The sequence below is a fragment of the Azospirillum sp. TSH64 genome, assembly GCF_003116035.1.
Taxonomy (GTDB): Bacteria; Pseudomonadota; Alphaproteobacteria; order Azospirillales; family Azospirillaceae; genus Azospirillum.
This window is the reverse complement of record NZ_LGQW01000002.1, coordinates 57,672-115,123: the sequence shown is the minus strand read 5'-3', so window position 1 is coordinate 115,123 and position 57,452 is coordinate 57,672. Positions and strand designations below refer to the sequence as shown.

The 57,452-nt window shown below is 68.7% G+C and carries 49 protein-coding genes and 1 pseudogene (2 of these 50 cut by a window edge); 20 read left to right on the top strand and 30 right to left on the bottom strand.

The window, feature by feature from the left end; genetic code table 11:
* The 6 genes from TSH64_RS00825 to TSH64_RS00800 form a co-directional block, all read right to left on the bottom strand.
* Positions 1–515: the start of a hypothetical protein gene (locus tag TSH64_RS00825; RefSeq protein ID WP_109095260.1), read on the bottom strand. The gene continues 802 nt to the left of window position 1, outside the view; 515 of the gene's 1,317 nt are visible here — the first part of the coding sequence; its start codon is at positions 513–515; the stop codon falls past the left edge of the window.
* A 15-nt stretch (positions 516–530) separates the two neighbouring features.
* On the bottom strand, positions 531–854 hold the full coding sequence (locus TSH64_RS00820; RefSeq protein WP_247872685.1) for a hypothetical protein: 324 nt from the start codon (positions 852–854) through the stop codon (positions 531–533).
* Positions 851–1,207, bottom strand: a complete 357-nt coding sequence (locus TSH64_RS00815) for a hypothetical protein (protein WP_109095259.1) — start codon at positions 1,205–1,207, stop codon at positions 851–853. Before TSH64_RS00815 ends, TSH64_RS00820 begins: the two co-directional genes overlap by 4 nt.
* Positions 1,208–1,291: 84 nt before the next feature.
* Positions 1,292–1,813: a hypothetical protein gene (locus tag TSH64_RS00810; protein WP_109095258.1), complete on the bottom strand. Its 522-nt coding sequence runs from the start codon at positions 1,811–1,813 to the stop codon at positions 1,292–1,294.
* Between the two features lie 16 nt (positions 1,814–1,829).
* The gene (locus TSH64_RS00805) at positions 1,830–2,204 is read right to left on the bottom strand and encodes a minor capsid protein (protein WP_109095257.1); all 375 of its coding nucleotides are present in this window, start codon (positions 2,202–2,204) and stop codon (positions 1,830–1,832) included.
* A gap of 255 nt (positions 2,205–2,459) precedes the next feature.
* Positions 2,460–4,157, bottom strand: a complete 1,698-nt coding sequence (locus TSH64_RS00800; protein WP_247872684.1) for a diguanylate cyclase — start codon at positions 4,155–4,157, stop codon at positions 2,460–2,462.
* A 366-nt stretch (positions 4,158–4,523) separates the two neighbouring features.
* Here TSH64_RS00800 and aqpZ point away from each other — a divergent pair, with 366 nt between their 5' ends.
* Positions 4,524–5,264 (top strand): aquaporin Z, encoded by a 741-nt coding sequence (gene aqpZ, locus TSH64_RS00795; RefSeq protein WP_109095256.1) that lies wholly within the window; start codon positions 4,524–4,526, stop codon positions 5,262–5,264.
* A gap of 306 nt (positions 5,265–5,570) precedes the next feature.
* Here aqpZ and TSH64_RS00790 read toward each other — a convergent pair whose 3' ends face one another.
* Positions 5,571–6,776: a helix-turn-helix transcriptional regulator gene (locus tag TSH64_RS00790; RefSeq protein WP_146207963.1), complete on the bottom strand. Its 1,206-nt coding sequence runs from the start codon at positions 6,774–6,776 to the stop codon at positions 5,571–5,573.
* 192 nt (positions 6,777–6,968) lie between these two features.
* On the opposite strand from TSH64_RS00790, the gene TSH64_RS00785 reads away from it, so the two are divergent.
* Together TSH64_RS00785 and TSH64_RS00780 are read left to right on the top strand one after the other, a co-directional pair.
* Entirely contained in the window at positions 6,969–7,457 is a 489-nt protein-coding gene (locus TSH64_RS00785; protein WP_109095254.1) for a response regulator, read from the top strand.
* Between the two features lie 153 nt (positions 7,458–7,610).
* The gene (locus TSH64_RS00780) at positions 7,611–8,153 is read left to right on the top strand and encodes an HAD family hydrolase (protein WP_109095253.1); all 543 of its coding nucleotides are present in this window, start codon (positions 7,611–7,613) and stop codon (positions 8,151–8,153) included.
* Between the two features lie 74 nt (positions 8,154–8,227).
* Here the strand turns inward: TSH64_RS00780 and TSH64_RS00775 are convergent.
* From TSH64_RS00775 to TSH64_RS00755, 5 genes and pseudogenes are all read right to left on the bottom strand, one after another.
* Positions 8,228–8,554 (bottom strand): annotated as a pseudogene (locus tag TSH64_RS00775) (YkvA family protein); the annotation flags it as partial.
* Between the two features lie 12 nt (positions 8,555–8,566).
* Complete coding sequence (locus TSH64_RS00770; RefSeq protein WP_109095251.1) at positions 8,567–9,421, bottom strand: nickel/cobalt efflux transporter; 855 nt, start codon at positions 9,419–9,421, stop codon at positions 8,567–8,569.
* A 10-nt stretch (positions 9,422–9,431) separates the two neighbouring features.
* Positions 9,432–9,701 (bottom strand): metal-sensing transcriptional repressor, encoded by a 270-nt coding sequence (locus tag TSH64_RS00765; RefSeq protein WP_109095250.1) that lies wholly within the window; start codon positions 9,699–9,701, stop codon positions 9,432–9,434.
* Positions 9,702–9,796: 95 nt separating this feature from the next.
* The gene (locus TSH64_RS00760) at positions 9,797–10,276 is read right to left on the bottom strand and encodes a DUF411 domain-containing protein (RefSeq protein WP_109095249.1); all 480 of its coding nucleotides are present in this window, start codon (positions 10,274–10,276) and stop codon (positions 9,797–9,799) included.
* Between the two features lie 40 nt (positions 10,277–10,316).
* Entirely contained in the window at positions 10,317–12,599 is a 2,283-nt protein-coding gene (locus TSH64_RS00755) for a heavy metal translocating P-type ATPase (RefSeq protein WP_109095248.1), read from the bottom strand.
* 91 nt (positions 12,600–12,690) lie between these two features.
* Here TSH64_RS00755 and TSH64_RS00750 point away from each other — a divergent pair, with 91 nt between their 5' ends.
* Both TSH64_RS00750 and TSH64_RS00745 read left to right on the top strand, forming a co-directional pair.
* Positions 12,691–13,137 (top strand): helix-turn-helix domain-containing protein, encoded by a 447-nt coding sequence (locus TSH64_RS00750; RefSeq protein ID WP_109095283.1) that lies wholly within the window; start codon positions 12,691–12,693, stop codon positions 13,135–13,137.
* A gap of 270 nt (positions 13,138–13,407) precedes the next feature.
* Complete coding sequence (locus TSH64_RS00745) at positions 13,408–15,657, top strand: hybrid sensor histidine kinase/response regulator (protein WP_109095247.1); 2,250 nt, start codon at positions 13,408–13,410, stop codon at positions 15,655–15,657.
* Positions 15,658–15,684: 27 nt separating this feature from the next.
* Here the strand turns inward: TSH64_RS00745 and TSH64_RS00740 are convergent, their stop codons facing one another.
* The 5 genes from TSH64_RS00740 to TSH64_RS00720 form a co-directional block, all read right to left on the bottom strand.
* Entirely contained in the window at positions 15,685–17,118 is a 1,434-nt protein-coding gene (locus tag TSH64_RS00740) for a tetratricopeptide repeat protein (RefSeq protein WP_109095246.1), read from the bottom strand.
* A gap of 68 nt (positions 17,119–17,186) precedes the next feature.
* Positions 17,187–18,419, bottom strand: a complete 1,233-nt coding sequence (locus TSH64_RS00735; RefSeq protein WP_109095245.1) for a D-alanyl-D-alanine carboxypeptidase family protein — start codon at positions 18,417–18,419, stop codon at positions 17,187–17,189.
* 14 nt (positions 18,420–18,433) lie between these two features.
* Positions 18,434–20,089 (bottom strand): PAS domain S-box protein, encoded by a 1,656-nt coding sequence (locus TSH64_RS00730; protein ID WP_109095244.1) that lies wholly within the window; start codon positions 20,087–20,089, stop codon positions 18,434–18,436.
* Between the two features lie 291 nt (positions 20,090–20,380).
* Positions 20,381–20,914: a translation initiation factor IF-3 gene (infC, locus tag TSH64_RS00725; protein ID WP_081506050.1), complete on the bottom strand. Its 534-nt coding sequence runs from the start codon at positions 20,912–20,914 to the stop codon at positions 20,381–20,383.
* A gap of 55 nt (positions 20,915–20,969) precedes the next feature.
* A complete protein-coding gene (locus TSH64_RS00720; RefSeq protein WP_109095243.1) occupies positions 20,970–21,182 on the bottom strand; it encodes a hypothetical protein in 213 nt (70 codons plus the stop codon).
* A 402-nt stretch (positions 21,183–21,584) separates the two neighbouring features.
* Between TSH64_RS00720 and TSH64_RS00715 the strand changes: the two genes are divergently transcribed.
* The 3 genes from TSH64_RS00715 to TSH64_RS00705 are packed head-to-tail and all read left to right on the top strand — an operon-like array spanning position 21,585 to position 23,210.
* Entirely contained in the window at positions 21,585–22,502 is a 918-nt protein-coding gene (locus tag TSH64_RS00715; protein WP_109095242.1) for a neutral zinc metallopeptidase, read from the top strand.
* Positions 22,503–22,540: 38 nt separating this feature from the next.
* The gene (locus TSH64_RS00710; RefSeq protein WP_282188091.1) at positions 22,541–22,885 is read left to right on the top strand and encodes a type II toxin-antitoxin system RelE/ParE family toxin; all 345 of its coding nucleotides are present in this window, start codon (positions 22,541–22,543) and stop codon (positions 22,883–22,885) included.
* Positions 22,886–22,892: 7 nt separating this feature from the next.
* The gene (locus TSH64_RS00705; RefSeq protein WP_109095240.1) at positions 22,893–23,210 is read left to right on the top strand and encodes a HigA family addiction module antitoxin; all 318 of its coding nucleotides are present in this window, start codon (positions 22,893–22,895) and stop codon (positions 23,208–23,210) included.
* Here TSH64_RS00705 and TSH64_RS00700 read toward each other — a convergent pair.
* A complete protein-coding gene (locus TSH64_RS00700) occupies positions 23,207–24,028 on the bottom strand; it encodes a hypothetical protein (RefSeq protein ID WP_247872683.1) in 822 nt (273 codons plus the stop codon). The genes TSH64_RS00705 and TSH64_RS00700 overlap by 4 nt on opposite strands.
* 245 nt (positions 24,029–24,273) lie before the next feature.
* Here TSH64_RS00700 and TSH64_RS00695 point away from each other — a divergent pair, with 245 nt between their 5' ends.
* Positions 24,274–25,638: a nucleotide sugar dehydrogenase gene (locus TSH64_RS00695; RefSeq protein WP_109095238.1), complete on the top strand. Its 1,365-nt coding sequence runs from the start codon at positions 24,274–24,276 to the stop codon at positions 25,636–25,638.
* A gap of 366 nt (positions 25,639–26,004) precedes the next feature.
* On the opposite strand, the gene TSH64_RS00690 is transcribed toward TSH64_RS00695, so the two are convergent.
* Positions 26,005–26,685 (bottom strand): DUF2076 domain-containing protein, encoded by a 681-nt coding sequence (locus TSH64_RS00690; RefSeq protein WP_109095282.1) that lies wholly within the window; start codon positions 26,683–26,685, stop codon positions 26,005–26,007.
* 448 nt (positions 26,686–27,133) lie between these two features.
* Between TSH64_RS00690 and TSH64_RS00685 the strand changes: the two genes are divergently transcribed.
* Both TSH64_RS00685 and TSH64_RS00680 read left to right on the top strand, forming a co-directional pair.
* Positions 27,134–28,345, top strand: coding sequence for a putative DNA modification/repair radical SAM protein (locus TSH64_RS00685; RefSeq protein ID WP_109095237.1), 1,212 nt, complete (start codon positions 27,134–27,136; stop codon positions 28,343–28,345).
* A gap of 11 nt (positions 28,346–28,356) precedes the next feature.
* On the top strand, positions 28,357–29,790 hold the full coding sequence (locus TSH64_RS00680; RefSeq protein ID WP_109095236.1) for a UdgX family uracil-DNA binding protein: 1,434 nt from the start codon (positions 28,357–28,359) through the stop codon (positions 29,788–29,790).
* Positions 29,791–30,039: 249 nt separating this feature from the next.
* On the opposite strand, the gene cysN is transcribed toward TSH64_RS00680, so the two are convergent.
* From cysN to TSH64_RS00665, 3 genes are read right to left on the bottom strand one after another with little or no spacing between them, the layout of a single operon-like run.
* Positions 30,040–31,974: a sulfate adenylyltransferase subunit CysN gene (cysN, locus tag TSH64_RS00675; RefSeq protein ID WP_109095235.1), complete on the bottom strand. Its 1,935-nt coding sequence runs from the start codon at positions 31,972–31,974 to the stop codon at positions 30,040–30,042.
* The gene (cysD, locus tag TSH64_RS00670; protein WP_282188090.1) at positions 31,974–32,981 is read right to left on the bottom strand and encodes a sulfate adenylyltransferase subunit CysD; all 1,008 of its coding nucleotides are present in this window, start codon (positions 32,979–32,981) and stop codon (positions 31,974–31,976) included. Before cysD ends, cysN begins: the two co-directional genes overlap by 1 nt.
* The gene (locus tag TSH64_RS00665; RefSeq protein WP_109095234.1) at positions 32,971–33,801 is read right to left on the bottom strand and encodes a sulfotransferase; all 831 of its coding nucleotides are present in this window, start codon (positions 33,799–33,801) and stop codon (positions 32,971–32,973) included. Before TSH64_RS00665 ends, cysD begins: the two co-directional genes overlap by 11 nt.
* Before the next feature lie 811 nt (positions 33,802–34,612).
* Here TSH64_RS00665 and TSH64_RS00660 point away from each other — a divergent pair.
* From TSH64_RS00660 to TSH64_RS00625, 8 genes are all read left to right on the top strand, one after another.
* Complete coding sequence (locus tag TSH64_RS00660; RefSeq protein WP_199237388.1) at positions 34,613–35,461, top strand: ABC transporter permease; 849 nt, start codon at positions 34,613–34,615, stop codon at positions 35,459–35,461.
* Positions 35,451–36,869 (top strand): ABC transporter ATP-binding protein, encoded by a 1,419-nt coding sequence (locus tag TSH64_RS00655; protein ID WP_109095233.1) that lies wholly within the window; start codon positions 35,451–35,453, stop codon positions 36,867–36,869. The genes TSH64_RS00660 and TSH64_RS00655 overlap by 11 nt, the downstream gene beginning before the upstream one ends.
* A gap of 213 nt (positions 36,870–37,082) precedes the next feature.
* Complete coding sequence (locus TSH64_RS36545; protein WP_282188089.1) at positions 37,083–40,517, top strand: glycosyltransferase; 3,435 nt, start codon at positions 37,083–37,085, stop codon at positions 40,515–40,517.
* A gap of 3 nt (positions 40,518–40,520) precedes the next feature.
* Positions 40,521–41,072 carry a dTDP-4-dehydrorhamnose 3,5-epimerase gene (gene rfbC, locus TSH64_RS00645; protein ID WP_109095231.1) on the top strand — a complete coding sequence of 184 codons (552 nt, stop codon included), beginning with the start codon at positions 40,521–40,523 and terminating at the stop codon, positions 41,070–41,072.
* 84 nt (positions 41,073–41,156) lie between these two features.
* Positions 41,157–42,224 carry a dTDP-glucose 4,6-dehydratase gene (gene rfbB / locus TSH64_RS00640; RefSeq protein ID WP_109095230.1) on the top strand — a complete coding sequence of 356 codons (1,068 nt, stop codon included), beginning with the start codon at positions 41,157–41,159 and terminating at the stop codon, positions 42,222–42,224.
* On the top strand, positions 42,221–43,111 hold the full coding sequence (rfbD, locus tag TSH64_RS00635; protein ID WP_109095229.1) for a dTDP-4-dehydrorhamnose reductase: 891 nt from the start codon (positions 42,221–42,223) through the stop codon (positions 43,109–43,111). Before rfbB ends, rfbD begins: the two co-directional genes overlap by 4 nt.
* Before the next feature lie 12 nt (positions 43,112–43,123).
* Positions 43,124–43,987, top strand: coding sequence for a glucose-1-phosphate thymidylyltransferase RfbA (rfbA, locus tag TSH64_RS00630; protein ID WP_109095228.1), 864 nt, complete (start codon positions 43,124–43,126; stop codon positions 43,985–43,987).
* A 46-nt stretch (positions 43,988–44,033) separates the two neighbouring features.
* Complete coding sequence (locus tag TSH64_RS00625) at positions 44,034–44,990, top strand: UDP-glucuronic acid decarboxylase family protein (RefSeq protein ID WP_199237387.1); 957 nt, start codon at positions 44,034–44,036, stop codon at positions 44,988–44,990.
* Between the two features lie 39 nt (positions 44,991–45,029).
* On the opposite strand, the gene galE is transcribed toward TSH64_RS00625, so the two are convergent.
* From galE to TSH64_RS00595, 6 genes are all read right to left on the bottom strand, one after another.
* Positions 45,030–46,025, bottom strand: a complete 996-nt coding sequence (gene galE, locus TSH64_RS00620) for a UDP-glucose 4-epimerase GalE (RefSeq protein WP_109095227.1) — start codon at positions 46,023–46,025, stop codon at positions 45,030–45,032.
* A 165-nt stretch (positions 46,026–46,190) separates the two neighbouring features.
* Positions 46,191–47,591 carry a DUF2142 domain-containing protein gene (locus tag TSH64_RS00615; RefSeq protein WP_109095226.1) on the bottom strand — a complete coding sequence of 467 codons (1,401 nt, stop codon included), beginning with the start codon at positions 47,589–47,591 and terminating at the stop codon, positions 46,191–46,193.
* 110 nt (positions 47,592–47,701) lie between these two features.
* On the bottom strand, positions 47,702–49,210 hold the full coding sequence (locus tag TSH64_RS00610; protein ID WP_109095225.1) for an HlyD family type I secretion periplasmic adaptor subunit: 1,509 nt from the start codon (positions 49,208–49,210) through the stop codon (positions 47,702–47,704).
* A 4-nt stretch (positions 49,211–49,214) separates the two neighbouring features.
* Positions 49,215–51,419: a peptidase domain-containing ABC transporter gene (locus TSH64_RS00605; RefSeq protein WP_109095224.1), complete on the bottom strand. Its 2,205-nt coding sequence runs from the start codon at positions 51,417–51,419 to the stop codon at positions 49,215–49,217.
* Between the two features lie 3 nt (positions 51,420–51,422).
* Complete coding sequence (locus TSH64_RS00600) at positions 51,423–51,842, bottom strand: hypothetical protein (RefSeq protein ID WP_109095223.1); 420 nt, start codon at positions 51,840–51,842, stop codon at positions 51,423–51,425.
* Between the two features lie 248 nt (positions 51,843–52,090).
* Positions 52,091–53,578, bottom strand: coding sequence for a mannose-1-phosphate guanylyltransferase/mannose-6-phosphate isomerase (locus TSH64_RS00595; protein WP_109095222.1), 1,488 nt, complete (start codon positions 53,576–53,578; stop codon positions 52,091–52,093).
* A 707-nt stretch (positions 53,579–54,285) separates the two neighbouring features.
* On the opposite strand from TSH64_RS00595, the gene TSH64_RS00590 reads away from it, so the two are divergent.
* Positions 54,286–55,230 (top strand): replication protein RepA, encoded by a 945-nt coding sequence (locus TSH64_RS00590; RefSeq protein ID WP_042695567.1) that lies wholly within the window; start codon positions 54,286–54,288, stop codon positions 55,228–55,230.
* 188 nt (positions 55,231–55,418) lie between these two features.
* On the opposite strand, the gene TSH64_RS00585 is transcribed toward TSH64_RS00590, so the two are convergent.
* On the bottom strand, positions 55,419–55,946 hold the full coding sequence (locus TSH64_RS00585) for a hypothetical protein (RefSeq protein ID WP_109095221.1): 528 nt from the start codon (positions 55,944–55,946) through the stop codon (positions 55,419–55,421).
* Positions 55,943–57,452 carry the 3' portion of an ABC transporter ATP-binding protein gene (locus tag TSH64_RS00580; RefSeq protein ID WP_146207962.1) on the bottom strand. 344 nt of this gene lie beyond the right edge of the window, so only the last 1,510 of its 1,854 coding nucleotides appear in the window; its start codon lies beyond the right edge, outside the window; the stop codon is at positions 55,943–55,945. The genes TSH64_RS00585 and TSH64_RS00580 overlap by 4 nt, the downstream gene beginning before the upstream one ends.

Genomic DNA, 57,452 nt, shown 5'->3' with positions numbered 1-57,452 from the left:
TTCACGAGGAAATCCCGCAGCTTGTTCCGCATGGTGGTGAACAGCTTCTGAAAGGCGGGACCGATTTGCTGCTTGCCGGTCACGACGCTCAGCACGCCTTCGCTCCAACCGCTGAGCAAGGTTTGCAAGCCGTCGCCGAAGCTGGCCTGCACACGTTCGCCGAGCGGACGCAAGGCAGCGCCCATCACCTGATTGTACTTCTTGGCGGCCTCGTCGGTCTTCTGCGCCGCTGCGTCCGGCGGAGCGCCCGTTTCAGCCTTTCCGCCGGTCTGATTCTGGGCAAGCATTCCCGCCGCACTGTAGGGTGCCGCGAAGCGGCTGGCCATTTCATGCGGTGTGATCAGATCCTCAGCGGCCTTATGAATCTCGCTGATTTGCTGATGCAAGCTATCCAGCTGGGAATTGGTCTGCACCGCAAGATTGGTGATGCTACCATCCAGGCGTTTGATGGAAATGGTGAAATCCTGGTTTTCGATAACCAGTTTTACAGTCGGGCCGGCGGCGTTTTCAGCCATGGTTTTCCCTTTCTGTTAGCCGAAGCGGGCGCGCAGTCTGGTTCTGGCCTTTTCGGTCAGGCCCGGCTCCCCGGCCGCCCAGCCGCCATCGGGCAGCTCGGCGAAGGCGAGCGGCGTGCCGACCCGCTGGCGCAGCCGGTCGTGCAGTTCGCGGGCGCCGATGCCGGCCGCCGTCAGATGCACCGGCAGCCAGTCGGCCATCTCCTCCGCGCGCAGCCGGTCGATCTCGTTGAACAGGGTCCAGAACATCCGCACCGGCAGCGCCAGCAGGCGCAACGGGTCGATGCCGTAGAAGCGGCTGACGCGGGCGAAGCAGTAGGCGAAGTCGAGCCGCGTCAACGGGCCCGACGGCTCCCCCGCTTGCCCGCCCGCGGCTCCCCCGGCTGGCGTCTCCCCGGCGGCGGCTCCGCCGGATCGATTCCGCGGATGAAGGCCAGCAGGACCAGGAGCTGCCCGAGATCGAGGCCGAGGATCTCCTCGCGCGGGGTGTCTTCGAGATGGCCGGCGATCACATCGACCAGGATCGGGATCTGCGCCCGCTCGCTGCCGGCCTCCTCAAGCTTCCGCTCGATGTCCCCGGCCTGCAGGAACTGTTCGACGGTCATGTTCTTCAGGATGCGCTCGCGCCCGCCGATGACGACGCTGCGGGAAACGCGGAACTCATCGAGGTTCAAAATGGTGGGCTGGGGCATGGAGGCTCCCGGTCGCTGGTGGCGGGCAAGGTCCGCGAGGGCGGCCACGGGGACGAAAGCCCCCGCGGCCGTGAACCATCGCGGTCAGGCGGCGACGGGGGCGCCGAAGGCGGCGATGCGGTTGCCGGCGGTGCCGTCCGGATAGCAGCTGAAGGTGACCTCGTAGACGCGCTCGCCGCCGTTCTCGTACTTGAAGGTGAAGTTGGGCAGCGGTGCTGCCTTGAAGGCGACGAAATCGTCCTTGGTGGTGGAGGCGGGCAGGGCGGTGGGGTGCAGCTTCAGCGGGGCGGCGATGGCCAGCAGGTCGATGTTGACGCCGGAGCGGATCTCGACCCCGACCTCGGCACCGGCCGCGCCGACGCCGACCGCCTGCGGCATCACCGCCAGCAGCTTGGTCAGGTTGGTTTCCAGCATCGGCACCTTGACCGACACCTCGGTGCCGGTGATGACGTCCTTGAGCGGGGTCTCGCCCATCTGGTCGGCCTTGACCTGATAGTTCGTGGTCTTGACGGTCACTTCGACGCCGCCCTTGGTCGAGCCGAGATCGATGCCGTCGAAGGTGACGTCGCAGATACCGAGGGCGATGTCTTCGGTGGTGATGGCCATGGGTATAGTCTCCTAATCAGGCGACACGCCAGTCGGCGCGGTAGTTGACGATGAAGGTGAAGGTGCTTGCCGTCTCGTCATGGGGCATCAGCGGCTCGTGCTGGGGCAGGCACGAGATGACGAAACAGCCCCCAGCCGGAGCCGCCCGCAGGGTCAGTGCGTCGGCGATCGCCAGGGCGCGGGCCTCTCCGGCGAGATAGTCGGGATCGTGGGTGCGGACCTGGAAGGAAAGCCGGCGAAGGCCTTGCGCATAGTCGCGGCGGGTTCCGCCCCGCGGCAGGAAGACCGATCCCGCAGCGGTGTCCTGCGGCGCCCGGCCCAGGAACAGGGACCCTCCTTCGGTTCCCAGCCCTTCGGCTTCGACGTGTTTGAGCAATGCGTGCAGCAGCATGGCCTCGGGACTCCGATAAGACGGTCAGGGGGGAGGCGAATGGCGGGAGGGCATTCGTCCCAGTGGACCTTCATCCGTTTAAAGGACATAATTCCTTTAAACGGATGATTATCTTACCCCGTGGGCAGGCGCCATATGTTTTTGGAAAAGCTTTCCAGAACAAGGGGGTGACGTGGATTTTCCCCTTGGACGGTCAGCGAAGCCCGGTCCGTCCGCTCCACGGCATGCCCCGGCAGGACAGACCGATCCCGCCGCTCAGGCTTGTTCGACGCGGTTTCTGCCGGCGGCTTTCGCCTTGTACAGCGCGGCATCGACGCGCTGGAGCAGGCTGTCGATGTCCTCGCCGGCCCTGGCCTGGCCGACGCCGATGCTGATGGTGACCGCCCCGCCGCACGCCATCCGCTGCGCGCTCACCCTCTGCCGCAGGGCTTCCAGAACGCCCAGGGCGGAGGGCAGATCGGTCTCGGTCAGCAGCAGGGCGAATTCCTCGCCCCCCCAGCGCGCCAACGCGTCCGAGCGGCGCAGCCGGTCCGACAGGGTGGCGGCGACCATGCGCAGGGCATCGTCGCCTGCCTGATGCCCATGCGTGTCGTTGAAGCGCTTGAAATGGTCGATGTCCATCAACGCCAGGATATAGGGGCGCCCGTACCGCTCGAGCCTGGCCGCGGCTTCGCCCACCGCCTGCTGGAACCGCCGGCGGTTCCACACACCGGTCAGCGGATCGTGCATGGCCGCCTGCTGCAGCTCCGCCTCAAGCCCCTTGCGGTCGGTGATGTCCAGCAGCACTCCGTTGAACAGCACGGTGCCGTCGCTCCGGCGGCGCGGCTGGGCGCGGCCCAGCACCCAGCGTCCGCCGGCGATCTCCATCTCGCCTTCCCAGACCCGGCCCGCCCGGCCAGCCTGCCGCAGGCCGTGCCGGACCCGCGCCCACCCCTTCATCGCCATCACAGGCGCCAGGGTCCGCGCGGCGGTCAGGTCGGCATCCGGCCGCACGCCGAACAGGGAGGCTGCGGCGGTGCTGAAGTAGGTCGCGCGCAAGCCTCCGCCGGGATGGAGTTCGGCCTGGAACACCGCACCCGGAAGGGCATTGGCGAGATCGCTCGCCTGGGCTTCCCGCTCGCGCTCCTCCGTCAGGTCGAAGAAGCTGATGACCACCCCGACGATCCCGTCATTCTTGCGGATCGGGCTGGCGGTCAGCCGTACGGGAAAGGACGTGCCGTCGCCGCGGTACAGCACCGTCTCGATGTCGCGCACCGGCTCTCCGGCCTCCGCAACCCGGAACACCGGATGGGGCCTGACGCCTCCAGTGGCGGTGCCGGGTGGGAAGGCAGGGAACAGGAAGCGTCCGATGTGGCTGCGAATCAGCTCGCTTTCGTGGCGGAAGCCGAAGGCGCTGGTGGCGGTGGGATTGACGAAGGTGACGGCACCCGAGCGGTCGATGCCGCACACCCCGACCTGCACGTTCTCCAGCAGCAGGCGGTTGAACTGCTCGGCCTCGATCACGGCGGTGATGTCGTGGATGATGCACAGCAGAAGCTTGCGCCCGCCGAGGTGGATGGGGCCGGCATAGACCTGCACATCGCGCACCGACCCGTCGGCCAGGCGATGGTGGAAACGCTGCGGATAATGGCCGCCCTCCCAGGACGCGATCTCGCGCATCGCCGGCAGGATCGCCCGCCCGAGCTGGTTGATGTCCCAGACATGAAGGCTGCGCAGCCGGTCGCGGCTGTGGCCGTAAAAGACGGCGGCCCGCGGGTTGGCATCGACGATGGCGCCGTCGCGTCCGGGATCGATCAGCAGGATGGGGGCGGCGTTGGTGGAGAACAGCGCGTCCAGCACGCCGGCTCCATCAATGCCGCACATGCTGCCGTCGGCCGGCCATAAGGGGAAAGCGCCCGGCCTGGGATCGGCGGACGCCCCGCCGTCCATGTCGCGCTCACCCTGCTCCGCCATTGCGAACTCCCCCCATCGATCGCCCAGGATCGGTCGAACGGCCAGAGAACATGCTGCATATCCTGGCAATCAACTCTATAGGGAATCAAGCTTAAACAAAGCGTTGTCGCAAAGTGGGGGAAAGGACCGGCTTGCATTCCGGCAAGGAGGCGTGCCCCGTCCATTCAAGGGCTTCACGGGACAAAGGTTCGGCAGGGCGCCGGGCCCTGTGGGCGACATCCCGATCCGGTTGTTCCACCCCCCTGTTCTTCTGCCACATCCCCCTGCCCGAACGCGCGAACTCCCTCCCGCGGAAGTGGATTTATCCTCGTCTGCGCACCGGCATCCGCCGGCCTTCGGCAACCCTGACAGCAGTGGGAGGTTGGCATGAGTATGATTAGGCGCAGCTCCGCTGAGTTTCTCGGAACATTCTGGCTGGTCTTCGGCGGATGCGGCAGTGCCGTCCTCGCCGCCGCCTTTCCGCAGGTCGGGATCGGATTGCTCGGCGTGTCGCTTGCCTTCGGCCTCACCGTCCTGACCATGGCCTATTCCATCGGCCACATCTCCGGCTGTCATCTGAACCCGGCGGTCACGGTCGGGCTGTGGGCCGGCGGGCGGTTCCCGGCCAAGGACATCCTGCCCTATGTGCTGGCCCAGCTGGTCGGCGCCTTCGCGGCAGCCCTGGTCCTCTATGTCATCGCCACCGGGAAGGCCGACTACAGCCTGGCCGTCAACGGCCTCGCCGCCAACGGGTACGAGGCGCATTCGCCCGGCCAGTACAGCGTCACCTCGGCCCTGGCGATCGAGCTGGTGCTGACCTTCTTCTTCGTGCTGGTGATCCTGGGATCCACCGACCGGCGGGCGCCGGCCGGCTTCGCGCCGCTGGCCATCGGCATGGCGCTCGTGCTGATCCACCTGATCAGCATCCCGGTCACCAACACCTCGGTGAACCCGGCGCGCAGCACCGGGCCGGCCCTGGTGGTCGGCGGATGGGCGTTGCAGCAGCTCTGGCTGTTCTGGCTCGCCCCGCTGGCCGGCGGCCTCGCGGGCGGGCTGGCCTACCGCGCCCTTGCCGAGGAGATGCCGGCGAAGCCCGCCATCACCGGGCAGGCGGAAAGCTCCACCTGAAGCGGGCGCGAAACACCCTTGCCACCGCCCTTATCGCCACCCCCTATCGCCGACGGGACCGGTTCGCAGAGATCCGGTCCCGGAATGGCCCGCCCCCATACCACGCCGATGTCGCAACGATCCGCCGCCGTCCACTGTTATTCAGGCAGGACCAACGGCGCAGAAGGCGTATTCATGCGGCAGTTCGACCCTGACTCCAACCCGATGACGGAAGCCGATTACGGCATCGTGCTGGGCCTGTTCATCGGCATCTATCTCGGCCTCCTGATGGTATCGGCGCTGCCTTGACCGTCACGGCTGCGGCAATCACGGCCCTTCAGGCAGCATCAGGCAGCGGTTCACCAGATTCATCAGCTCGCTTTGGCGGGTGGTTCCGGTCTTGGCGAAGACGCTGCGCAGTTGGCTGCGCACCGTGCTGATCGCCACGCCGCGACGCTCGCCGATCTCGGCCGGGGTCAGGTCGCCCAGCAAATCGACGACGAGGCCGGCCTCCACCGCCGTCAGACCGAACAGGGCGCACAGCCGCCTTCCCAACCCAGGCGCCACCGCGGCCGGATCGACGATGTAGACCACGGCCCGGATGTGCGCACCGCCGCCCCCACCACTGCCCCCGCCATCCGCATCGTCGAACGGTCCCGCAGCCTCGGGCGACAGAGGCAGAACGCTCAGCAGATAGGACGCCCGGCCGGAGGGGCGCGACACCCGCAGGTCGGCCGCTTCCCCCCGGTGCGCCGATGCCCCCTTTCCGCCGGCCGACGCCGCAGCCTCCAGCAGATGGGCAAGCCGGCGAGCCTCGCCCCCCTGTTCAGCCTGCAACCGCCCCTGCACAAGCCGCAGCCCGTCCCGCGCATCGATCATCGCCTGCCCGGCCCGGTTCAGGCCGGCAATCCGCCCGGTGGCGTCGAGCAGGACAACCCCCATCGGCAGCCGGTCGATGGCACGGCCGCTCCAGCGAGCCTCCTCCCGGCCGTCCCGGCCTGCCAGCAACCGGACGCGCAACCGCATCGCCCGCTGGAGATGCGGGGCACAGTCCTGAAGAAGGCGGACCGTCTCGTCGGAAAAGGGGAGGGCATCGGCGGGCCGATGGAGGCTCAGCACCGGCTGCACCGACGAAAGCTCGCCGCCGTCGGACAGGGTGAGTGCGCACAGCCGGCCCATGCCGTGATCCCGCAGCAGCTCGTTGAAGAAGGCCGAGCGCCGCAGAACCGCATCCGGTACCAGCTCCTCGCCGCGGCGGACGACGCAGCGGTTCAGCAGACCGCGCGCCGCTGCGGCGTTCGCCCAGACGTCACGGTGGCGGAAATGCGTGGTGTAGTCGGCCAGCTGCCTGTCGGTGATGTTGTGGCGGGCCCACAATGCCGCGGTCAGGCTGTCATGGCGGGGGGCGGTGGTGAACAGGAAGCCGTGCGTCGCATCGGTCAAGGCGCAGAGCCGCTCCAAAACCCCTCCCCAGCGCTCCGGAAAGGTCACGGCGTCGTAGATAGCCTCGATCAACTGGTCAGCGCTGTCCACTATAGGGAAATCCTCCGTTAGCAATCAATTTCCCGTAGGCAACATTTCTCATTCAAGCGCCATCGGTTGCATATGACCATAGTCCAAGCGCCTCGTCCGTCATGTGGAGGATGCGATCCCGGGAATTTTCCTCAAAAGTCACAGGAAGAGTCCCTGCCGCAGACAGGAGCCTTCGAACCGGAGCACGCCCCCATGACCGCGTCCATGATCGATGACGGCCGAATGGATCATGCCGGCCCATCGCCGCAGCACTGGACGACCGGAAGCCGGGTACGCTGGGCTCTGGTTGCCGACCGCAATCCATTGCTGCGCGAGGGGCTGCGGCTTTACCTGGAGACGCTGGGTTGGGGGGTGGTGGCGGGCCGAACAATGGAGGAAGGACTGGCTCTGCTGGCGCGGTCCCCTGCCGCCTTGTCCGGTGCCATCGGTCCCGACCTGATCGTGCTGGGGGAGACCGGACCGGAGCGGCGGGAAGCCGAAGGTCCGTGGCCATCCGTCTTCGACCGGCTGACCGCGATGCGCGGTGCCGTCCGCCCAGTCCTGCTGTCCATCGCCGAGACCAATCACGACCTGATGGTCCGGGCGCGGAACCGCGGCTTTGAAGCCATCCACATCGATATGCCGCCGCTCAATCTGGAGGAATTGCTGCTCGGCTGCGTCCGTCGCATCGAACGGGAATAAGGTAATGGCGTGATTTCACCATATGTTTTCATGAAGACATGTCATTTTATTTTCAAAGCATCTTGTTTGGGAAAGCGGCATCCGGGTTGACAACGATGCTGCCCAAGCGGCTTCTCAACCCGACCGCCCCTTAAGAGCCCCGCCACCGCCATCATGCCCGACACATCACCCCAAGCCCGGAATGCCGGACGCCGCAAAGCTGCCTTCTTCGACCGCGACGGCGTGCTGAACGAAGACATCGGCTTCGCCCACCGTCCCGACCAGATCACCTGGATGCCGGGAGCCAGGGAGGCGGTGAAGCGGTTGAACGACGCCGGCTTTCTGGTCTTCGTCGTCACCAACCAGGCCGGGGTCGCCCGCGGCCTGTACAGCGAGGAGCATGTGCGCACCCTGCATCGTTGGATGCAGCAGGAGTTGCGCGCCGTCGGCGCCCATGTCGACGCCTTCTATCACTGCCCGCACCATCCCGATCATGGCGAGCCGCCTTACCGCACCGACTGCGCCTGCCGCAAGCCGGAGCCGGGGATGCTGTTGCAGGCGATGGCCGAATGGCCGGTGGAACCGAAGGGCAGTTTCCTGATCGGCGACCGCGACACCGACGTGCAGGCGGCGCAGCGGGCGGGCATCGAGGGAACGCTCTACCGCGGCGGCGACCTCGACGCCGTCGTGGCCGGGATCCTGGCAAGGATGACGTGAGAGCTTAACGGCTAGGACAGCCAGCCTTCAAAGGGCGGTGCCAACCACAGCCACAGGAGAACGCCCGCCGCCAGCCAGAGGGCAACCATGACCGCAGCAGCGGCGACGCTGACCGGCCGGGCGGACCGGCGCGCCGCGGCGGCCCGGTGTTCGGCCAGAAGCTCATGCGGGATCAGGCGGACGACCAGCAGGATGCCAAGCGGCACGATCAGCAGGTCGTCCAGATAGCCCAGCACCGGGATGAAATCGGGGATCAGGTCGATCGGGCTCAGCGCATAGGCGGCGACCGCCATCGCCAGGACCCGAACGCCCCAGGGGGTGCGCGGGTCGCGCGCCGCCAGATAGACCGCCAGCACGTCGCGCTTGATCGCGCGCGCCCATCTCTTTGCCGCCGAAAGCATGATCTGTCCGGCCTATCCCGCCCGCTGAACGGCGGAGGACAGGGAGGGCAAGCCGGCGAGATGGTAGCCCAGCCCCGAAAGCCCATGCAGGCCGACGTAAAGACCGACCGCCAGGATCAAAGCGCCGGAGACATAGGGGGCTTGGCGGGCGATGCGGCCAAAGGCGCCGGACCAGCGGCGCTCGGCATGGCGCATCCCCAGCGCCGCGACCACCCCGGCCGACATCAGGGTCAGCGCCAGCCCGATGCTGAAGCACAGCACCAGAACGCCGCCCAGGGCGACCTCCTTCAATTGCAGGCACAGCAGCAGGACGGTGATGGCGGCGGGGCAGGGGATCAGGCCGCCGGTCAGGCCGAACAGGACGATCTGGCCGGTGGTGACCGGCCGCTCGTCGAAGCGGCGGCGAATCTCCTCGGCATGCGCCCGCGCGTGCGCATCCTCCGGCCCGTCGTCATGATGGTGGTGACCATGGTGATGGCCGTGACCATGATCGTGGTGATGGTCATGATGGCGATGCGAATGTTGCTCCCGCCACGTCCGCACCATCATCCACAGCGCCACCCCGACGATCAGCACCGCCGAGGCGACCTGGAAATAGGGCTCGGTCGTCGCGGCGTCCCAGCCCTGGCCAAGGCGCAAGCCGGCAAGCGCCACCACCCAGACCACCAGCGTGTGCGAAACCGTCGCCGCCAGCCCCAGCAGGACCGCCTGCAACACCGTGCCGCGGATGGCGACGATGAAGGCGGCCATCATGGTCTTGGAATGGCCGGGCTCCAGCCCATGCAGAGCGCCCAGCAGGATGGCGCTGGGAACGAACAGCCAGGCCTGCCCGGCTCCCTGCTGCAACAGGGCGGCGAAATCCGGCATTCCAGCCCCCTCAGAGGTATTTGGTGATCGCCTTGAACTCGGCGATGGAGCGGCGGGACTCCTCCGGTCCGGCATCGACCGCGGCGTCCAGGCAATGGTCGAGATGGTCGTGGATCAGCAGCTTCTTGGCCTCGCGCACGGCGCTTTCCACCGCGTGGAGCTGCTGCGCGATGTCCAGACAGGGGCGTTCGGCCTCGATCATCTCGATGATGCCGCGCAGGTGACCGTCGGCGCGCTTCAGGCGCTTGACGATGTCGGGATGGGAATGGTGCTTGCTCATGCCCCGATCCTATCCCCCCGGAGGGGATAGAGTCAAAGACAAGGCTTGCCGGACCGGGATGGCGCTTGGGCCGCCATCCCGGTCCGGCAAGGAGGTCAGTGGCGGGCGAAGACCTGCGGGCCGCCGGCGGCGCCGAACAGCATGACCTGATAGGGCTGGCCGCTGGCCATATCCATGCCGGGGGCGTCCTGCGGCATGCCGGGGACCGCCAGCCCGCGGGCCTGCGGCCGTTCGGCCAGCAGCCGCGTTACGTCCTCGGCCGGCACATGGCCTTCCAGCACATAGCCACCGACCCGCGCCGTGTGGCAGGAGGCGAGATCGTCCGGCACGCCGGCCATCCGCTTCATCGGCGTCACGTCGTCGACGACATGGACGGTGACGTCGAAGCCGGCCGCGCGCATGTGCCGCACCCAGCCTTCGCAGCATTCGCAGCTCGCCGCCTTCCAGACCTCCACCGCCGCGTTGCCGGCGGGCACGGCGGCGCGGACCATGCCCGGCAGCCCCACGGACCCGAGGCCGAGCGCCAGGACGGCGAGCGCCGCCCCCTGCATCATCGTCCGCCGTGTCATGTTCATAGAATTTCTCCTAATAGAATCAATGTATTGTCCATCACGCTCACGGGCGGACGGACAGAAGGCGCAGGGCGTTGGCGGTGACCAGCACGGTGGCACCGGTGTCCGCCAGGATCGCGGGCCACAGCCCGGTGACACCAAGCACGGTGGTGAGCAGGAAGACCGCCTTCAAGCCCAGGGCCAGTGCGATGTTTTGACGTATATTGGCCATGGTGCGGCGGGACAGCGCCACCATGGCGGCCACGTCGCCGACCCGGCCGTGCAGGATGGCGGCGTCGGCCGTCTCCAGCGCCACGTCGGTGCCGCCGCCCATCGCGATGCCGACATCGGCGGCGGCGAGCGCCGGGGCGTCGTTGATGCCGTCGCCGACCTTCGCCACCCGCTGCCCTCGGGCCTGGAGATCGCGGACGATGCGCAGCTTGTCGTCCGGCAGCAGTTCGGCATGCGCCGGCATCCCCAGCATCCCGGCGACCGCCCCGGCGGTGCGGGCATTGTCGCCGGTCACCATCAGCGAGCGGATGCCGGCGCGCTCCAGCGCCTCGATCCCGCTGCGGGCATCGGGGCGCGGCTCGTCGCGCATGGCGATCAGTCCGGCGGGGATACCGTCGACCAGCAGGACCGAGACCGTCTTGCCCGCCTCGGCGAAGGCGGCGGCCTGGTCCGCCGGTGCCGCACCCAGCGACGATGCCGCAGCCTGGGGCGACAGCAGGGCCAGCAGGCGGCCATCCACTTTGCCGGTCAGGCCGGCACCAGGAAGGGCGGTGACCTCGCCTGCCGCTGGCGGGGCGATGCCGCGTTCGGCCGCCGCGGCCAGGATGGCACGGGCCAGCGGATGGCTCGACCCGGCCTCCAGCGCCGCGGCATCGGCCAGCAGTTCCGTCTCGCTGCCCTGCAAGGGGATCAGGTCGGTGACGCGCGGCTTGCCCTCCGTCAGGGTGCCGGTCTTGTCGAAGGCGACGGTGGTGATGCGGCTCAACGCCTCCAGCACGGCGCCGCCCTTCAGCAGCAGCCCGCGCCGGGCGCCACTCGACAGGCCGGCGGCGATGGCCGCCGGTGTGGAGATCACCAACGCGCAGGGGCAGCCGATCAGCAGCACCGCCAGGGCGCGGTAGATCCACTCCGTCCAGTCGCCGTCGAAAAGCAGCGGCGGTACCACGGCGACCAGCGCCGCCACCCCGACGATGCCCGGCGTGTAGACGCGGGCGAAGCGGTCGATCAGCCGCTCGGTCGGGGCCTTGCTCGCCTGCGCCTCCTCCACCAGCCGGACGATGCGGGCGATGGTGTTGTCGCGCGCCGCCGCGGTGACGCGGACGCGCAACACGCCGTCGGCGTTGATGGTGCCGGCAAAGACCTCGTCGCCTTCGGCCTTCGGCTTCGGCACGCTTTCGCCGGTGACGGGGGATTCGTCGACCGCGCTGCGGCCGGACAGCACGACACCGTCGGCCGCCACCCGGTCGCCCGGCCGCACCAGGATGACCGAGCCCACCGCCAGCCCGGCGGCGGGAACGGAGTGCGGGGCGGCGCCGTCCTGCTCCAGCAAGGCCGTGTCGGGAACCAGCGCGGTCAGGCCGCGGATGCCGGCCCGCGCCCGGCCGGCCGCCACCCCCTCCAGCAATTCGCCGACCAGGAAGAGGACCAGGACCGTCGCCGCCTCCTCCACCGCACCGATCAGCAGCGCGCCGATGGCGGCGACCGTCATCAGCATCTCGATGGAGAAGGGCGTTCCGGCCCGTGCCGCCGCCAGGGCGCGGCGGGCGACCGGAACCAGCCCGACCAGCAGCGCCAGCGGGAAGGCCCAGGGCTCCGCCGCCGGCACCAGCAGTCCCAGCGCCGTCGCGGCGGCCAGGGCCGCGCCGGCCGCCAGGGTCAGCCGAGCCTTGCGTCCCCGCCACCAGGGCGCTTCGGACGCATCGTCGTGGCCATGGGAATGGTTGTGGGAATGGCTGTGGGAGGGCCCATGGGAATGATCATGGGAGTGAGCGTGAGAATGCGGCTGGGCCTCGGCCCCGCAGCAGCCCCCGCCGCGGCTTGACGGTCCGGCCTCCACCACCGGATCGGCAGGGGTGGCGCCGTAACCAAGCGCCGTCAGTGGACGGACCACCGCATCGGCGCCCAGCATGTTCTCATGCGAGACGGTCACCGTCCCGGCGGGCACCGACACCCGCACCTCATGGATCCCCGGCACCCGGCGCAGCGCCGTCTCGATCTTGGCGGCGCAGGAGCCGCAGTCCATGCCGGACACCCGGTAGCGGCTGGTGCGCAGGGCGGTAGCGGCCTGCGTCCCGGCCGGAGGATCGGGAAAGGAATCGGAAATCGGTCCGTGCATGGAAGACGCTCCTCGATCATGGCCGTTGCCGGCAGCTCTTCCAAAGCCTAGATCCTCCAGTGACTGGAGGATCAAGAGGGAAATGCCGACCATGTCCAGCCTGCCCGCCACCCCGCCATCCCCCCTGACCATCGGGGCGCTCGCCAAGCAGACCGGCGTGAAGATCCCGACCATCCGCTATTACGAGAGCATCGGCCTGCTGCCGGAAGCGCCGCGCACCGACAGCAACCGGCGCACTTACGACGGCGGGTCGGTCCGCCGCCTGCGCTTCATCCGCCATGCCCGTGAGCTGGGGTTCGAGGTGGAGGCGATCCGCCAACTGCTGGCCATGGCCGATGATCCGGGCCAGCCCTGCCGGGACGCCGACCTGCTGGCCCGCACCCATCTGGCCGAGATCGAGTCCCGGATCGCCCGGCTGGAAGCCCTGCGCGACGAGGTGCGGCGGATGGTGGAGGGCTGCGCCCAGGATCAGGTGCGCAGCTGCCACGTGATCGAGGTGCTGGCCGACCACACCCACTGCCTGCATGACCGGCATTGAAGTTTGCCGGCACTGAAACCCTGACTGCGCTGAAAACCTTGGCCTGGGCGAAGCACCGTAGCGGGCGGAGGCACCCTATGACCTGGAACCGGTTGCCCAGGGGGCCACGGGGTTTATAGTCAAGCTCATGCAGTGTCGAAACCTTCCGTAACTCCGGCAGGCGCCACAAGGTGGCCTGCAAGGGGGATCGGATCGCATGGCGACGATAAAGGGAGCAGGCTCAAGCATGAGTGGGGGAGCGGCGGCAAAGGCGGACCGGAAGCGGGCGTCATGCTGCGGCTCCTGAAGGAAAGCCGCCCGCTCCAGCGCATCGGGGCGCTCGGCATCGGCCTGCTGGCGGTTCTGTGCGGCGGCACGGCGATGGTCCTGGACCGGCTGCATGGCGAGACGGTGACCGAGGCGATGCTGGGCCTGCGCACGCTCAACGCCTCGCTGGCCGAGCAGACGGCGCGCACCATCGAAGGGATCGACCTGACCGTCAGCGGGATCGCCGACCAAATCCCGCTTGAGAACCGGCGCAGCGCCGAAGCCTTCAGCCGGCTGCGGACGGACCGGCAGGTTCATGAAATCCTGAAGGCCAAGGCGTCCGGCCTGCCGCAGATGGAGGCGCTGAGCCTGATCGCCGCCGACGGCACCCTGGTCAATTTCACCCGCCGGTTCCCGGCCCCGGCGCTCGACCTGTCCCGGCGCGACTATTATCTGGCGCTCAAGGATGCCGATCCGGGACGCGCCTACCTCAGCCGGCCGACGCAGAGCCTGGTCACCCGGGACTGGACGCTCTACATCGCGCGGCGCGTGAACGCCCCGGACGGCGGGCTGGCCGGGCTGGTCGTCGGGGTCATCCGCCTGTCCTATTTCGAGCAGTTCTACCGCAGCCTTCATGTGACGCCGGGCAGCGGCTTCAGCCTGTGGTGGCGCGACGGCATGCTGCTGGCGCGCTTCCCGCCAACACCGGACAGGATCGGAACCGTCGCCACCGAACCGATCATCGACAGTCAGCTCTCCCAGTCCGGCATCGCCGCGACCACCCTGAAAAGTTCGATCGACGGCGAGGAGCGCATCCTGTCAGTCCAGCAGTTGCGCAACTACCCGCTGGTCGTCGCGGTCAGCCGGACGCGCGGGGAAATTCTGGCGCGCTGGGAGAGTCAGGCGGTCGTCATCGCCGCCGCCGGGCTGGTCAGCGCGGTGGCGCTCGCCCTGATGCTGTGGGCGATGGCCCGCCAGTTCCTGGCCTACGAGACCGCCAACCGCGCGCTCGGCGAGCGGCGGCAGGCGGTGGAGGCCCGCGACGAGGCGGAGGAGCATGTCCGCCAATTGCAGAAGATGGAGGCGTTGGGCCAGCTGACCGGCGGCGTCGCCCACGACTTCAACAATCTGCTCCAGGCGGTGCGCTCCAGCCTGCACATGTTGGAGGCCGGCGGCGAACTGCGCGGGGCGGAGAGCCGCCGGGCGCTGGAGATCGCAAGCCAGGCGGTCGACCGCGGCGCCACCCTGACCCAGCATCTGCTGGCCTTCGCCCGCCGTCAGCGGCTGGCCCCGGCGCCGGTCGATCTCGGCACCCAGGTGGCGGGGATGGCGACGCTGCTGGAACGCACGCTGGGCGGCGCCATCCGCATCCGCATCGACCGCGACGCCGATGTGCCGCCGGCGCTGGTCGATCCCCACCAGTTCGACATCGCCCTGCTGAACCTCGCCATCAACGCCCGCGACGCCATGCCGGACGGCGGCACCCTGACCATTACCGTCACCAGCCTGCCGGTTGGGATGGCGTGCGAGGAGGCTTCCCCCGCCCTCACGCCCGGCGGCTATGTCGCCGTGACCGTGCGCGACAGCGGGTCGGGCATGCCGCCCGACATTCTGGCGCGGGCCTGCGAACCCTTCTTCACCACCAAGCCGGTCGGGCAGGGCAGCGGGCTGGGGCTGAGCATGGTGCATGGCCTGACCGCCCAGTCAGGCGGCGGCATCCGGCTGGAAAGCCATCCCGGCCTGGGCACCGCGGTGACGCTGTACCTGCCCCACGCTCCGGTGGAAAGCCCAGCAGAAGCCAGGCCAGAAATCAGGCCGGGAAGCAGGGTGGATGCGACCGGCGGCCCGGCGGCCTCCACCGGAACCGCCCCCCTGCCCGTGCCGTCCGCCGCCCTTCGCATCCTGCTGGTCGAGGACGACGCCCTGGTCCGCATGGCGAATGCCGCGGCGCTGGACGAGGCCGGCCTCATGGTGTCGGAGGCCGCCGGCGGCGAGGAGGCCCTGGCTTTGCTGGAAGCGGACGAGGGCATCGGCGTGCTGGTCACCGACTTCGCCATGCCCGGCATGACCGGCGCCGACCTGACCCGCCTCGTCCGTCGTCACCGCCCCGGCCTGCCGGTCCTGATCGTCACCGGCTATGCCGAAAAGGCGGTGCTGCAGGATCTGGGGCGCGAGCCCGGCATCCGCATCTTGTCCAAGCCCATTCCGCCATCGGCCCTGATCGGGCACATCATGACGGCATTGCAGGACTCCCGCGCCGGTATCGGGTGCTGAGCCGGGTGCCGAGATCGCACACCGGCGTCAGGTGTCCTTCAGGCAAGCCCCCACATGGGTGAAGCGGAAGCGCGCATCGATCGGCACATCGGGAAAGGGCAGCCCATGGCCGTCATGGGCGCTGTCATGCACGAGGCAGCAGCCCTCAATCAGCGGCCAGACGACCCGGCCAAGGAAGCGCTGGTCCCGCAAGCGTCCGTCTTCGGCGCGGGCGGCAACCTCCGCCAGAGGAGCCATCGGCGGCAGAATGCCGGCCCGCCCGCCCCACATGCCGGCCAGCATCAGATCGGTGTGCATGATGTGGTCGCGCATGACATGGAAGGGGAGGCCGGAGGCCAGCCAGGCATCCACTGCGGCCCGCTCCCGGCTGTTCAAACGGGAATCGGCGTCGCGGCACAGGAAATGGCTGACCGTCGGATCGTCGGAGACGAGGAAGCGCCAGAACAGGCCGCGCACCGGTCCGCTGCCCGCGTCCATGGCGACCAGTTCCGCCCCCGCCGCGGCCAGCTCGCCGAGAACGGATGCCGGCACGGACTCGTCATGGTGGATGCGGCAGGTCCAGCCCGGATAGAACTCGGCCGCAAGCCGGACATTCTCCAGCGCGCCCTGCATGTACAGGGATGCGGAGCCCCACAGGCTGAAACTGATGATCCGCCGCGTCCGGCCGTCCTGCGAAGCTGCGGGAACCGGCGCCACTCCGACGCCCTGCCGCCCCTTCCGCGCCGCTTTCGCCTTCCGCGTCAGGACCGCACAGGCTTCGCTTGCCGCCTCCGCCATCCGCCCGCAGTGGAAAAGCGTCGCGACGAGGTATTCCTGCGTATCCAGATGATCGGGGACGAGGGTCCCGGCACACCGGAAGGCGGTCGCCGCCTCCGCCATCCGCCCGGCATTGCAGGCGGCGACCCCGGAATTGTACCAGACGAGGTGCGAGGACGGGGACAGCGCCAGGACGGCGCGGTAAGCCGCCAAGGCGGCCTCCCAGTCCTGCCGGTCGAAGCGGGCATCCGCCAGCCCGGTGCGGATGCGGAGATCGCCGGGACGCAAACGCGACGCCTCGGCGAAGGCCGCCTCGGTGGCGGTCGGATCGCGGCCGTCCAGGCAACGTGCGCCATGATCCAGCAGCAGGCCGGACAGCAGCTCGGCAGCCTGCGGCGCGCCCAGGACATGCGCCCGCCGGTAGGCGTGCATCGCGTCCCCGGTGCGGCCGGCGGCACGCAGCAGATTGCCGTAATTGAGGAGATACTCCGCGGAGTCCGGTCGCCGGGCCACGGCTCCGGCGACCCGGGCCAGTCCCTCCTCCAGGCGCCCGGTCTGGCCCATCAGGATACCGGACAGATGAAGCGCGTCCGGATAGTCCGGCTCGGCCTCCAGCACACGGGCATAGAGGGTTTCCGCCTCGGCAAACCGTCCTGCGGCGTGCAGATCAAACGCCAGAAGAGTCGCTTCGGAGAGGGTGGCCATCGCCCCCTACATAGCCGAGAACAGGCCCCCGATCCAAAGCGAAATCCAAAGACGCCGTCCGCGGCGCGTCACCGGTCCTGAAGCGCGAAGCAGCCCTTCCCGGCCGTCTTCAGGGCGGCGCAGGCCGCATCGGCCTTCGTCGCGGCAAAGCCGGTCAGCCGGGCCTTGTAGAGACCGCCGGACCGCACGACCGCAGCGCTGGTGCCGGCGGCAAGGGCGCCCAGGCGCTTGGCCGTGGCGCGGGCGCTGCTCTGTGCGGCGGCATGGCTGGCGAAGGCGCCGACCTGGATGGACCAGGGACCGCCAATGGGGGGACCACCAGTGGATTTCGCAGCGGGGGGCGGCTTCACCACCGGGGCGCCCACGCTCACCGCCGTGCTGCGCTGGGCGATCGAAGCGCTGTTCTTGGTAATCAGCAGATCCGGCTGCACGGGCGCCGGTTTGGCCGGGCTGGTCGGGCGTTTGAAGCCGGCATCCAGCAGGTCGGCAACCCGGTCGTCGCGGGAGTTGGCGCTGTGGCCGCCCATCACCACCGCGATCAGGCGGCGGCCGTCCCGCACCGCCGAGGCGGCGAGGTTGAAGCCGGAAGCGGCGATGTAGCCGGTCTTGATGCCGTCCATGCCGGGGTAGCGCGCCATCAGGCGGTTGTGGCCATAGACCGTGTCACCCTGCCAGTCGAAGCTGCGGCGCTGGAAATAGGCGTAATGGCGGGCGTGGCCGCGGATCAGCGCGCGGGAGAGGATCGCCATGTCGCGCGCCGTTGTCCGCTGTAGCCGGTCGGGCAAGCCCGACGCGTTGCGGAAGACCGTGCGGCGCATGCCGATCGCCCGGGCACGGGCGGTCATCTTCGCGGCGAAGGCGGTCTCGCTGCCGCCCAGCGCCTCCCCCAGCACCACCGCGACGTCGTTGGCCGAGCGGGTGACCAGCGCCAGGATCGCCTGCTCCACCGTGATGGTGCTGCCGGGGGCCAGCCACAGCCGCGACGGCGGCATCGACGCGGCATGCTGCGACACCACGAGGCTCTGGTCCAGCCGCAGCGTGCCGCGTTCCAGCGCCTCGAAGGTCAGCATCAGCGTCATCATCTTCGTCAGCGATGCCGGATAGGTCAGGGTGTCGGCATTGCGCCCCTGCAGGACCGTGCCGCTGCCGGCGTCCATCAGGATTTCCGCCGCGACCGGCAGGGGAGTCTTTTTCGCCGAGCGCTTGGCCAAGGCCGGCAGGGGCGTCAGCAGGACCGCGACCAGAGCCGTGAGGACGGTCAGGGAGAGCAGCAGCGTCGAGACGCGGGCGAGCGGGTGCATCGTCTCAGGTCTCCCTAGATGCCGTCGGAAGGGCCGTCGGACAGAAGCTTCCGCACCATGGCGCGGAAGGCGTCGACTGCCACGGGCTTGACCAGCATGCGCATGTTGTGGCCAAGCCCATCCTCGCCGTCGCCGTGCCTGTCGTCCAGGGCTTGAAAGGCATAGCCGGTCAGGAACAGGACCTTCAGATCGGGATAGTGCGCCTGCGCCGCCTCCGCCAGTTGACGGCCGTTCAGGCCGGGCAGCCCGACATCGGTCACCAGCAGGTCGACCGGCGGATTTGCCCCGGCTTTGTCTTTGGTTCCCGCTTGGGCATTTGTCAGTCGGGCAAGCGCCGAGGTGCCGTCGGCGGCTTCCAGCGTGGTGTAGCCGTCGCTCTCCAGCACCTCCACCAGCAGCATGCGGACCAGCTCCTCGTCCTCCACCACCAGCACGGTGCCCCGCCCGGTCCGGCCGGGCGGCAGCGCCGGCACGGCGGCGGGCTGCGCCTGTCCGGTGGAAGCGGCGGCGGCATGATCGCGCGGCAGGTGGAGATGCACCGCGGTGCCGCGGCCGACCGCGCTGTCGATGCGGACGAAGCCCCCGGACTGGCGGGCGAAACCGTAGAGCTGGCTCAGCCCCAGGCCGGTGCCCTGGCCGATCGGCTTGGTGGTGAAGAAGGGCTCGAAGACGCGGGCCAGCACGTCGGGCGGCATGCCGGTCCCGCTGTCGCGCACGGTCAGCACCGCATAATCGCCGGCCTGCACCCCGGGATCGTTGACGAGGTCGGCCGGTGAAAAAGCGGCATTGGCGGTCTCCACCGTCACGCATCCGCCCTCCGGCATGGCGTCGCGGGCGTTGATCACCAGATTCAGCAGGGCGCTCTCGATCTGGTTCACGTCGGCATGGACCGGCCACAGCGGCTCCGCCAGCCGCCGCTCCAGCCGGATCTGCTCGCCCACCGAGCGGCCCAGCAGATCCCACAGCCCGGCCACAAGCCCGTTCAGCTCGACGCGCTCCGGCTTCAGCGGCTGGCGCCGGGCGAAGGCCAGCAGGCGCCGGGTCAGGGTGGCGGCCCGGTCCACCGCGGCGCGGGCGGTGGCGGTGAAGGGGGCGATGTCGCTGCGCCCGACCGACAGCCGCTGGTCGATCAGCTCCAGGCTGCTGCTGATCGCCTGCAGCAGGTTGTTGAAGTCATGGGCGACGCCGCCGGTCAGCTGGCCGACCGCCTCCATCTTCTGAGCCTGGGCCAGGGCCTCGCGCGCCTCATCCAGCGCCTGCTGGGCCTTGCGGCGCTCGGTGATGTCGCGGGTGACCTTGGCGAAGCCGCGCAAGGTCCCGGTCTCGTCACGGATCGGGTCGATGACGACGCTGGCCCAGAAGCGGGTGCCGTCCTTGCGCAGGCGCCAGCCCTCCGCCTCGAACCTGCCCTCCGACAGGGCGGTGGCGAGCGCGCGCTGCGGCATGTCGGCGGCACGGTCCTCCGGCGTGTAGAAACTGGAGAAATGCCGGCCGATGATCTCGTCGGCGGCATAGCCCTTCATCCGGGCCGCCCCGGCATTCCAGCTGCGGACGATGCCGGCGGGATCGAGCATGAAGATCGCATAGTCGACCACGCTCTGGACCAGCAGGCGGAACTGCCGTTCGCCGGAGATGGGCTCCCAGGCGGGCGCGACACGTTCGTCCTTCATAACAACGACTTTCCGGAACACAGGGGGGAGTGAGACACGGGAAGTGCGATGATTCCCGTTCGACGCCGACGGGGTCAATAACCCAATGCGAATAGTCGGGTATTATTCCGCCGCATCACGCGGGATGTTCCGGGATTAATCCGGCGCGATTTGAGGGCGGGAAAATTTGATAATAGAGAAATTCGCGGGGGAATTTACGGTCGGGACGGAAAACGGCCGTCACGAGAAAGGAGCAGGCACGAGAAAGGGGCGGGGCGGCGAACCGCCCCGCGAGATCCCTTTGGTCCAGGCTCAGCGCGGGGCCAGCACCATGACCATCATGCGGCCTTCGACCCGGGGCATCTGCTCGACCTTGGCGATGTCCTGGAGCTGGTCACGCACGCGGACGAGCACGTTCAGACCGAGATCCTGGTGCGCCATCTCGCGACCGCGGAAGCGCATGGTCATCTTGACCTTGTCGCCTTCCTCGATAAAGCGGATGGCGGAACGCATCTTCACGTCATAATCGTGATCGTCGATGTTCGGCCGAAGTTTGATTTCCTTCAGCTCGATGATCTTCTGCTTCTTCCGCGCCTCGTTGGCCTTCTTCTGCTCCTCGAAACGGAACTTGCCGTAATCGAGGATCTTGCAGACAGGCGGATCCGCCTGGGGCGCCACTTCGACGAGGTCGAGGTCGGCATCCGCGGCGGCTTCCAGCGCTTGGCGGAGCGGCACCACGCCGACCATCTCGCCGTCGGCGCCGACGAGGCGGACCATACGGGCGGTGATTTCACGGTTGAGGCGCGGGCCTTCGCGGACGGGGTCCGCGTCGTAGAGCTTGGCTATGGTGATCTCCTATAGTCGTGGATGGGTAGAAAAGGACGAGCCCGGGCCGATAGGATCAGCCCAGGATGTCGAGCACAATCTGCCGCAGTTCGCCCCGGGTCAAGCCGGACGGCTCAGGCTTGGAGCGAAAATCGGGCTTTTTGCTTTCAGCTGCGGCGAATTGGCCAGCGGAGAGGCGGGTAGAGGCCAGATGGACCGGCGCAAGCGCGGGCTGGGCGGCAAAATGGCGAGCGGTCTGCGAAAGGGCGGAAACGATCGGGGTCGTCATGAAAATCCTCCAGGCCGGATGGGCGGACCGATGGATTTCGGTGCCGGCCGGCTCTTGTTCGTGTGTGGCGTCGTGAAACGGGAGCCGCGGCGGCGCAACACCGCCGCAGGAGACTCCGATAAAGTAAAACAGGCCCCGGCATGGGCATGTTCCAAACGGCCGGCGCCCCCACGAAGGCTCTCTCCCGCCGGGGCGGGAAAGGTGGGGGGGCGGCACAGCCCGAGCGGTTCTGCCCAGACGGTCTTCGGCCAGTCTCCAGATGGGGAGCGGGGTGGGATTTTCAAGCCGTTCCGCACCGACTCCCCGTCTTACCGCCGGACCCGCAGGGAACGTGGGAAGCCCTTGATGGTTTCGTCTCCACCGGACCTGACGATCGGGACGGGCGGGCGAAGGAGGGCGGCGATGCGGTGGCAGGGCGGACGGGAAAGCGAAAATGTCGAGGACCGCCGCGGACAGGGAGGCCTGGGCGGCAGGCTAGGCGGCGGCGGGCTCGGGGGAGGGGGCATCCGCATCGGCGCGGGCGGGCTGGGCGTCGGCGGCGTCATCGTGGTGCTGCTGGTCTCGATGGTGCTGGGGGTCGATCCCACGGTGCTGCTGGGCGGCGGCGAGCAGGGAGACCGGACCACCGCAGACCGCACCCAGATCGGCGAGGCCGCTCCGCGCAGCCAGGGCGACGACGAGCTGAAGCGCTTCGTCTCCGTCGTGCTGGCCGATACCGAGGACACCTGGCAGGGCCTGTTCCAGCAGATGGGGCGCCAGTACCAGGACCCGACGCTGGTGCTGTTCACCGGCACGGTGGCGTCGGGCTGCGGCCGGGCCCAGGCGGCGATGGGGCCCTTCTACTGCCCGATGGACCGTAAGCTCTACATCGACCTCGGCTTCTACCGCGAGCTGCGCGACCGCTTCCAGGCCCCGGGCGACTTCGCCCAGGCCTACGTCATCGCCCACGAGGTCGGCCACCATGTGCAGAACCTGCTGGGCATCTCCGACAAGGTGCAGGCGGCCCAGCAGCGGGCGGGCGGCCAAGCCGAGGCCAACGCCCTGTCGGTGCGGCTGGAACTGCAGGCCGACTGCTTCGCCGGCATCTGGGGCAACCACGCCAACCGCGACCGCAAGATGCTGGAGCCCGGCGACGTCGAGGAGGCGCTGACCGCCGCCAGTGCCATCGGCGACGACCGCCTGCAACGTCAGGCGCGCGGCACCGTCAGCCCCGACAGCTTCACCCACGGCAGCTCCGCCCAGCGCGTCCGCTGGTTCCGCACCGGCCTGGAAAGCGGCCGCCTGGAAGCCTGCGACACCTTCGGCACGGACCGGCTGTGAGGGGGCGGGCTTGACCGTTATCCGTAACGTAACACATAATGATCCGCGAGAGGACGCGGATGCCGATCAGAAACTGTGTGGACAAGCGGACGGCCGATTTCATGGCCGGCAAGCGGGTGAGGGAGTTCCAGTCTTTTGAGCGCCAAGCCGCCAAGGCATTGACCAAGCTTCAGGCGGCCACCCGGCTGATGGATCTCCGGCATCCTCCGTCCAACCGTTTCGAAGCGCTGGGCGGGGAACGGAAGGGCCAGTACAGCATCCGGATCAACGACCAGTGGCGTGTCTGTTTCCGCTGGGCCGTGGTTGGAGACGCGCAGGCCGATGCCGACCTTCTGACCGTGCCAGGAGAGCCTTACGACGTCGCAATCGCCGATTATCACTGAGGTTTCCATGAGCCATCCCGCTGTCGACAACCTGCCTCCCATCCACCCCGGCGAGTTCCTGCGCGACGAGCTGGAGGCGCTCGGCCTGAGCGCCCGCCGCTTTGCCGAGCATATTGGCGTGCCGCCCAACGCGGTGACCGGGATCATGAACGGCGAGCGGCGGATCACCGCACCGATGGCGCTGAGGCTGGGCAAGGCTTTCGGAACCGACGCGCGCTATTGGAGCAATCTGCAGAGCATCTTCGAAACCAAGGTCGCGCGGGCGGAAATCGGCGATGCGCTGGACGCCATCAAGCCGCTGCCGCATCTGGATAAGGCGGCTTAACCTCCCGGCCCGCGCATGAGCCGCAGATAGTCGAGAACGCGGGCGGTGCGCCAGTCGGGGTCGGCCCAGCAGGCGGCTTCCCGGGCGCGGCGGCAGGCGGCGACCGCCTCCAGCCGGGGCTGGCCGGTCAGCGGGCGCAGGTCGGCGGGGATGGCGGCGAGGCAGCTGGCGGCAAGGTCGGCGGGCGAGGCGGGGCCGGTCTCCAGCCAGCGTTCGGCCTGCTCGAACCGGTCGCGGCACATCAGCGCGATCATGTAGTCGCAGGCCGATTGCAGGCCGGGCGCCAGCCGGCCGGGACTGACCGACAGCACCGGCAGCAGCGGGGCAAGCGTCGGCGCCAGATGGTTGGCATAGAGCGTCGCCCCCCAGTAGCGCTCCGCCGTCTGCCGGAAATGGTCGAGGTCGCGCACCGGCACCAGGCCGGACTCCGCGACCGGCAGGATCTCCACCTTCGGCTTGGTGACCACCACCGTGTCGTTCGACACATCGACATAGAGCGCCCCGATCTGGAGCGCGTTCTGGAAATACTGCCCGCGCAGGACTCCCCAGACGCTGTGCAGCACGCCGCCCCCCTCGACGAAGGCGCGCAGCGCGCGCTCCACCGGGCCGGCCGGCTGGGCCAGACGCTGCGACAGGCGGGCGAAGAGGTCGCGGGTGATCTCCTCGCAGCGGCCATAGGGATAGGGCTTGCCGCCGGCCGGTGGCAGGCCGGCAAGCGCCCGGTCGCTCTCCTCGCGCAGCGCCATGAAATAGCCGAAGAGGGCCGCCGGGTCGCCGCCCAGATGGAGGGCGGTCAGCGCCGACTGGCGGTCATCCACCGGGGCGATCTCTTGCGGAAGGAGGGGTGGGTGCCGGGCTGTCATGGCGGGTTGGGTCTGGGCGAGGGAAGTCCAAGGAGTCCGGGGAGGGTGGCACCCTTCACGGTCCCGGCGCCAGAGTTTCCGATCCCCGGCACCAATACGGAGCGGGGGGTTGCGCAAAGCATGCCGCCCGTCACACATTCCGGCGGCCGCAGGCGGGACAGCCGTCCGGGCGGTCCAGTCCTTTCGAACGGAACGGCACGATGAGCACAGCGGACACCCAGCCCGACATGCAGGCACCCGACATCCAGTCCCTGGAAGGCGCCTATCGCGGCCGCAGCGCGCGGGTGGCGGTGGTCGGGCTCGGCTATGTCGGGCTGCCGCTGGCCCTGGCGCTGACCGGGGCCGGCTTCAGCGTCACCGGCTTCGACATCGACCCGGCCAAGGCGGCGGCGCTGAACGGCGGGCGCTCCTACATCCGGCAGATCGCCGACGGCCGTGTCGCCCAGGCGGCGGCGACCGGGCGGTTCCGGGCGACGACCGATGCCGACGCATTCGCCGCCTGCGACGCCGTGATCGTCTGCGTCCCCACCCCGCTGTCGCCCCAGCGCGAGCCGGACCTGAGCTTCGTCGAGGCCTCCACCCGGCTGATCCGCGACCGGCTGCGCCGCGGCCAGCTGGTGGTCCTGGAATCGACCACCTGGCCCGGCACCACCGACGAGGTGATGCGGCCGATCCTGGAGGAGACCGGGCTGGCCAGCGGTCGCGACTTCTTCCTGGCCTATTCGCCCGAGCGCGAGGATCCTGGCAATATCAGCTTCACCACCAGCACCATCCCCAAGGTGGTCGGCGGCGACGACGAGGGCGCGCGCCGGCTGGCGGTGGCGCTCTACGAGCAGGTGGTGCCGCAGGTGGTGCCGGTGTCGGGCACGCGGGCGGCGGAGGCGACCAAGCTGACCGAGAACATCTTCCGCTCGGTCAACATCGCCCTGGTGAACGAGCTGAAGATCGTCTTCGAACCGATGGGCATCGACATCTGGGAGGTGATCGAAGCGGCGAAGACCAAGCCCTTCGGCTTCATGCCCTTCTATCCCGGCCCCGGGCTGGGCGGCCACTGCATCCCGATCGACCCCTTCTACCTGACTTGGAAGGCCCGCGAATACCAGATCTCCACCCGCTTCATCGAGCTGGCGGGAGAGGTCAACACGATGATGCCGCGCCATGTGGTGGACCGGCTGGCCCTGGCGCTCGACCGGCAGGCCGGGATCGGGCTCAGCCGGTCGCGCATCCTGCTGGTCGGCATGGCCTACAAGAAGAACGTCGACGACAGCCGGGAGTCGCCGGGGCTGCGGCTGATGGAGATGCTGCTGGAGCGCGGGGCCGCGGTCGACTACCACGACCCCTTCATCCCCGTGCTGCCGGTCACCCGCGAGCATGCCGCCCTCGCCGGCCGGCGCTCCGTCGAGTGGACGGCGGAGCGGCTCGCCGGCTTCGACGCGGCGGTGATCGTCACCGACCATGACGGCATCGACTGGCAGAGCCTCGCCGCCCACTGCCCGCTGGTGGTCGACACCCGCAACGCCATGCGGGCGGTCGAGGGCTTCGCCGACCGCATCGTGAAGGCCTGAAGCGCGGGGCAGAGCCGCAGGCGGCTGCAACAGCGTGGAACGTGCCGGGCGGCGGCGTTCCATCGGCAGGGCCGACGGGAGAGACCGCTGGAACAGCGTGAAACACGCCAAGCGGCGGCGTTCCATCCGCCGGATGGGCAAGGGTTCAACGCCGGGGCCGGATGGAACGCTGTGAAACAGGCCGGACGGCAGCGTTCCATCGGTTGGGAAAATCCCCCTCCCATGCCCTGGCGCAGGCGATCCTGAGAAGGTGGGAGGGGAAGGCATGGCGTCGGCTCCGCAAGGGTGAGTCCGACGCCATCATATAGGAATTTTCTCCGCGATGGCGGCGCTCAGTTCAACGGAGCGCCGCCATCAGGGATGGACTCACATCTCCTCTTCGCCGCCGAAATCGCCCCAGCCGCTGTCCTCGACCGTCTGTTCGACATGGTCGGTGGCGGCGGTGGCCGCATCGGTGGCAGCACCGGCAGCCTCGGCCGCCACCGCCTCGCCGCCAGAGAACATGCTGGAGAGCGCGCTGCCGATCAGCATGCCGCCGGCGACGCCGGCCGCCGTCTGCATGGCGCCGGCCATGAAGCCGCCGCCGGCCCGCGGCTGCTGGGCATAGCCGGCGACGCGCGGGTCGCCATAGGCGGGCGTACCGGCAGCGGCGGGCGGACGGCCCCAGGGCGAGCCGGCCGGCATGGCGGCCGCAGGGGCGGCAGCGGCCGGGGCAGACGCCGGATATGAGGGCTGCGGAGCGGGACGGCTGCTGCCGCCGAACAGGCTGCCGAACAGGCCGCCGCCGGACTGGGCCGGGGCGGCGGGAGCGGCGGCGGGACGCTCGCGCAGCTGGCGCTCCAGCTCCTCGTTGCGGCCCTGCGAGGCGGCGAGCGCCTGCTCCATCATCACGATGGCCTGCGCCATCAGGTAGGGGGCGGCCGGCTGGCGGGCGATCCGCTCGCGGATCAGCGCCTCGGCCTCGGGATCGCGCGGGCCGGATTGCGCCTCGGCCTGATGCAGCTTGGCGAACAGGTCGTCGATGATCTGGCGTTCGGTGTGGTCCATGGCGATGCTCGTCTTCATCAAAAGGGTGGGAATGAGGCGGGGGAAGATTTCAGGGTCTCGGCCCTGGCCCTGGCCCCGGCGCCCCGCAGGCGCACGGAGCCGGCCGCCCAGAGGGCGGCAAAGCCGCCCACCCGGAGCGGTGGCAAAGCCGTGCGGCGCGCCGGAGGGGCGGCGCGCGACGGGGAAGGTCGGGAGCGGGGAATGCCGGAGGCCGGAGGCGTTGTCTCAGGGGCAAGGGCATCAGTCCCTCCAAGTGCGGTCACGCCCGTCGGCGCAAGAGCAGGTGAAGAGATCCGACATCGCGACCACGTCTAAGTCGCCAGAGGGGCCCGGATCCGGTTGTAGAGCACGTGGCCCCGTTCCGGCCCGCTTTCAAGACACCCCGCTTGCCTTTTCCTTAGATAAGAACATATTGCGAACATCTGGAAGGAAGAGGGAAGCCATCACAGTGGATGACGCGCTGCTCGACAAACTCGAGATCCTGGCGGATGCGGCGAAATACGACGCCTCCTGCGCGTCGTCGGGGGCGAAGCGGCGGACGGGCGGGCCGGACGGCATCGGTTCGACCACCGGGGCCGGCATCTGCCACGCCTATACGCCGGACGGGCGCTGCGTCTCGCTGCTCAAGATCCTGCTGACCAACTACTGCCTGTTCGACTGCGCCTACTGCATCAACCGCCGGTCCTCCAACGTGCGGCGCGCGCGCTTCAGCGTCGACGAGGTGGTGCAGCTGACGCTGGGCTTCTACAAGCGCAACTGCATCGAAGGGCTGTTCCTGTCCTCCGGCATCATCCGCTCGCCCGACCACACGATGGAGCAGCTGATGCTGGTGGCGCGCACGCTGCGGCGCGACCATGGCTTCGCCGGCTACATCCATCTGAAGACGATCCCGGAGGCCAGCCCCTGGCTGATCGAGCAGGCCGGGCTGTGGGCCGACCGGCTGTCGATCAACCTCGAACTGGCCTCCGACCGCAGCCTGAAGCAGTTCGCGCCGGAGAAGGACGGCAGCTCGATCAAGGCGGTGATGGGGCAGGTCGGCGAACGCATCCTGGAGGCCAAGGAGGAAAAGCGCCGCTTCTCCCCCGCCGGGCAGAGCACCCAGATGATCGTCGGCGCCGACGCCTCGACCGACCTGTCGGTGCTGGAGACCAGCGACACGCTCTATCGCCGCTACGGGCTGCGCCGGGTCTATTATTCCGCCTTCAGCCCGATCCCGGAGGCGAGTTCCGCCCTGCCGGCCAAGCCGCCGCCGCTCCAGCGCGAGAACCGGCTGTACCAGGCCGACTGGCTGCTGCGCTATTACGGCTTCACCGTGGACGAGATCGCCGCCGGGGGCGAGGGCGGCATGCTGGATCTGGGCATCGACCCCAAGCTGGCCTGGGCCCTGAAGAACCGCGAGCGCTTCCCGGTGGACGTGAACAGCGCCGACCGCGAGATGCTGCTGCGCGTGCCGGGGCTGGGGGCGCGGGCGGTCGACAAGATCGTCGAGGCGCGGCGCCACACCACCCTGCGGCTGGAGGATGTGGCGCGGCTGTCGTCGGGACTGAAGCGGGCGCGCGCCTTCCTGATCGCCGCCGACCACCATCCGGGCGGGCTGACCGACCGCGCCGACCTGCGGCAGCGGCTGGTGGCGCCGCCCAAGCAGCTCAGCCTGTTCTGAGGGGTTGAGCCATGCGGCATGTGGAGTTGAAGGACGGCGCCGATCTGGATGGCTTCCGCCGCGCGCTGCGCGGGCTGGTCGCGCTCGATGTCGAACCGGACGCGGTGGTGTGGAGCGGCGGGGCGACGCCGTCGCTGTTCGGCGATACGGCTCCGCTGCCGGCGGACGCGCCGCCGGTTCCGCTGCCGCGCCCGGTGGGGGCGCTGATCGAAAGCGTGGTCTGCCACCGCGATCCGGAGCGCTATGCCCTGCTGCACCGGCTGGTCCGGCGGGTGGTGCGGGGGGAGCGCGACATCCTCGACCATCATGCCGACCCGCTGATCCACCGGCTGGCGCTGCTGGACAAGGCGGTGCGGCGCGACCTGCACAAGATGCACGCCTTCCTGCGCTTCCGCGAGGTTCGGGATCCGGCCAACTCCGAAGATCGGGGCGGGGAGCGCTACGTCGCGTGGTTCGAGCCCGACCATTTCATCGTCGAGGCGACCGCGCCCTTCTTCGTCGAACGGTTCGAGAGCCTGGTCTGGACGATCCTGACGCCGGTGGGATCTCTGCATTGGGACCGGCGCTCGCTGACGGTCGGGCCGGCGGCTTTGAGGCCGGAGGGGCTCGACCGCGACGACCGCTTCGCCGAAGGCTGGCAGCGCTATTACGAGAGCACCTTCAATCCCGCGCGGGTGAACCCGACGGCGATGCGGGCGGAGATGCCGCGGAAATACTGGGCCAATTTGCCGGAGGCCGCGGCGATCCCGGCGATGATCCGCTCCGCGCCTGCGCGGGTGCAGGCGATGATCGAGGCGGAGGCCGCGGCCCCCCGCCGCCGCAACCCCGACAAGGCCGTCGCCGCCATGGCCCGGCAGGAACCGGCGACGCTGGCCGAGCTGAACCGCATCATCCGGGCGGCGGACCCGCTGGTGCCGGGGGCGACGCAGGCGGTGCTGGGCGAAGGGCCGGAGGAGGCCGCCATCGCCATCGTCGGCGAGCAGCCCGGCGACCAGGAGGACATGGAAGGCCGGCCCTTCGTCGGCCCGGCCGGCCAGCTGTTGGACCGCGCGCTGGAGGAGGCCGGGATCGAGCGCAGCGCCGCCTACCTGACCAACGCGGTCAAGCATTTCAAGTTCGTCGCCCGCGGCAAGCGCCGCCTGCACCAGTCGCCGACCGCCGGCGAGGTGAAGCATTACCGCTGGTGGCTGATGAAGGAGCTGGCCTTCGTCCGCCCGCGCCTGGTGGTGACGCTGGGCGCCACCGCGGCATTGGCGCTGAGCGGGCGCAGCGTCTCGGTTCTGCGGGAGCGCGGGCCGATGGGGTTCGGCGATTGGGAGGGATTCGTCACCGTCCACCCCTCCTACCTGCTGCGCCTGCCGGCGGGCGAGGAGGCGGAGCAGGCCTACCGCGACTTCGTCGCCGACCTGCGGCGGGCGCGGGAGGTGGTGGAGGGGGCGGGTTGACGACCTCCCCTATGATCACAAGGGTTTACAACACTGTTTTCCAAGGAAGCCGAATGATGTCGGAAAAGATAGACACGGATGTCACGGATTTAGGCACCGATTACACGGATATTTCTTCTACTTGCAGAAGCCGTGTTTTGCAGACGTCATCTACGTCTCGGAAAACATCCGTGTAATCCGTGTTCAAATCCGTGACATCCGTGTCTATCTTGTCGAACAATCCATCAGCGCACCAAGGATCCAGCGCCCTCAGATCACCTCGCGCCGCCGCAGCTCCCCGATCACCTGGGCGACCATCTCGTCGGCGGTCTGTTCGGCGCCCTTCAACATGATCTCCGGCGCGTCCGGCGGCTCGTAGGCGCTGTCGATGCCGGTGAAGTGGGGGAGCTGGCCGGCTCTCGCCTTCCGGTAGAGCCCCTTGGGGTCGCGGGCCTCGCAGACCTCCAGCGGCGTGTCCATGAAGATCTCCAGGAACTCGCCCTCCTCCACCAGGGAGCGCGCCATCCGGCGCTCCTCGCGGAAGGGGGAGATGAAGCTGACCAGCACGATCAGCCCGGCGTCCACCATCAGCTTCGACACTTCGGCGACGCGGCGGATGTTCTCCACCCGGTCCTCGTCGGTGAAGCCCAGATCCCGGTTCAGCCCGTGGCGGACATTGTCGCCGTCGAGGATCATGGTGCGGCGGCCGAGACGGTGCAGCTCCTGCTCCAGCCGGTCGGCGACGCTGGACTTGCCGGAGCCGGACAGGCCGGTGAACCACAGCACGCAGGGCTTCTGCAGCCCGCCGGCCCGCGCCGCCTTGTCCAGCTTCGAGGCGTGGCGGTGGATGTTCGACGCCCGGCGCAAGCCGAAGCGGATCATGCCGCAGCCGGCGGTGGCGTTGGTCAGCCGGTCGATCAGGATGAAGCTGCCGGTCTCGCGGCTGTCGGCATAGGCGTCGAACGGGATCGGCCGGTCGAGCGCCAGATTGCAGAAGCCGACGTCGTTGAGATCCAGATGCTTGGCGGCGGCATGCTCCTGGGTGTTGACGTTGATGGCGTGCTTCAGCTCGGTCACCTGGGCGCCGACCGTCGCCGTGCCGGCGCGCAGCAGGTAGGAGCGGCCGGGCAGCAGCGGCTGCTCGTCCATCCACACCACATGCGCCGCGAACTGGTCGGCCACCTCCGGACGGCCGGTGGCGGCGGCGATCATGTCGCCGCGGCTGGCATCGACCTCGTCGGCCAGCACCAGCGTGACCGCCTGTCCGGGCTGCGCCGTCTCCAGATCGCCGTCCATGGTGACGATCCGGGCCACCCGGCTGGTCCGCCCGCCGGGCAGGATGGCGACCTCGTCGCCGACGCGCAGCGCGCCGCCGGCCACCGTGCCGCAGAAACCGCGGAAATCCTGGTTGGGCCGGTTGACCCACTGCACCGCCATGCGGAAGGCGCCGAGCTTTTCCTCCGCCGCGGCGTCGACGCTCTCCAGATGGCCGAGCAGGGTGGGGCCGCCGTACCAGCCCATGGCGTCCGACGGCTTGGTGACGTTGTCGCCGGTGAGCGCCGAGACCGGGATGCAGGTGACCTCGTCGATGCCGATGCGCTGGGCGAAGACGCGGTAGTCGGCGGCGATCCGCTCGAAGGTCTCGCGGCTCCAACCGACCGCGTCCATCTTGTTGACCGCCAGCACGACATGGCGCACGCCCAGGAGCGAAACGATGGTGCTGTGTCGCCGGGTCTGGGTCAGCACGCCCTTGCGCGCATCGACAAGCAGGACCGCGGCGTCGGCGGTGGACGCGCCGGTGACCATGTTGCGGGTATACTGCTCGTGGCCCGGCGTGTCGGCGACGATGAACTTGCGGCGCTCGGTGGTGAAGAAGCGGTAGGCGACATCGATGGTGATGCCCTGCTCGCGCTCCGCCGCCAGCCCGTCGACCAGCAGCGCGAGGTCGAGCTGGCCGGCACCGGTGGTGCCGAAGCGGCCCGAATCCGCCTCCAGGCTGGCCAGCTGGTCCTCAAAGAGGCATTTGCAGTCGTAGAGCAGCCGGCCGATCAGCGTCGACTTGCCGTCGTCCACCGAGCCGCAGGTGATGAAGCGCAGCAGGTCCTTGCCGTTCTGGCGGGCGAGATACACCTGCACCTCATTGGCGGCATCGGAGGGGGCGGCATCCGCAGGAGCGGTGGCGATGGGGTCGAGATCCGTCAGCATCAGAAGTAGCCTTCCTGCTTCTTCGCTTCCATCGAGGCGGCGGCATCCTGGTCGATCACCCGGCCCTGCCGTTCCGAACCGGTGGACAGCAGCATCTCGCGGATGATCTCGGGCAGGGTGGCGGCGGTGCTGCGCACGGCCCCGGTCAGCGGATAGCAGCCGAGCGTGCGGAAACGCACCCAGGCCATCTCCGGCACCTCGCCGGGCTTCAGCGGCAGCCGGTCGTCGTCGACCATGATCAGCGTGCCGTCGCGCTCCACCACCGGGCGCGGCTTGGCGAAATAGAGCGGCACCACCGGGATGGCCTCCTGGTGGATGTATTGCCAGATGTCCAGCTCGGTCCAGTTCGACAGCGGGAAGACGCGGATGCTTTCGCCCTTGTGGATGCGGCCCTGGTAGAGGTTCCACAGCTCCGGCCGCTGGTTCTTCGGCTCCCAGCGGTGGGTGGCCGTGCGGAAGGAGAAGATGCGCTCCTTGGCGCGGCTCTTCTCCTCGTCGCGGCGCGCCCCGCCGAAGGCGGCGTCGAAGCCGTGGGCGTCGAGCGCCTGTTTGAGCGCTTGCGTCTTCATCACGTCGGTGTGGACGGCCGAGCCGTGGCTGACCGGGCCGATGCCCTGCCGCACGCCGTCCCGGTTGATGTGGACCGTCAGGTCCAGCCCGAGATCCTGCGCCATGCGGTCGCGGAACTCGATCATCTCCCGGAATTTCCAGGTCGTGTCGACATGCAGCAGCGGGAAGGGCGGCTTCGACGGATAGAAGGCCTTCATCGCCAGATGCAGCAGGACCGAGCTGTCCTTGCCCACCGAATAGAGCATGACCGGCTTGTGGAACTGGGCCGCCACCTCGCGCATGATGTGGATGCTCTCCGCCTCCAGCCTTTGCAGGTGGGTGAGGCGGGCCGGCGTGGTCAGGATGGCGGGCAGCGCGTCCTCAACACCGGAAGCGGGAGCGGGCTGGGGGAGATCCCTGGCCGCGGGACGGGTGTCGAACAGTGGATCAAGCAGCATAGCCGGCCTTCTTCTGCATGTCTCCGGCCACGGCGTCGAACACGGTCAGACGCTTGCGCGACCATTGGATCGGGCGCTTCGACGGGTCGAAGCCTTCGGGTTTGCTGACGGGGGTCCAGCTGACCTCGCCGTTGCTGCGCGAGGCGCGGGACGATCCCAGGATGGGAAGGTCGCCGATCCGCTCGAACGGATAGCGGCCCTCGTCCAAATCCAGGAAGCGCATGAGGTCGCGGGCCGTGCCGTCGGGAGCGGCCACCGCATCCTCGAAACGGACCAGCCGGCAGGCGTCGGCGCTCATCCGGCTCTGCGCCTCCAGCGCCGCCTCGGTGCCGAAGCTCCATTCCCGGCAGACGTCGGCGAAGGTCCGGCCCAGGAAGCGCAGCGGCCAGGTGTCGATGGTGGACTGCACGGCGCGGCGACCGTCGCGCAGCACGATCAGGCAGCGTTCCGCCGGGAACAGGTAGGGGAAATAGCGCATCATCCGGGTGTGGGGCGACTTGATCACCACCGTCTTGCCGGCCGGGAACTCGGCTTCGATCCGGCGCAGGAAGCCGTTCACCATGTAGCAGAAGGTTTCCAGATCGCTGAACGACTCCCGGTTGCGCCGGTAAAGACGCAGGAAGCGCCCCTCGTAGGTCCGCGCATCCTCCAGCGTGTTCAGGAAGGGAAGCTCGCGGATGCCGTAGGGATTGACCAGCACGTCGGGATGCAGCTCCAGCAGGCTCTGGAGATAGTTGGTGCCGCTGCGCGGCATCACGCCATGCAGGAAGACGATGCGGGGGGCGGACGCCAGGGCCGGGGCCGGCGCATCGGACGTCATCCCGCGGACGGATCGGGCGACCGAGCGCAGATGGCGGGCGTTCTCCTCGGTAAACCAGGGGTCGAAGAAGGCCGATCTTTCTGTGCTTGGAAGTCGAAGAAGCCGTTTCCCGACGAACCCGATCTCTTTTTGAAGACGATGAACCGCACCGTCACCGAAATGATGTCTTAACGATGTGGCATAGTGATCGGCTGCCAGGGTCTTTCCATTCCAAAACACAACAGCCTCCTTTTGCGTCACCCTGTCCCCGGGCGATCCGTTTTTCCCGTGAACCCGGCAATCGGTGCGTCTTTCCTGAAAATCGGCCAAGCGCCCTCTCTCCAGGCTAGTTATGGTCCTGCCAGATAAGCTTTTTTAGATCTCATCCGGATCTAACCCCATGGTCTTACAAATATACGGATGCAATCCTCAATGTTTGACCAAAGGCTACGTAGAAACTACATGAGAAGGCATGTCCCTATCTTCACAATAGAGAAGTCACGTTTGATCGGTACTCGTCATTTACTGATACGCATAGGGCGGCATTCTCCTGCTTTATCTGTAGAACTAGCCCGTACGGCACGAATTACTCGAATGTTTATTTTGTTGTTTTCCTTCGTGATAACGAAAATTCCTGGACCGCTTCACTACCTCTCCGATCTTTCGGGTAAACGAGGGAAACCAAAGGTCCGTTCCCCCACCCGCTCTTTTTCGGACCGGACCGCCTCTTCCGCGCTCTTCCGCCACCCCTCCGGCCGGGCCGATGCTTTCGCTTGAACGCCGCCGGAGCGGGGGTTATGGTCGGTCGGCCGCAGACGGGGAATACTCTAAATTGTTTAACTCTCAGTCGGGGAACCCTACGGTAGCGGGTTTCGGCGCCGGTCCCTTTGCCCTTTTCCAGACCGCCTGGCATCACAGGTCGCTGATCCTGCGGCTGGCCCGGCGGGAGATCGACGCCCGGTACCGCGGGTCCGTGCTGGGCATCGTCTGGGCGGTGCTGAACCCGATCCTGATGCTGGCGGTCTACACCTTCGTCTTCTCGGTGGTGTTCCAGGCGCGCTGGGGGGCGACGGGGGGCAGCAACACGGAATTCGCCCTGCTGCTGTTCTCCGGCCTGATCCTGTTCAACGTGCTGGGCGAATGCCTGAGCCGGGCGCCCGGCCTCCTGCTGGAGAATGTCAGCTACATCAAGAAGGTGGTCTTCCCGCTGGAGATCCTGCCGCTGGTGTCGCTGGCGGTGGCATTGTTCAATGCCGGCATCGGCTTCGTCATCCTGGTGGTCTTCCATCTGATGGTGGCCGGGCTGCCGCCGCCGACGGCGCTGCTGCTGCCGCTGATCCTGGTACCCTTGTGCCTGACCACGCTGGGGCTCAGCTGGTTCTTCGCCGCCGCCGGCGTGTTCCTGCGCGACCTGCGGCAGGTGGTGGGGGTGGCCGTCACCGTGCTGATGTTCCTCAGCCCGATCTTCTATCCGATGACCGCGATCCCCGAGCGCTTCCGCGCCATCCTGCACCTCAATCCGATGACCGCGATCCTGGAGCAGTCGAAGGACCTGCTGTTCTGGGGCCGCATCCCGTCGCCGCTCGAGTGGGGTCTGGCGACGCTGGGCGCCTGGGTGGTGGCGTGGCTCGGCTATCTCTGGTTCATGAAGACCCGCCGGGGGTTCGCCGATGTCGTCTGAGACTCCCGCCGCCGACACCCCTATCGTCATCCGCGCCGAGGGGCTGGGCAAGGCCTACGCCATCTTCAAGCGCCCGCAGGACCGGCTGAAGCAGATGCTGGTGCGCGGCCGGCGCAAATATTACGACGAGTACTGGGCGCTGCGCGGCGTCGACCTGGAGGTCCGCCGCGGCGAGACCGTCGGGCTGATCGGCCGCAACGGCTCGGGCAAGTCGACCTTCCTCCAGCTTCTCTGCGGCACGCTGACACCGACCTCCGGCCGCATCGCGGTGGACGGGCGCATCGCGGCGCTGCTGGAGCTGGGCGCCGGCTTCAACCCCGAATTCACCGGGCGCGAGAACGTCTATCTCGCCGCCTCGGTGCTGGGCCTGTCGAACGAACAGATCGCCCAGCGCTACGAGTCCATCGCCGAGTTCGCGGGCATCGGCGACTTCATCGAACAGCCGGTGAAGCTCTATTCCAGCGGCATGTACGCCCGCCTCGCCTTCGCGGTGGCGGCGCATGTCGACGCCGACATCATGATCGTCGACGAGATCCTGGCGGTCGGCGACGCGTCCTTCACCCAGAAATGCATGCGCTTCATCCACCGCTTCAAGGAGCGCGGCACCCTGTTCTTCGTGTCGCACGACACCGGACAGGTGGTGAACCTCTGCGACCGGGTGGTCTGGCTGGACAACGGGTCGGTGCGGGCCATCGGCCCGGCACGGGAAGTCTGCCACGATTATCTGGCGGCGCTCTACAGCGACCAGGACACCTCGCGCGGCTTCCGCATCGGCGGGGCGCGCCAGGCGCTGCCCCAGGCCAAGCGCGAGGAGCCGGTGGAGGACGCCCGCGCCGAGCTGCTGAAGGGCTCGCAGCTCCGCAACGCCATCGAGCTGTTCGACTTCAACGACAGCGGCCCCTGGTTCGGCAACCGCGGCGCCACCATCGCCAACGTCTCGATCCTGGACGCCGAGGAACAGCCGCTCAGCGTGCTGGAGGGCGGCGAGGTCATCGTGCTGAAGGTGGACTGCCGGGCCGAGCAGCAGGTCTACCGCCCCATCGTCGGCTTCTACGTGAAGGACAAGCTGGGCCAGAACCTGTTCGGCGACAACACCTTCCTCAGCTACCAGCTCGACCCCGTCACCATCCCGGCCGGGCAGGACTTCGCCGCCCGCTTCCGCTTCCAGATGCCCTACCTGCCCAGCGGCGACTTCTCCATCACCGTGGCGCTCGCCGAGGGCACGCAGGAGGACCACGTCCAGCATCATTGGGTCGAGGACGCGCTGTTCTTCAAGGTCCATGCCAGCCACGTCGTGCGCGGGCTGGTCGGCATGCCGATGCTGGCGATCACGCTGGAGGCGGAGGGGGCCTCATCCCCTCAGGCGGCACCCCGGGCAACCTCCCAAACGGCACCCGCGACAAAATAGCGACAGGGCGCGGATCCCCCCGGACTGAGGCAGGAAAACCGCAGTTCCAGGCATTGTTTGACGCCGCAAAGCGGGCTCCGGACAGCGGCTTGCATTCCGGCTTGGTGTCAGCGTATGTGTGTCGGCGGCTGTGACGGGACCGTCCGCCGGGCCTGAAACGGTGTCCCGATGGACCGCTCCCCGCCGCGAAGCCAGGCAGAAGAAGAGGCACAGGTGGATTCGTTTTTGAAGGACCAGGGATCGGACGCTCTCCGTCGCATCTGCCGGCCGATCACGCTCCTGACCCCGGATCTCGTCACGGCGCCGGCCTCCTGGCTCGGCCATGTCCCCTTCGCCTTCTGGATCGTCGAGGCGCTCCGCCCGGACAGCCTGGTGGAGCTGGGAACGCACACCGGCAACTCCTATGCCGCCTTCTGCCAGGCGGTCCGCCATGTCGGGCTGCCGACCTCCTGCTACGCCGTCGACACCTGGGCCGGCGACCCGCAGGCCGGCTTCTACGGCGACGACATCTACAACACGCTCGCCGCCTATCATGACCCGCGCTATGCCGGCTTCTCGCGCCTGCTGCGGATGACCTTCGACGACGCGCTGCTCCATTTCGCCGACGGCAGCGTCGACCTGCTGCACATCGACGGGCTGCACACCTACGAGGCGGTGCGCCACGATTTCGAGACGTGGCTGCCGAAGATGAGCCGCCGCGGCGTTGTGCTGTTCCACGACATCAACGTGCGCAAGGACGATTTCGGCGTCTGGCGCCTGTGGGACGAGATCACCCGCGACCGCCCGTCCTTCAGCTTCCTGCATTCCAACGGCCTCGGCGTGCTGGGCGTCGGCGAGGATCTGCCGGACGCGGTGCGCGAGCTGTTCGCCGTGCAGAAGGCCGGCGGCGAGGGGCTGCGGGCCGTCCGCAGCTGGTTCGACCGGCTGGGCGACGCCGCCATCGAGACCGAGACCATCCAGCGCCTGGAAGAGCAGGAGAAACACCTGCGCACCGAGGTGGCGATGGTCCGCAAGGTGCTGGACGACCAGATCGCCCACAGCGAAGATCTGAAGGGCATGATCGCGACGCGCGACCGCGACATCGGCGTCATCCAGGGCTGGCTCGGCGACCATCAGGCCGAAATCCGCCGCCAGGGCGATGCGCTCGCCGGAATGGCGCAGGAGCTGGCCGAGCGCGAGCACGAGCTGGCCGACCGCGAGCGCAACCTCGCCGCCCATGCCCGCGAACTGGTCGCCCGCGAACAGGCCATCGCCCATCTGCACGGCGTGGTGGCCAGCCGCGACCAGCACATCCACAGCCTGGTCAACTCGACCTCCTGGAAGCTGTCGGCGCCGGTGCGCAAGCTGGGCCGCCTGACCCAGCAGGCCGGGCGCTTCTACCGCCGCCGCCTGCACAGCATCACGCTGGAGCCGCTGCACGACGTGGTGCCGAGCCCGCAGGGCGGCTACGAGGCGACCGGCAGCGACCCCGCCTTCCTGCTGCGTTCCGACCGCGGCCGGCTGCCCGGCCACTGGTGCGTGATCTCCTACCGGGTGGTCCGCGCCTCGGCCCCGCTGGTGCCGGTGATCTATGTCGACGACGGCAACGGCTTCGACGAGCGGACGATGATCCGCCTGCCGGTCGACACGGTGGGCGAGTTCCGCCAGCTCGCCCTGCTGCCGCAGACGGTCAAGGCGCTGCGCTTCGACCCGGCCACCCGGCCGGTGTCCTTCGAGATCGCCGACTTCACCATCCGCGAGATCGGCAAGACCAACATCCTGGTCGACTATGTCCGGCAGAACCAGCCGGCGCGCGTGCTGGACTACCTGCGCCGCCACGGCTGGCAGGCGACCAAGCAGCGCGTCCTGCAGGAGCTGCAGCCGAACCGCTGGTCGGCCGACTACAAGTCGTGGGTGCGGATGTACGACACCCTGACGCCGGAGGACGCGGCGGCGATCAAGGCCGACATCGCCCGCCTGCCGGCGCGCCCGCGCTTCTCCGTCGTCATGCCGGTCTACAACACGCCGGAGCCCTACCTGCGCGAGGCGCTGGACTCCGTGCTGGCCCAGTTCTACCCGGACTGGGAGCTGTGCATCGCCGACGACGCCTCCACCGCCCCCCACGTGAGCAAGGTGCTGGCCGAGTACAAGGCGCGCGACAACCGGATCAAGATCGTCCGGCGCGAGACCAACGGCCACATCTCCGCCGCCAGCAACAGCGCGCTGGATCTGGCGACCGGCGATTTCGTGGCCTTGATGGACCATGACGACCGGCTGCCGCCGCACGCGCTCTACACCGTCGCCGCCGAGCTGGCGCAGCATCCCGACACCGACATCCTCTATTCCGACGAGGACAAGATCGATGCGGACGGCGAGCGCTACGACCCGCATTTCAAGTCCGGCTTCAACCTGGACCTGCTGCACGGCCAGAACATGGTCAACCACCTGGGCGTCTTCCGCCGCTCGCTGATCGAGCGGGCCGGGCGCTTCCGCCTGGGATTCGAGGGCAGCCAGGATTACGACCTGACCCTGCGCGCGGTCGAGGCGACGGAACCGGCGCGCATCCGCCACATCCCGGCGATCCTCTACCACTGGCGCGTCTTCCCGGAATCCGCGGCCTTCTCCACCGTCGATCTGCCGCGCGCCACCGCCGCCGCCCACAAGGCGCTGACCGAGCATTTCCAGCGCCGCGGAATCGACGCCACGGTCGAGACCTCGCCGTCGACCGCCCGCTTCACCCGCATCCGCTACGCCCTGCCGGCCAAGCTGCCGCGGGTGTCGCTGATCGTGCCGACGCGCGACAAGGCCGATCTGCTGAAGGGCTGCGTCGACGGGCTGCTGCACCGCACCGACTATCCGGACCTTGAGATCCTGATCGTCGACAACAACAGCGAGGAAGCGGCGACCTTCGCCTATTTCGACACGCTGAAGGACGAGCCGCGGGTGCGGGTGCTGACCTACAAGGCGCCCTTCAACTACTCCTCGATCAACAACTTCGCCGCCGCCGAGGCGACCGGCACGGTGCTGGGCCTGATCAACAACGACATCGAGGTGATGGAGCCGGGCTGGCTGGCCGAGATGGTCTCCCACGCCCTGCGGCCGGAGGTCGGCGCCGTCGGCGCCAAGCTCTATTACGCCGACGGCACCATCCAGCATGCCGGCGTCGTCACCGGCATCTGCGGCGTGGCCGGCCATGTCCACAAGGGCCTGACCCGCGACGCCTACGGCTATTTCAGCCGGGCCCAGCTGACCCAGGACCTGTCCTGCGTCACCGCCGCCTGCCTGATCCTGCGCAAGGAGATCTTCGACGAGGTCGGCGGGCTGAATTCCGAGAAGCTGGCCGTCGCCTTCAACGACGTCGATTTCTGCCTGCGCATCCGCGAGGCGGGCCATCTGGTCGTCTGGACGCCGTTCGCCGAGCTGTACCATCTGGAATCGGCCTCGCGCGGGCCGGACACCGCCCCCGACAAGGTCAAGCGCTTCATGGGCGAGGTGGCCTACATGCAGGAGCGCTGGGGCGACAGCCTGCTGGACGACCCCTATTACAACCCGAACCTGACGCTGGACGCCGAGAATTTCGGGCTGGCCTTCCCGCCGCGCACGGTCAAGCCCTGGCTGCGCAAGTCCTGCCCCGAGCTGCGCAAAGAGCGCCTGAAGGAAAGCATCTGAGCCATGGACGTCGTCTCCCTCGACATTCCCGACGTTAAGATCATCCGCCCGAAGAAGTTCGGCGACCATCGCGGCTTCTTCTCGGAGACCTACACCAAGAAGACCTTCGAGGCGGCCGGGCTGCATTACGACTTCGTCCAGGACAACCAGTCGCTGTCGGCCGAGGTCGGCACCATCCGCGGCCTGCATTTCCAGCTGCCGCCCTTTGCCCAGGACAAGCTGGTGCGGGTGGTGCGCGGCGCCATCCTGGACGTGGCGGTCGACATCCGGAAGGGCTCCCCCACCTTCGGCCGGCATGTCAGCGCGGTGATCAGTGCGGCGGAGTGGAACCAGATCCTGGTGCCGGTCGGCTTCGCCCACGGCTTCTGCACGCTGGAGCCGGACACCGAGGTCATCTACAAGGTGACCAACTATTATTCGCCCGAGCATGACCGCGGCCTCTTGTGGAACGACCCTGCGCTCGGCATCGACTGGCCGGTGTCGGCGGACAAGGCCCGGCTGTCGGACAAGGACCACAAGCATCCGACCCTGGCGCAGCTGACCGACCTGTTCTGACGGCGGTTCCGGGCCTCAAGACGACATTCTTCGCACAACGGGGGGCCGCGGGCGGCCCCGCTTTCTCGGCGGTAAGGTGGTTTGATGACGCGCATTCTCGTCACCGGCGGCGCCGGTTTCATCGGCTCGGCGGTGGTCCGCCAGCTTCTCGCCGAAACCGACGCCTTCGTCGTCAATGTCGACAAGCTGACCTACGCGGCCAACCTGTCCTCGCTGCCGGGGGCCGAGGGCAATCCGCGCTACGCCTTCGAGAAGGTCGACATCTGCGACGCCGCCGAGCTGCGGCGGGTGTTCGACACCCACCAGCCCGACGCGGTGATGCATCTGGCCGCCGAATCCCATGTCGACCGTTCGATCGACGGGCCGGGCGAGTTCATCCAGACCAACGTGGTCGGCACCTTCCGCCTCTTGGAAGTGGCGCGCGGCTACTGGTCGGCCCTGCCGGCGGAGCGCAAGGAGCGCTTCCGCTTCCACCACATCTCGACCGACGAGGTGTTCGGCACGCTGGGCGACGACGGCTTCTTCACCGAGACCACCGCCTACAGCCCCAACTCGCCCTATTCGGCCAGCAAGGCGTCGAGCGACCATCTGGTCCGCGCCTGGCACGAGACCTACGGGCTGCCGGTGGTGCTGACCAACTGCTCCAACAACTACGGCCCTTACCATTTTCCGGAGAAGCTGATCCCGCTGATGATCCTGAAGGGTCTGGCGGGCGAGAAGCTGCCGGTCTACGGCAAGGGCGACAACATCCGCGACTGGCTCTATGTCGAGGACCATGCCCGCGCCCTGCGGCTGGTGCTGGAGAAGGGCAAGGTCGGCGAGAGCTACAACATCGGCGGCCATAACGAGCGCACCAACCTGGAGGTCGTCCGCGCCATCTGCGCGCATCTGGACGAGATGGACCCGGCCGGCGCCCCGCACGACCGGCTGATCAGCTTCGTCACCGACCGCCCCGGCCATGACAAGCGCTATGCCATCGACGCCGGCAAGATCGAGCGCGAGCTGGGCTGGACCCCGCAGGAGACCTTCGAGAGCGGCCTGCGCAAGACGGTCGCCTGGTATCTGGAGAACCGCGACTGGTGGCAGGCCATCCTCAACGGCTCCTATCAGGGCGAGCGGCTCGGCCTGAAGGAAGAGGGGGCCGCGCAATGAAGGTTCTCGTCCTGGGCAGCAACGGCCAGCTCGGCTTCGAACTGATGCGGGCCCAATGGGCACCGGGCACCGATGTGGTCGGCCTGCCCTATCCCGAGTTCGACGTGACCCGGCCGGGCGACGTGGAGAAGGCGGTCGCCGCCCACGCGCCGGACCTGCTGGTCAACGCCACCGCCCACACCGCCGTCGACAAGGCCGAGAGCGAGGTCGACCTGTCCTTCGCCATCAACCGCGACGGGCCGGGCGCCATGGCGGCGGCCTGCGCCGCGCGCGGCATCCCCTTCATCCATGTGTCGACCGACTATGTGTTCGACGGGACGAAGGACGGGATTTACACCGAGGACGACCCGATCAACCCGCTGGGCGTCTATGGCGCCAGCAAGGCGGCGGGCGAGGAGGCGGTGCGCGCGGCGACGCCGCAGCACGTCATCCTGCGCACCTCCTGGGTCTACAGCGCCTACGGCAACAACTTCATCAAGACGATGCTGCGCTTCGGCAAGGAGCGCGAGGAGATGCGGGTGGTCGCCGACCAGCACGGCTCGCCCACCGCCGCCGCCGACCTCGCCGCCGCCATCGTGCAGATCGCCGGAACGATCAAGAAGACCGGCAGCGCCGCCTGGGGCACCTACCACCTGACCGGCAGCGGCTACACCACCTGGCACGAGTTCGCCGAGCACATCTTCCAACGGCTGGAGGAGCGCACCGGCAAGCGGCCGCGCCTGACCGCCATCGGCACGGCCGACTACCCGACCCCGGCACGCCGCCCGGCCAATTCGCGGCTGGACTGTGGGCGCGCCAGGGAGCGTCTCGGCGTGTCCTGCCCGCCGTGGCAGGAGAGCGTCGACCGCGTGATCGACGAGCTGTTCACCAACCCGCCGCAGGCGTGAGGGCGTAAGACCATGAAGGGCATCATCCTGGCCGGCGGGTCCGGCACCCGCCTCTACCCGGTGACGCGGGCGATCAGCAAGCAGCTGCTGCCGATCTACGACAAGCCGATGATCTATTTCCCGCTCAGCACCCTGATGCTGGCGGGCATCCGCGACATCCTGGTCATCACCACCCCGCACGACCAGCCGCTGTTCCAGACGGTGCTGGGCGACGGGTCGCAGTGGGGCCTGAACCTGACCTATGCCATCCAGCCCTCGCCCGACGGGCTGGCCCAGGCCTTCATCATCGGCCGCGAGTTCGTCGGCAACGATGCTTGCGCGCTGGTCCTCGGCGACAACATCTTCTACGGCCACGGCCTGACCAACATCCTGCGCGCCGCCGGCGAGAAGACCGAGGGCGCCAGCGTCTTCGCCTATGCCGTGCGCGACCCCGAGCGCTACGGCGTGGTGGAGTTCGACGCGCAAGGCCGGGCGCTGAGCATCGAGGAGAAGCCGGTCGCCCCGCGCTCCAAATGGGCGGTGACCGGGCTTTACTTCTACGACAACGAGGTGCTGGACATCGCCGCGGCGGTGAAGCCGTCGGCCAGAGGCGAGCTGGAGATCACCTCGGTCAACGCCGCCTATCTCGATCTCGGCAAACTGTCGGTCGAGCAGATGGGCCGCGGCTATGGCTGGTTCGACACCGGCACCCACGACAGCCTGCTGGAGGCGGCGGAGTTCGTCCGCACCATCCAGCACCGCCAGGGCCTGCAGATCGCCTGCCCGGAGGAGATCGCCTACACCTCCGGCTGGATCGACGCCGAGCAGGTCCGCCGTCTGGCGGAACCGCTGAAGAAGAACGACTACGGGCGCTATCTGCTCGGGCTGCTGGGCTGATGCCGTTCCAGCCGGACAAACTGGCCGACCGGACAGGATGGACGCCATGCAGGCCCTGACGAACCGCAAGCGTGTCCTCGTCACCGGCGGCGCCGGCTTCCTGGGCTCGCATCTGTGCGAGCGGCTGCTGGCGGCCGGCAACGACGTGCTGTGCGTCGACAACTTCTTCACCGGCAGCCGCGACAACGTCCTGCACCTGCTGGACGACCCGCATTTCGAGCTGATGCGCCACGACGTGACGTTTCCGCTCTATGTCGAGGTCGACGAGATCTACAACCTCGCCTGCCCGGCCTCGCCGATCCATTACCAGCACGACCCCGTCCAGACGACCAAGACCTCGGTCATCGGCGCCATCAACATGCTGGGGCTGGCCAAGCGGGTGCACGCGCGGATCATGCAGGCCTCGACCTCGGAGGTCTATGGCGACCCGGCGGTGCATCCGCAGCCCGAGGAATATTGGGGCAACGTGAACACCATCGGCCCGCGCGCCTGCTACGACGAGGGCAAGCGCTGCGCTGAGACGCTGTTCTTCGACTATCACCGCCAGCACCGGCTGGACATCAAGGTCATCCGCATCTTCAACACCTACGGCCCGCGCATGCACCCCAGCGACGGGCGCGTGGTGTCAAACTTCATCATCCAAGCGCTGAAGGGCGAGCCGATCACCATCTACGGCGACGGCCAGCAGACGCGCTCCTTCTGCTACGTCGACGACCTGATCGAAGGCTTCCTGCGCTTCATGGACACGCCGGCCGGCGCCACCGGCCCGATCAACCTGGGCAACCCCGGCGAGTTCACCATGCTGGAGCTGGCGGAGAAGGTGATCCGCCTGACCGGCTCGGCCTCGACGATCGAGCACATGCCGCTGCCGCAGGACGACCCCAAGCAGCGCCGCCCCGACATCGCCAAGGCCCGCGCCATGATGCAGTGGGAACCGGCCGTGCCGCTGGACGAGGGGCTGGACCGCACCATCGCCTATTTCCGCGGGCGCTTCTTCGCCTGAGGGAAAAACCTGCTCTCCCTTGCGGGAGAGCGGGCTTCCTTATCGGACCAGCCGCTCCTCCCAGGCAAGCGCCGAGGCGACGATGGTCTCCAGGTCGGCGTGGCGCGGCGTCCAGTCGAGCGTGCGGCCGATGCGCTCGACGCCCGCCACCAGGGCCGGAGGATCGCCGGCGCGGCGCGGGCCGATGCGCATCGGCAGCGGCTTGCCGGTCACCCACTCCACCATCGCCAGCACCTCGCGCACCGAATAGCCGCGGCCGTAGCCGCAGTTCATCACCTCGGACGCACCGCCCGCCTCCAGATGGCGGAGTGCGGCGACATGGGCGTCGGCGAGGTCGCTGACATGGATGTAGTCGCGCACGCAGGTGCCGTCCGCCGTGTCGTAGTCGTCGCCGAAGATCTGCAGCTCCGCCCGCTGGCCGGTGACGGTCTGGGCGGCGATCTTGATCAGATGGGTGGCGACCTTCGACACCTGGCCGGAGCGGCCCTGCGGATCGGCGCCGGCGACGTTGAAGTAGCGCAGCGCCACATACCTCAGATCGTGCGCCGCCGCGGTGTCGCGCAGCATCCATTCCGTCATCAGTTTGGAGGAGCCGTAGGGGTTGATCGGGCTGGTCGGCGTCTGCTCGTCGATGGGCAGCCGCTCCGGCATGCCGTAGACGGCGGCGGTGGAGGAAAAGATGAAGCGGCCGATCCCGGCCTCGACGCAGGCCTCCACCAGGGCGTGGCTCTTCACCGTGTTGTTGCGGTAGTAGGCGAGCGGCCGCTCCACCGATTCCGGCACGACGATGCTGCCGGCGAAATGCATCACGGTGCCGATGCCGTGGCGGGCGAAAATGTCGGCCAGCAGGGCCTTGTCGCCGACATCGCCCTCGACCAGCGGCACCCCATCGGGCAGGGCCGAGCGCCGGCCGGTGGAGAGATCGTCCAGCACCACGACGGCGCGTCCCTGGTCGCGCAGGGCCAGCACCACATGGGAGCCGATATAGCCGGCGCCGCCGGTCACCAGCACGGTCGCGTTGTCGCTCGTGGTCATGTCCGCTCTTCGTCTTCGATTGGGGCCGATTGGGGCAGAGTCGGAAGATAGTCGCCCGCCCATGCTGCACTGCGGGCTTTTCCGCCGAACGGGCGACATCATTGGAACGGCCTCCAACGCCCCGGCCCACCCCGATGGGCGGGCCGGATGGGGAGTGGGGACGTGCTAGTCGAGGTAGTAGCGCAGGATGACGGTGCGCTGGACCACCAGGATGCTGACGATCGGGAAGAGCCAGACCATCCAGGTCAGGCCGCGCTCAAGCACGCCCGCGACACCGGAGGACCAGCCGGCTCCCGCCTCCTGCCGGCCGCTGGCGAAGGCCAGCGGCAGCAGGGCCGCCAACGGCAGGAAATAGCGTCCCTGCACGCCGTCGACCCACAGCTGGCCGACCGGCGTCCACACCATGTAGAGCGCCCCGAACAGCAGCGCCCCGGTCGCCAGCACGATGGCCGCGGTCACCGCCGAGGCCCGCGCCGGCGCGCCGGAATACCAGTCCACCGCCCGGCGGCCGAGCAGCAGCGGCAGGAAGGACAGCAGCAGGACCAGATAGGCGGCGGCGTAATAGGGCCTGGGCAGCCTTGTATCGACCCAGCCGAGGATGCCGACGAACTGCTGGTAATACTCGTTGCCCCAGACCTGGAAGGTCTTCACCGCGATGATGAGGACGGCCAGCGGGTCGCCCAGCAGGAAGCGGAGCTGCCCCATGGCGTCGGTCGGGGCGTCCTGGCGGATCAGCGGGGTCTGCACGGCAAGCGCCATCCACACCGCCCAGCCGACGGCGGCGGCCAGCGAGGCGGCGACCGCGAGGCGCTTCACCGCCGCCCGCTCGGCCGGGACCGCCAGGGGCATCAGGCAGAGCAGGGCGTAGGGCTGCTTGGTCATGCCCACCAGGGCGAAGCAGACCGCACTGGCCCAGACCTCCGCGCTGCGCAGCGGCCGGCCTTCCGACAGCGCCCGGGCCAGGAAGGCGATGCCGAGTGCCGTGACGGTGATCACCAGCCCGTCCTGGCTCATCGAAGCGTAGAGCGAGACCGACATCGGCAGCAGCAGCACCGCGAACAGCGGCAGATGCGCCCGGCCGGCCAGCAGCAGGGCGAAGAAGCCGACGGCGATGCAGGTCAGCGCGTTGGCCGCCCGCGCCAGATACAGCGTCTGCACCACCGGCAGGTCGATGGCCTTGCCGACGGCGATGGCGGCGGCCTGCGGCAGGTAGAAGAAGGGCGGGTAGGGGGCGGTGTTCTCCGCCGCGACGTTGAAGACCCGGCCGTCCCAGCGGGCGGTGAAGGACTTGGCGAAATCCTCCAGGTTGGCCTTCTCGTCGGGCTTGAAGGGAACATGGTGGAAGGGGAAATAGGCCTCGATGATCGCGAGGTCGGACGGGCCGCCCGCCGCGATCCGGCCGTCGGTCTGGACCTTGGCGGCCACCCAGAAGCCGTGGGTGATCATGTTGGCCCGGTAGATGTGGGCGGGCTCGTCGGCGGTCTGGAAGGGCGGAAGGCTCCAGACCAGAAAGAACGCCGAGATGGTTGCCAGGACGGCAAAGAGGAAAGGACCTATCCGCTGCATCACCAGACCTGTCGCTGAATGGGCTGGTGGGTGGGTACCCCATCCGCCGGACAGGCGCCACTTGGAAACTTTGACGCGGCAGGGAAGGGGCTGGGGACGGACCCGGCCCGTTACGGCTCGCGGATGCTTTCGTCCAGGGCGCGGATGACGGGGTAGAGGAAGTAGGACAGGACCGAACGGGTGCCGACGCGGATCTCGGCCGAGGCGACCATGCCGGGGCTGAGCAGCGTGCCGGCGGGCACCCCCTCCAGCCGGGTGTCGGTCAGGCGGATGCGGGTGCGGAAGACGGCGCCGGCAGTTGGACGGGGGCCGTCCGGGTTGATGGCGGCGGCGGCCTGGGCGCCCGAGGGATCGTGGGTGAAGGCGTCGGCGCTGATGGTGCGGATCTCGCCGGGCAGGGTGCCGTGGCGCTGGAAGGGGAAGGCGTCGAGCTTCACCCGCACGAAGTCGCCGACACGGACCAGACCGATGTCGCGCGACGGGATCTCCGCCTCCACCTCCAGCGGCACGTCGGCGGGAACCAGGGTGACCAGCGGCTCGGCCTCGCGGATGACGGAACCGACGGAGCGCTTGGCCACCTCCAGCACCACCGCGTCGACCGGGGCGGTCAGGGTGACCAGCGAGCGGCGGCGCTCGGCCTTGGCGATCTGCTCGACCAGCGTGGCCCGCTGGCGGGTCTGCTCCACCAGTTCCTCCGCCGTCTTGCGCCTCCATTCGTCGATGAAGGCGGCGCGGTCGGCCTGGACGCCGCGCAGCTCGTGCGCGCTCGCCTGCTCGCGGTCCTGGAGGGCGGTCAGCTCATCGCGCATGCGCAGCCGCTCGACCCGCGCCTCCAGCCAGGTCAGGCGGGACCCGGTCTGGCGCTCCTGAAGCTGGCGGCGGATATCCTCGACCTCGCCCACCACGGCGAGGCGCTCGGCAAGCCCGGCCTGGGCGCGGCGGCCGGCGGCGATGGCGCTGTCCAGCTGGCCTGCCTTCTCGTCGAGCGAGGCGAGGCGGGAGCGGTATTCGGCGCGGCGGCGCTCGAGGATGGCGGCCTGCACCGCCGCATCCGGGTTGTTGGCGGGAATGAAATCGCCGCCGTCCAGTTCGGCGCGCAGCCGGCCGATCTGCGCCTCGACGCTGGCGAGCTTGGCGGTCAGGTCGGCCAGATCCGCCGCGGCGAAGGTGGGGTCGAGCGTCGCCAGACGGTCGCCGGCCCGGACAAAGTCGCCGACCTGCACGTCGACGCCGCGCACCACCGCGGTCTCCAGCGGCTGGGCCACCACCAGCGGTGCGGTGGTCACCAGCCGGCCGCCGGCGGTGACGATGCGGTCGACCTGGGCGAAGCCGGCCCACAGCACCAGCGCCACAAGCAGCCCGGCCAGCACATAGAGGGTGGAGCGCGCCGCCCGCGGCAGCGGCGCATGCTCGATGGCCGCCCCGTCCGGCAGATAGTCCAGCGCGAAGCCCGGCGGCGGGGACGACGGGGCGGGCAGGGCAGGGCGACGGCGCGCAGGGGCGGGAGCGGGCGGGGGCTCGGCCTTGGCCGGCACGACCTCGCGGCCGGTCTCCGCCGGTGCTGCGTCCCGGCTGTCGATTTCGGGCACCCCTGCTTCGGGCATTTGCGTGTCGGGCATGGCTTCAGCGCCCCCGGTTCTGCTGCTGCCACAGATGCCGGTATTCGGCGCAGCGGTCGAGCAGGATGGGATGGGGGGCGAGGTCGAGCAGGCGGCCCTGCTCCAGCACGGCGATGGTGTCGCAGCCGGTCAGGGTGGAGAGCCGGTGGGTGACGATCAGCACGGTGCGGCCATGGGCGATGCGCCGCAGATTGGCCATGACGATGGCCTCGCTGTCGGGGTCGAGCGCACTGGTCGCCTCGTCCAGGATCAGCAGGCGCGGCTGGGGCAGCAGGGCGCGTGCGATGGCGATGCGCTGCTTCTGGCCGCCGGACAGGTTGCTCGCCCCCTCCTCCACCAGCGTGTCGTAGCCGTCGGGCAGGCGGTGGATGAACTCGTCGGCGCCGGCCAGCCGGGCGGCCTCGACGATCTCCTCGCGGCTGGCCTCCGGCATGGTCATGGCGATGTTGTCGCGGATGGTGCCGCGGAACAGGAAATTCTCCTGAAGCACCACGCCGATGGAGCGGCGCAGATGGGCCAGGTCCAGCTCGCGGATGTCGAGCCCGTCATAGCGGATGCTGCCCTCCTGCACCGGGTAGAAGCCCTGGAGCAGCCGCATCAGTGTGCTCTTGCCCGAGCCGCTGCGCCCGACCAGCCCGACGACCGACCCGGCCGGCACGGTCAGGGTGACGCCGTCGAGCGCCGCCGGCCGGTTGCGGTCGTAGCGGAAGCCGAGCCCCTCGATCTCGATGCGGCCGATCAGGGCGGGGCAGGCGCCGCTGCCCTCGCGCCGCGGTTCGGCCGGGTGGTTCATCACCTCGCCCAGCATGCGCACCGAGAGTGCCGTTTCCTGGTACTGGTGGATCAGCGAGACGATCTGGACCAGCGGCGTCACCACCCGGCCCGACAGCATCTGGAAGGCGATGAGCGCGCCGACCGACAGCTGGCGGTCGAAGACGTCGAAGGCGCCGACGGCGACCACCGCCACCATCATCGCCTTCTCCAGGAACTCGGTCACCGTGCGGGCGGCGATGGAGATGCGGCCGACCCGGTAATGGCTGGTCACCGCGCGGGCGGCCTTGCGGTCCCAGCTGCGGCGCTGCTGCGGCTCCAATGCCGAGGACTTGACGGTGCGCATGCCGTGGATGGTCTCCACCAGCATGGCCTGCCGCTCGGCGTCGGCGTTGTAGAGGTCATGCAAGCGGCTGCGGTAGACCGGCACCAATGCTACCACCACGCCGGCGATCAATCCTGCGAACAGCAGCGCCACCAGCGTCAGCTTGACCGAATAGAAGAACAGCACCGGCAGGAAGACCAGCAGCACCAGGCTGTCGAGCACGGTGGACAGCAGGTTGCCGGTCAGGAACTCGCGGATGCGCTCGACCTGCTGCATGTGGCGCACGGTGACGCCGGCCGAATGCCCGTCGAAAAAGGTGATCGGCAGGTTGAGGAGATGGCCGAAGGTGCGGTTCAACAGGCGGATGTCGATGCGGTTGGCCGCCGCCAGCAGGATGAACTGGCGCAGGAAGCGGAAGCCCGCCTCGAACAGCAGGGCGCCCAGCACACCGATGGTCAGCACCTGGAGCGTGGCGACGGTCTCGTTCACCAGCACCTTGTCGATCACGATCTGGAAATAGACCGGGACGACGAGGGCGAGCGCGTGCAGCACCAGCGCCGCCACCACCACGTCGCGGAAGGCGGATTTCTGGCGCAGGATCTCCGGCACGAACCAGCGCAGGCCGAAGGGCTGGCGCGGGTCGGCAAGGCCGTGGCGCGGCTTGAGGAAGACCAGCTCGCCGTCCCAGCGCTCCAGGAAGCGGTCGCGCGGCACGTCGATCACGTCCAGCCGGTCGGCCAGCGGATCGACGACGCCGACCATGGGCTCTTCGTCGGGACGGGTCGGGCGCGACAGGCCGATCAGGATGACGGTGTTGCCGTTGGACAGCCGGGCCAGCAGCGGGAAAACGGGGGGGAGGGATTGCAGGCCCTTCCAGTCAAGCCGGCGGGCGGTCGCCTTGAAGCCGGTGGCGGCGGCGATGCGCAGCAGGTCGGCGGTGGAGGGCTCCCCCCTGCCGGGGGCGACGCGGGCGCGCAGGGCGGACGGCGAGGCCGACAGGCCGTGATGGCGCGCCACCAGCGTCAGGCAGCGCAGCGCGGTGCTCTCGTCGTGGTTCGGCGCGGCCTCCGGACCGGGGGGCGGGGCGGCGACGGTGGTGCTGGCGTCCGGCATCGGTCAGCCGAAATTCGGCGAGCGGGGCCGGGTGGGTGGAGCGGGCGGGGGCGCCTGGGAGGGGGAAGCCGGCTGGACCGCCCCCGGCACCGGAGCCTGCGCATTGCCCTGGAAGGCCGGAGCGGCAGGAGAGCCGTGAGGGGAAGCGGGAGCCGGCATGGCGCCGGAATTGGGCGGCAGCACGCCGGCCGCCTCCAGCCGCTGGCGCATGCCCTCCAGCGCGGACAGGCTGGCGAGGAATCCCGGCAGGCTCATCACCACCCGCTGGCGGATGGCGGGCAGCGGCTGGCCGTTGCCGTCCTTGCGCAGCGCCGACAGGCTGAACAGGTCGATGCGGACCATGCCGTTGCCGAAGCCGATGTCGAAGACCCCGTCGGCATAGAGTTCGGGGATGCGGTCGTCCGGCGGCGGCTCGATGGTCATGATGGTCCCGGCAGCAGAAGGCGGGGCGCCGCTGCGGCACCCTCGCGCCCCTTTCTACCGGAAGTCGGCGACCCGGACCAAGCCGCCAATGTCCGCAACCGCAGGAAGACACAGGCGACGCCTCCGCTTGCGCGAAGGCGTCGCCTGTCATCATTGACCTCAATCGCCGGCGAGGCCGTCCGCCCGCTTGGCTGTCGCGGGCACGTGCCCGCGGGTCGCCGCCCTGCGGCGGCAACGGCCGTTGCCGCTCAGTTGCGGCCGTAGACGTCCTCGAGCCGGACGATGTCGTCCTCGCCCAGATAGGAACCGGACTGCACCTCGATGATGGTCAGCGGCACCTTGCCGGGGTTCTCCAGCCGGTGGACCGTGCCGATCGGGATGTAGATCGACTGGTTCTCATAGACCATCACCTGCTCCTCGCCGCGGGTGACGAGCGCGGTGCCGTTGACCACCACCCAATGCTCGGCACGGTGATGGTGCTTCTGGAGCGACAGGCGCGAGCCGGGGGCGATGGTCAGGCTCTTCACCTGGAAGCGCTCGCCGGTGTGCAGCGACTGGTAGGAGCCCCAGGGGCGGTGGACCCGGCGGTGGCTGACGGACTCGCTGCGCCCCTCGGCCTTCAGCCGGTCGACGATGCGCTTGACGTCCTGCGCCTGGGAGCGGTCGGCGACCAGAACGGCGTCGTCCACCACCACCACCACGGCATTCTCCACCCCGACCACCGCGGTCAGGTGGTTCTCGCTGCGGACGTAGCAGTCGCGGGCGCCTTCCAGCAGCACGTCGCCGACGATGACGTTGCCCTCGCCGTCCTTGTTGCCGACGTCCCACAGCGCCGACCAGGCGCCGACGTCGGTCCAGCCGATCTCGCAGGGGACGACGGCGGCGCGGTCGGTGCGCTCCATCACCGCATAGTCGATGGAGATGCTGGGCGCCTTGGCGAAGGCGGCGGCGTCCAGGCGGAAGAAGTCGAGGTCCTTCGAGCCCTGCTCCAGCGCCTCGCGGCAGGCGGCCAGCACCGCCGGGGCATGGCGCTCCAGCTCGGCCAGCAGGCGGGAGGCCGGGAACAGGAACATGCCGCTGTTCCAGGCATAGGTGCCTTCGGCGAGGTAGCGCTCCGCCACCTCCAGCGACGGCTTCTCGACGAAGGCGGCGACATTGTAGGCGCCGTCGGCCTCGTCCATCGAATGGCCGCGGCGGATATAGCCGTAGCCGGTCTCCGGCCGGGTCGGGGCGATGCCGAAGGTGACCAGCCGGCCGGCCTGGGCGGCCCGGGCGGCGATGCCGACGGCGCGGCGGAAGGCCTCGGCGTCGCGGATCTCGTGGTCGGCCGGCAGGATCAGCAGCAGCGCGTCCGGATCGTCCGCCGCGACCGCCAGGGCGGCGAGCGCGCAGGCGGCGGCGGTGTTGCGGCCGGCCGGCTCCAGAATGATGCCGCGCGGCGTGCAGCGCGACTGGCGCAGCTGCTCGGCGGCGAGGAAGCGGTGTTCCTGGTTGCAGATCACCAGGGGAACCGAGAAGACGGCCTCCGCGGCGGCCCCGGCAGCAGCCGGGGAGCCGGACCCTGTGGAGCCGGATTGCGCGCTGACCCGGAGCGCGGTGTCCTGGAGCATCGTCCGGTCGGAGCAGAGCGGCAGAAACTGCTTGGGATACAGTTCGCGCGACAAGGGCCACAAACGGGACCCCGTACCGCCGGACAGCAGCACCGGGACGATCTTCTGCGCGGAATTGCCGTTCATCCTGCCGCCATCTGTTGTGTGAGCATGTGGTCGGGCGCCGGCAGCCGCACAGGGGCAAAAGCTGAGGGCCGGCGCCATGGCGGTTCGTTATAGACCGCGCTTTCCGCCCTTCACAAGCACCCCTCCGAGACCCACCCGACCGGAGCGCCTCTTCCGGCGGGGGGCGAGACAAGACTCCAAACACCCTCCCCTGCGGCGGCGATAGGCCAGGGTCAAGGTTGGAGTCTTGTCGCGCCCCCCTGCCGTCCGTCTGCCGCGGACAGGGGCGGACGGCGGCCGGAGGCGGTTCCGGCCGGCAATCGGGGGAAGGTTGGGCCGGGTGGGGCGCGACAGAACTCCAAATCCGGCTGCCGACAGCATCGGTGCAGGGGGGCGAATCACCGGCGAGTCGTGGCCGTTTGGCCTCCACGACTCGGAAATCGACGAATCGGAAGCGATTCGGGGTCGAATCGAAATGTCCCGGCTGGAGTCTTGTCGCGTCTGCCGAAAAATCCACAGGCAACACGGACTATCCGCTGGAGTCTTGTCGCGGGAGTTCTGGAGTTTTGTCGCGCGACTCGCGATTCTCTACTGGAGTCTTGTCGCGCAAACTATTAACTGAATCAAATAACCGTACAAATAGTTTGAGCGACAAGACTCCAAATTGCTGGGCGCCAACCGACCGTGATATAGCGTTGACCGCAAAGTCGTGCCAAGGTCAGCTCGATATGGGACAGATACACACCCTGATTACCCAGCTGGGACGCGACCAGGCGAAGGCGCTCCAGACGGATCCGGATCAGCGTTCGCTAGTCGATGTGGCTGCTGCCGTCCTCGAAGAGGAGCGGCAGGAGCTTGGCATCACCTATTCGGGTTTTGCGCTGACGGCCCTTCCGCATCGTCGTCTTCCCGATGACCAGCCGTGGGAGCGTCGCGGACATAAGATCCGCTTGCTGATCGAGCCTGGACGACTGCCGATCCGCAACGGTGGCTTTAAGCTTTACGGCGTTCCGTACGGCAGCCGCGCGCGGATGATCCTGCTGTATCTGCAGACCCGGGCGATCCAGACCGACAGCCGCGAGGTCGAGCTGGGCCGCAGCATGCACGAATGGCTTGACCGCATGGGCCTGTCGGTGGGCGGCCAGACCTACCGCGACATCCGCGAGCAGGCCTCGCGCATCGCCGCCTGCAACCTGACCTTCGCCTGGGAGGACGCCCACAGCATCGGCTTCGAAAAGGGGTCGATCGTCAAGGGCGGCATCCATTTCTCGACCAATGCCGGGGCGGAACCGGGCCAGGGGTCGCTGTGGGAAGACCGCGTCCTGCTGTCCGAGGCCTTCTTCCGCGAGCTGAAGGCCCATCCGGTGCCCATCTGGGAGCCGGCGCTGCGCCACATCCAGAACAACAGCACCAGCATCGACATCTATATCTGGCTGGCCTACCGGTTGCACAGCCTGAACCGCTCCACCCCGATCACCTGGCCGGCGGTTTTCGAGCAGTTCGGCGCCGGATACAGCCGCCTGCGCGATTTCAGGAAGCGCTTCATCGAGGCGCTCCAACTGGCGCTTGCGGTCTATCCGGACGCGCGGGTCGATGTGGAAGAGCAGGGATTGATGCTGCATCCCTCGCCGCCGCCGATCCCGGAGCGCAAGTTCGCCCAGCTTTGCCGGTGACGGCGAAACGCACCCACCGCCCGTAGAACGCCGATCCCCGCCTTTGCGGGGATCGGCGTTTCTGTATAAGTGACTGATATGGCTGGATTCCCGCCTTCACGGGAAGGACAGCTCATGGAAATTCCCGTTCAGGCTGTCGCTTTCACCCCCCTGCGACAAGACTCCAAACTCCGCAGCAGCCCACCCGCTCAGGGATTGGCGCGCAGCGCTCCGCCCAACGGGGTCAGCAGGCGGTGGAGCGCTGCATCCAGAAGGCTTTCATCGAGGCTGCCGGACAGGGCCAATGCCTGGGGCGGCATCATGAAGAACGGGGCGTCGCCGGCGGTTCCGCTGCGCTGAAGGGTGGCGGCAAGCGCCAGCAGACGGCGCCCCTCCTCATGCCGCAGCGTGGCATGGACTAGCACCAGCAGGGTGCCCGGCTCGGCGATGCGGGCATCGTTGGGGGCGAGCGCCGTGACCGCCGGACCGGAGGCCAGCAGCCCCGACAGCATCGCCGCGGCGCGGCCGCACAGCGCGTCATCCCCCACATCGGTGGCCGGGCCGCCCTCGGCATCCACCGCGCAGAGCAGGCCGACGCGCTCGACCCGCTGGAAGAAGGGCAGGGGTGAAAGAGCAGGCGAAAGGGCAGGCGACATGGCGGCGGCCTCCGCGGCGAGGATGAACAGGCTGGCGGCGAGCGGCAGTATCGGGCGGAACCGTCCCAGGATGCGTCTCATCGCGTCTCCTCCAGGTCGGCTGTGGAGCCTGCATCGTCCGGCAGGAAACCGCCGACTTGGCGGCGCCACAGCCGGGCATAGGGACCGTCGCGGCGCAGCAGGGTGGCGTGGTCGCCGTCCTCCAGGATGCGTCCCTTCTCCATATAGAGGATGCGGTCCATGCCGGTGACGGTCGACAGCCGATGGGCGATGGCGATCACCGTGCGGCCCTCGAACAGGCCGAGCAGCGCGTCCTGGATCAGATGCTCCGTCTCAGAGTCGAGCGAGGAGGTCGCCTCGTCCAGCACCAGGATCGGCGCGTCCTTCAGGAAGGCGCGGGCGATGGCGACCCGCTGGCGCTCGCCGCCCGACAGTTGGATGCCGCGCTCCCCCACCACGGTGTCGTAGCCGGCGGCGCGGCCCTCGATGAAGCGGTCGCAATGGGCGCGGGCGGCTGCGGCGCGGATCGCCTCGTCGGCAACTCCCTTGCCATCTGGCCCCTCGCTGCCATAGGCGATGTTGTCGCGGATGGAGCGGTGGAACAGGCTGGGCAGTTGCGGCACCTCGGCCACCGCGCGGTTGAGCGAGGCGAGGCTGACCGCGGCGATGTCCTGCCCATCGATCAGGATGCGGCCCCCCTGCAACGGAAACTGCCGGCGCAGCAGGCGGACCAGCGTGCTCTTGCCCGCCCCCGACGGGCCGACCAGCGCCACCCGCTCCCCCGGCCGGATGGTCAGGGACAGGCCATCGAACACCGCCCCGTTTCCGGGATGGGCGAAACGGACCTCCTCGAAGCGGATGGCGCCGTCGCCGACGGTCAGGTCGGGGCGGCCGGGCGGATCCGGGATCTCGTGCGGGCGGACGATCAGGTCCAGGGCGCCGGACAGGATGCCCAGCTGTTCGAAGAAGCCCAGCATGCGCGTCGACAGGCCCCAGACATTGGCGCCGACGATGCTGGCCAGCGAGAAGATCATGGCGAAATCGCCGATGCTCATGCGGCCGGCCATCGCCTCCGACACGGCGAGGCCGATCAGGATGATCTGGAAGACCAGCAGGGCGTTGAACAGCCAGAACCACATCTTGGTCAGGAACCAGCGCAGCTCCTTCGACCGGTCGATCTCGCCGGTCAGCGCGTCGGACAGGCCGGACAGCTCCTGGCGGCGGCGGGCGAAGGCGCGCACCAGCTCGGCATTGGCGATGATGTCGACCATGCGGCCGGTGGTCGACGACACCTCCTCGGAGAAAGCGTGCGACAGCCGCAGGCAGCGTCTCGCCAGCAGGGCCGACAGGCCCAGATGCGCCACGGTCCAGCCGACCAGCAGCCCGGCGAACAGGGTCTGGGCCGAGGCCAGCAGCGTCAGGCCGATGGCCAGGATGACGACGATGCGGATGATGTCGTTGGTCAGGATCTCCAGGATCTGGATGGCGCTCTGCCCGGCCTGCTTGACCTTCTGTCCCAGGTTGCCGGCGAAATTGTCCTGGAAGTAGCGCGGCGAATGGTCGATCAGGTGATCGAACAGCTGGAGC

Coding starts and splice junctions, on each gene's coding strand:
- TSH64_RS00815 (WP_109095259.1), bottom strand. CDS start 1,207: ATGCCCCAGCCCACCATTTTGAACCTCGATGAGTTCCGCGTTTCCCGC.
- TSH64_RS00810 (WP_109095258.1), bottom strand. CDS start 1,813: ATGGCCATCACCACCGAAGACATCGCCCTCGGTATCTGCGACGTCACC.
- TSH64_RS00805 (WP_109095257.1), bottom strand. CDS start 2,204: ATGCTGCTGCACGCATTGCTCAAACACGTCGAAGCCGAAGGGCTGGGA.
- TSH64_RS00800 (WP_247872684.1), bottom strand. CDS start 4,157: ATGGCGGAGCAGGGTGAGCGCGACATGGACGGCGGGGCGTCCGCCGAT.
- aqpZ (WP_109095256.1), top strand. CDS start 4,524: ATGAGTATGATTAGGCGCAGCTCCGCTGAGTTTCTCGGAACATTCTGG.
- TSH64_RS00785 (WP_109095254.1), top strand. CDS start 6,969: ATGACCGCGTCCATGATCGATGACGGCCGAATGGATCATGCCGGCCCA.
- TSH64_RS00780 (WP_109095253.1), top strand. CDS start 7,611: ATGCCCGACACATCACCCCAAGCCCGGAATGCCGGACGCCGCAAAGCT.
- TSH64_RS00770 (WP_109095251.1), bottom strand. CDS start 9,421: ATGCCGGATTTCGCCGCCCTGTTGCAGCAGGGAGCCGGGCAGGCCTGG.
- TSH64_RS00765 (WP_109095250.1), bottom strand. CDS start 9,701: ATGAGCAAGCACCATTCCCATCCCGACATCGTCAAGCGCCTGAAGCGC.
- TSH64_RS00760 (WP_109095249.1), bottom strand. CDS start 10,276: ATGAACATGACACGGCGGACGATGATGCAGGGGGCGGCGCTCGCCGTC.
- TSH64_RS00755 (WP_109095248.1), bottom strand. CDS start 12,599: ATGCACGGACCGATTTCCGATTCCTTTCCCGATCCTCCGGCCGGGACG.
- TSH64_RS00750 (WP_109095283.1), top strand. CDS start 12,691: ATGTCCAGCCTGCCCGCCACCCCGCCATCCCCCCTGACCATCGGGGCG.
- TSH64_RS00745 (WP_109095247.1), top strand. CDS start 13,408: ATGCTGCGGCTCCTGAAGGAAAGCCGCCCGCTCCAGCGCATCGGGGCG.
- TSH64_RS00740 (WP_109095246.1), bottom strand. CDS start 17,118: ATGGCCACCCTCTCCGAAGCGACTCTTCTGGCGTTTGATCTGCACGCC.
- TSH64_RS00735 (WP_109095245.1), bottom strand. CDS start 18,419: ATGCACCCGCTCGCCCGCGTCTCGACGCTGCTGCTCTCCCTGACCGTC.
- TSH64_RS00730 (WP_109095244.1), bottom strand. CDS start 20,089: ATGAAGGACGAACGTGTCGCGCCCGCCTGGGAGCCCATCTCCGGCGAA.
- TSH64_RS00720 (WP_109095243.1), bottom strand. CDS start 21,182: ATGACGACCCCGATCGTTTCCGCCCTTTCGCAGACCGCTCGCCATTTT.
- TSH64_RS00715 (WP_109095242.1), top strand. CDS start 21,585: ATGCGGTGGCAGGGCGGACGGGAAAGCGAAAATGTCGAGGACCGCCGC.
- TSH64_RS00710 (WP_282188091.1), top strand. CDS start 22,541: ATGATCCGCGAGAGGACGCGGATGCCGATCAGAAACTGTGTGGACAAG.
- TSH64_RS00705 (WP_109095240.1), top strand. CDS start 22,893: ATGAGCCATCCCGCTGTCGACAACCTGCCTCCCATCCACCCCGGCGAG.
- TSH64_RS00695 (WP_109095238.1), top strand. CDS start 24,274: ATGAGCACAGCGGACACCCAGCCCGACATGCAGGCACCCGACATCCAG.
- TSH64_RS00690 (WP_109095282.1), bottom strand. CDS start 26,685: ATGGACCACACCGAACGCCAGATCATCGACGACCTGTTCGCCAAGCTG.
- TSH64_RS00680 (WP_109095236.1), top strand. CDS start 28,357: ATGCGGCATGTGGAGTTGAAGGACGGCGCCGATCTGGATGGCTTCCGC.
- cysN (WP_109095235.1), bottom strand. CDS start 31,974: ATGCTGACGGATCTCGACCCCATCGCCACCGCTCCTGCGGATGCCGCC.
- cysD (WP_282188090.1), bottom strand. CDS start 32,981: ATGCTGCTTGATCCACTGTTCGACACCCGTCCCGCGGCCAGGGATCTC.
- TSH64_RS00665 (WP_109095234.1), bottom strand. CDS start 33,801: ATGACGTCCGATGCGCCGGCCCCGGCCCTGGCGTCCGCCCCCCGCATC.
- TSH64_RS00655 (WP_109095233.1), top strand. CDS start 35,451: ATGTCGTCTGAGACTCCCGCCGCCGACACCCCTATCGTCATCCGCGCC.
- rfbC (WP_109095231.1), top strand. CDS start 40,521: ATGGACGTCGTCTCCCTCGACATTCCCGACGTTAAGATCATCCGCCCG.
- rfbB (WP_109095230.1), top strand. CDS start 41,157: ATGACGCGCATTCTCGTCACCGGCGGCGCCGGTTTCATCGGCTCGGCG.
- rfbD (WP_109095229.1), top strand. CDS start 42,221: ATGAAGGTTCTCGTCCTGGGCAGCAACGGCCAGCTCGGCTTCGAACTG.
- rfbA (WP_109095228.1), top strand. CDS start 43,124: ATGAAGGGCATCATCCTGGCCGGCGGGTCCGGCACCCGCCTCTACCCG.
- TSH64_RS00625 (WP_199237387.1), top strand. CDS start 44,034: ATGCAGGCCCTGACGAACCGCAAGCGTGTCCTCGTCACCGGCGGCGCC.
- galE (WP_109095227.1), bottom strand. CDS start 46,025: ATGACCACGAGCGACAACGCGACCGTGCTGGTGACCGGCGGCGCCGGC.
- TSH64_RS00615 (WP_109095226.1), bottom strand. CDS start 47,591: ATGCAGCGGATAGGTCCTTTCCTCTTTGCCGTCCTGGCAACCATCTCG.
- TSH64_RS00610 (WP_109095225.1), bottom strand. CDS start 49,210: ATGCCCGACACGCAAATGCCCGAAGCAGGGGTGCCCGAAATCGACAGC.
- TSH64_RS00605 (WP_109095224.1), bottom strand. CDS start 51,419: ATGCCGGACGCCAGCACCACCGTCGCCGCCCCGCCCCCCGGTCCGGAG.
- TSH64_RS00600 (WP_109095223.1), bottom strand. CDS start 51,842: ATGACCATCGAGCCGCCGCCGGACGACCGCATCCCCGAACTCTATGCC.
- TSH64_RS00595 (WP_109095222.1), bottom strand. CDS start 53,578: ATGAACGGCAATTCCGCGCAGAAGATCGTCCCGGTGCTGCTGTCCGGC.
- TSH64_RS00590 (WP_042695567.1), top strand. CDS start 54,286: ATGGGACAGATACACACCCTGATTACCCAGCTGGGACGCGACCAGGCG.
- TSH64_RS00585 (WP_109095221.1), bottom strand. CDS start 55,946: ATGAGACGCATCCTGGGACGGTTCCGCCCGATACTGCCGCTCGCCGCC.